General features: G+C 44.6%; 56 protein-coding genes (2 of these 56 cut by a window edge). 31 read left to right on the top strand and 25 right to left on the bottom strand.

Features of this window, described 5'->3' with window-relative positions; all coding sequences use genetic code 11:
* From ACXAD8_RS01215 to yfbV, 5 genes are all read right to left on the bottom strand, one after another.
* Window positions 1-68 carry the beginning of a nuclear transport factor 2 family protein gene (locus ACXAD8_RS01215; protein WP_475224133.1) on the bottom strand. It extends 379 nt beyond the left edge of the window, so only the first 68 of its 447 coding nucleotides appear in the window; its start codon is at window positions 66-68; its stop codon lies off the left edge, out of view.
* Between the two features lie 27 nt (window positions 69-95).
* A complete protein-coding gene (locus ACXAD8_RS01210) occupies window positions 96-557 on the bottom strand; it encodes a nuclear transport factor 2 family protein (protein WP_475224131.1) in 462 nt (153 codons plus the stop codon).
* 343 nt (window positions 558-900) lie between these two features.
* Entirely contained in the window at window positions 901-2,286 is a 1,386-nt protein-coding gene (locus ACXAD8_RS01205) for a GGDEF domain-containing protein (RefSeq protein WP_475224129.1), read from the bottom strand.
* Between the two features lie 178 nt (window positions 2,287-2,464).
* Entirely contained in the window at window positions 2,465-3,022 is a 558-nt protein-coding gene (locus ACXAD8_RS01200) for a phosphoribosyltransferase (protein WP_475224127.1), read from the bottom strand.
* A 150-nt stretch (window positions 3,023-3,172) separates the two neighbouring features.
* Entirely contained in the window at window positions 3,173-3,619 is a 447-nt protein-coding gene (yfbV, locus tag ACXAD8_RS01195; RefSeq protein WP_475224126.1) for a terminus macrodomain insulation protein YfbV, read from the bottom strand.
* A 522-nt stretch (window positions 3,620-4,141) separates the two neighbouring features.
* Between yfbV and trxB the strand changes: the two genes are divergently transcribed.
* The 4 genes from trxB to infA all read left to right on the top strand — a co-directional run bounded on the left by trxB (window position 4,142) and on the right by infA (window position 7,072).
* The gene (gene trxB / locus ACXAD8_RS01190) at window positions 4,142-5,098 is read left to right on the top strand and encodes a thioredoxin-disulfide reductase (protein ID WP_475224124.1); all 957 of its coding nucleotides are present in this window, start codon (window positions 4,142-4,144) and stop codon (window positions 5,096-5,098) included.
* A 240-nt stretch (window positions 5,099-5,338) separates the two neighbouring features.
* Window positions 5,339-6,067 (top strand): leucyl/phenylalanyl-tRNA--protein transferase, encoded by a 729-nt coding sequence (gene aat / locus ACXAD8_RS01185; RefSeq protein WP_475224122.1) that lies wholly within the window; start codon window positions 5,339-5,341, stop codon window positions 6,065-6,067.
* A complete protein-coding gene (locus ACXAD8_RS01180; protein ID WP_475224120.1) occupies window positions 6,067-6,759 on the top strand; it encodes an arginyltransferase in 693 nt (230 codons plus the stop codon). The genes aat and ACXAD8_RS01180 overlap by 1 nt, the downstream gene beginning before the upstream one ends.
* Window positions 6,760-6,853: 94 nt before the next feature.
* Window positions 6,854-7,072 carry a translation initiation factor IF-1 gene (gene infA / locus ACXAD8_RS01175; RefSeq protein ID WP_338292198.1) on the top strand — a complete coding sequence of 73 codons (219 nt, stop codon included), beginning with the start codon at window positions 6,854-6,856 and terminating at the stop codon, window positions 7,070-7,072.
* A 109-nt stretch (window positions 7,073-7,181) separates the two neighbouring features.
* On the opposite strand, the gene clpA is transcribed toward infA, so the two are convergent.
* Both clpA and clpS read right to left on the bottom strand, forming a co-directional pair.
* Entirely contained in the window at window positions 7,182-9,455 is a 2,274-nt protein-coding gene (clpA, locus tag ACXAD8_RS01170; RefSeq protein ID WP_475224119.1) for an ATP-dependent Clp protease ATP-binding subunit ClpA, read from the bottom strand.
* A 17-nt stretch (window positions 9,456-9,472) separates the two neighbouring features.
* Window positions 9,473-9,793 carry an ATP-dependent Clp protease adapter ClpS gene (clpS, locus tag ACXAD8_RS01165; RefSeq protein ID WP_475224117.1) on the bottom strand — a complete coding sequence of 107 codons (321 nt, stop codon included), beginning with the start codon at window positions 9,791-9,793 and terminating at the stop codon, window positions 9,473-9,475.
* A 194-nt stretch (window positions 9,794-9,987) separates the two neighbouring features.
* Between clpS and cspD the strand changes: the two genes are divergently transcribed.
* Window positions 9,988-10,206, top strand: a complete 219-nt coding sequence (gene cspD / locus ACXAD8_RS01160) for a cold shock domain-containing protein CspD (RefSeq protein ID WP_229527792.1) — start codon at window positions 9,988-9,990, stop codon at window positions 10,204-10,206.
* A 177-nt stretch (window positions 10,207-10,383) separates the two neighbouring features.
* Here the strand turns inward: cspD and ACXAD8_RS01155 are convergent, their stop codons facing one another.
* Window positions 10,384-12,612 (bottom strand): NADP-dependent isocitrate dehydrogenase, encoded by a 2,229-nt coding sequence (locus ACXAD8_RS01155; protein ID WP_475224116.1) that lies wholly within the window; start codon window positions 12,610-12,612, stop codon window positions 10,384-10,386.
* 278 nt (window positions 12,613-12,890) lie between these two features.
* Here ACXAD8_RS01155 and ACXAD8_RS01150 point away from each other — a divergent pair, with 278 nt between their 5' ends.
* From ACXAD8_RS01150 to ACXAD8_RS01120, 7 genes are all read left to right on the top strand, one after another.
* Entirely contained in the window at window positions 12,891-13,523 is a 633-nt protein-coding gene (locus ACXAD8_RS01150; RefSeq protein ID WP_475224114.1) for a pseudouridine synthase, read from the top strand.
* Window positions 13,524-13,706: 183 nt separating this feature from the next.
* On the top strand, window positions 13,707-14,858 hold the full coding sequence (gene mnmA, locus ACXAD8_RS01145; RefSeq protein WP_475224112.1) for a tRNA 2-thiouridine(34) synthase MnmA: 1,152 nt from the start codon (window positions 13,707-13,709) through the stop codon (window positions 14,856-14,858).
* Entirely contained in the window at window positions 14,858-15,487 is a 630-nt protein-coding gene (gene hflD, locus ACXAD8_RS01140; RefSeq protein ID WP_475224110.1) for a high frequency lysogenization protein HflD, read from the top strand. Before mnmA ends, hflD begins: the two co-directional genes overlap by 1 nt.
* A 15-nt stretch (window positions 15,488-15,502) precedes the next feature.
* Entirely contained in the window at window positions 15,503-16,870 is a 1,368-nt protein-coding gene (gene purB / locus ACXAD8_RS01135; RefSeq protein WP_475224108.1) for an adenylosuccinate lyase, read from the top strand.
* Between the two features lie 125 nt (window positions 16,871-16,995).
* Window positions 16,996-18,225: an adenylate/guanylate cyclase domain-containing protein gene (locus ACXAD8_RS01130; protein ID WP_475224106.1), complete on the top strand. Its 1,230-nt coding sequence runs from the start codon at window positions 16,996-16,998 to the stop codon at window positions 18,223-18,225.
* Window positions 18,225-19,367: a cupin domain-containing protein gene (locus tag ACXAD8_RS01125; RefSeq protein WP_475224105.1), complete on the top strand. Its 1,143-nt coding sequence runs from the start codon at window positions 18,225-18,227 to the stop codon at window positions 19,365-19,367. Before ACXAD8_RS01130 ends, ACXAD8_RS01125 begins: the two co-directional genes overlap by 1 nt.
* A 142-nt stretch (window positions 19,368-19,509) precedes the next feature.
* Window positions 19,510-19,971, top strand: a complete 462-nt coding sequence (locus tag ACXAD8_RS01120) for a GNAT family N-acetyltransferase (protein ID WP_475224103.1) — start codon at window positions 19,510-19,512, stop codon at window positions 19,969-19,971.
* A gap of 142 nt (window positions 19,972-20,113) precedes the next feature.
* Here the strand turns inward: ACXAD8_RS01120 and ACXAD8_RS01115 are convergent, their stop codons facing one another.
* Both ACXAD8_RS01115 and ydiJ read right to left on the bottom strand, forming a co-directional pair.
* On the bottom strand, window positions 20,114-20,395 hold the full coding sequence (locus tag ACXAD8_RS01115) for a hypothetical protein (RefSeq protein WP_475224102.1): 282 nt from the start codon (window positions 20,393-20,395) through the stop codon (window positions 20,114-20,116).
* 125 nt (window positions 20,396-20,520) lie between these two features.
* Window positions 20,521-23,532, bottom strand: coding sequence for a D-2-hydroxyglutarate dehydrogenase YdiJ (gene ydiJ / locus ACXAD8_RS01110; RefSeq protein ID WP_475224101.1), 3,012 nt, complete (start codon window positions 23,530-23,532; stop codon window positions 20,521-20,523).
* Window positions 23,533-23,696: 164 nt separating this feature from the next.
* On the opposite strand from ydiJ, the gene ACXAD8_RS01105 reads away from it, so the two are divergent.
* A complete protein-coding gene (locus ACXAD8_RS01105) occupies window positions 23,697-23,918 on the top strand; it encodes a PGPGW domain-containing protein (RefSeq protein ID WP_475224099.1) in 222 nt (73 codons plus the stop codon).
* Between the two features lie 8 nt (window positions 23,919-23,926).
* Here the strand turns inward: ACXAD8_RS01105 and ACXAD8_RS01100 are convergent, their stop codons facing one another.
* The 6 genes from ACXAD8_RS01100 to ppsA form a co-directional block, all read right to left on the bottom strand.
* Complete coding sequence (locus ACXAD8_RS01100) at window positions 23,927-24,823, bottom strand: diguanylate cyclase (RefSeq protein WP_475224097.1); 897 nt, start codon at window positions 24,821-24,823, stop codon at window positions 23,927-23,929.
* A 72-nt stretch (window positions 24,824-24,895) separates the two neighbouring features.
* Window positions 24,896-25,321, bottom strand: coding sequence for a BLUF domain-containing protein (locus tag ACXAD8_RS01095; protein ID WP_475224095.1), 426 nt, complete (start codon window positions 25,319-25,321; stop codon window positions 24,896-24,898).
* A gap of 15 nt (window positions 25,322-25,336) precedes the next feature.
* Window positions 25,337-28,177, bottom strand: coding sequence for a hybrid sensor histidine kinase/response regulator (locus tag ACXAD8_RS01090; protein WP_475224093.1), 2,841 nt, complete (start codon window positions 28,175-28,177; stop codon window positions 25,337-25,339).
* Between the two features lie 14 nt (window positions 28,178-28,191).
* Window positions 28,192-29,262: a hypothetical protein gene (locus tag ACXAD8_RS01085; RefSeq protein ID WP_475224091.1), complete on the bottom strand. Its 1,071-nt coding sequence runs from the start codon at window positions 29,260-29,262 to the stop codon at window positions 28,192-28,194.
* A gap of 212 nt (window positions 29,263-29,474) precedes the next feature.
* Window positions 29,475-30,296, bottom strand: a complete 822-nt coding sequence (locus ACXAD8_RS01080; protein ID WP_475224090.1) for a hypothetical protein — start codon at window positions 30,294-30,296, stop codon at window positions 29,475-29,477.
* Between the two features lie 98 nt (window positions 30,297-30,394).
* The gene (gene ppsA / locus ACXAD8_RS01075) at window positions 30,395-32,767 is read right to left on the bottom strand and encodes a phosphoenolpyruvate synthase (protein ID WP_475224089.1); all 2,373 of its coding nucleotides are present in this window, start codon (window positions 32,765-32,767) and stop codon (window positions 30,395-30,397) included.
* 241 nt (window positions 32,768-33,008) lie between these two features.
* Here ppsA and ppsR point away from each other — a divergent pair, with 241 nt between their 5' ends.
* Window positions 33,009-33,821 carry a posphoenolpyruvate synthetase regulatory kinase/phosphorylase PpsR gene (ppsR, locus tag ACXAD8_RS01070; protein ID WP_475224088.1) on the top strand — a complete coding sequence of 271 codons (813 nt, stop codon included), beginning with the start codon at window positions 33,009-33,011 and terminating at the stop codon, window positions 33,819-33,821.
* 664 nt (window positions 33,822-34,485) lie between these two features.
* On the opposite strand, the gene ACXAD8_RS01065 is transcribed toward ppsR, so the two are convergent.
* From ACXAD8_RS01065 to hppD, 3 genes are read right to left on the bottom strand one after another with little or no spacing between them, the layout of a single operon-like run.
* Complete coding sequence (locus tag ACXAD8_RS01065; RefSeq protein ID WP_475224086.1) at window positions 34,486-35,493, bottom strand: fumarylacetoacetate hydrolase family protein; 1,008 nt, start codon at window positions 35,491-35,493, stop codon at window positions 34,486-34,488.
* Window positions 35,493-36,047, bottom strand: a complete 555-nt coding sequence (locus ACXAD8_RS01060; RefSeq protein WP_229527808.1) for a VOC family protein — start codon at window positions 36,045-36,047, stop codon at window positions 35,493-35,495. The genes ACXAD8_RS01065 and ACXAD8_RS01060 overlap by 1 nt, the downstream gene beginning before the upstream one ends.
* The gene (gene hppD / locus ACXAD8_RS01055; RefSeq protein ID WP_229527809.1) at window positions 36,047-37,135 is read right to left on the bottom strand and encodes a 4-hydroxyphenylpyruvate dioxygenase; all 1,089 of its coding nucleotides are present in this window, start codon (window positions 37,133-37,135) and stop codon (window positions 36,047-36,049) included. Before hppD ends, ACXAD8_RS01060 begins: the two co-directional genes overlap by 1 nt.
* 155 nt (window positions 37,136-37,290) lie before the next feature.
* Between hppD and ACXAD8_RS01050 the strand changes: the two genes are divergently transcribed.
* On the top strand, window positions 37,291-37,746 hold the full coding sequence (locus ACXAD8_RS01050) for a MarR family transcriptional regulator (RefSeq protein WP_473020413.1): 456 nt from the start codon (window positions 37,291-37,293) through the stop codon (window positions 37,744-37,746).
* Between the two features lie 33 nt (window positions 37,747-37,779).
* Here ACXAD8_RS01050 and ACXAD8_RS01045 read toward each other — a convergent pair whose 3' ends face one another.
* On the bottom strand, window positions 37,780-39,843 hold the full coding sequence (locus ACXAD8_RS01045) for a TonB-dependent receptor (RefSeq protein ID WP_475224084.1): 2,064 nt from the start codon (window positions 39,841-39,843) through the stop codon (window positions 37,780-37,782).
* Window positions 39,844-40,075: 232 nt separating this feature from the next.
* Here ACXAD8_RS01045 and ACXAD8_RS01040 point away from each other — a divergent pair, with 232 nt between their 5' ends.
* Window positions 40,076-41,701: a response regulator gene (locus tag ACXAD8_RS01040; RefSeq protein ID WP_475224082.1), complete on the top strand. Its 1,626-nt coding sequence runs from the start codon at window positions 40,076-40,078 to the stop codon at window positions 41,699-41,701.
* Window positions 41,702-41,757: 56 nt separating this feature from the next.
* Here ACXAD8_RS01040 and ACXAD8_RS01035 read toward each other — a convergent pair whose 3' ends face one another.
* Complete coding sequence (locus ACXAD8_RS01035) at window positions 41,758-42,072, bottom strand: hypothetical protein (protein WP_475224080.1); 315 nt, start codon at window positions 42,070-42,072, stop codon at window positions 41,758-41,760.
* A gap of 504 nt (window positions 42,073-42,576) precedes the next feature.
* Here ACXAD8_RS01035 and ACXAD8_RS01030 point away from each other — a divergent pair.
* The 6 genes from ACXAD8_RS01030 (at window position 42,577) to ACXAD8_RS01005 (ending at window position 46,426) form a co-directional block, all read left to right on the top strand.
* The gene (locus tag ACXAD8_RS01030) at window positions 42,577-42,807 is read left to right on the top strand and encodes a ribbon-helix-helix domain-containing protein (RefSeq protein ID WP_475232843.1); all 231 of its coding nucleotides are present in this window, start codon (window positions 42,577-42,579) and stop codon (window positions 42,805-42,807) included.
* A complete protein-coding gene (locus ACXAD8_RS01025) occupies window positions 42,808-43,095 on the top strand; it encodes a type II toxin-antitoxin system RelE/ParE family toxin (protein WP_475224079.1) in 288 nt (95 codons plus the stop codon).
* Between the two features lie 226 nt (window positions 43,096-43,321).
* Window positions 43,322-45,136: an ABCB family ABC transporter ATP-binding protein/permease gene (locus tag ACXAD8_RS01020; protein ID WP_475224077.1), complete on the top strand. Its 1,815-nt coding sequence runs from the start codon at window positions 43,322-43,324 to the stop codon at window positions 45,134-45,136.
* Window positions 45,129-45,359, top strand: a complete 231-nt coding sequence (locus ACXAD8_RS01015) for a DUF3820 family protein (RefSeq protein WP_475224076.1) — start codon at window positions 45,129-45,131, stop codon at window positions 45,357-45,359. The genes ACXAD8_RS01020 and ACXAD8_RS01015 overlap by 8 nt, the downstream gene beginning before the upstream one ends.
* Window positions 45,360-45,437: 78 nt before the next feature.
* Window positions 45,438-45,932 carry a hypothetical protein gene (locus ACXAD8_RS01010; protein WP_475224075.1) on the top strand — a complete coding sequence of 165 codons (495 nt, stop codon included), beginning with the start codon at window positions 45,438-45,440 and terminating at the stop codon, window positions 45,930-45,932.
* Between the two features lie 92 nt (window positions 45,933-46,024).
* Window positions 46,025-46,426: a hypothetical protein gene (locus ACXAD8_RS01005; RefSeq protein ID WP_475224073.1), complete on the top strand. Its 402-nt coding sequence runs from the start codon at window positions 46,025-46,027 to the stop codon at window positions 46,424-46,426.
* 63 nt (window positions 46,427-46,489) lie between these two features.
* Here the strand turns inward: ACXAD8_RS01005 and ACXAD8_RS01000 are convergent, their stop codons facing one another.
* Entirely contained in the window at window positions 46,490-47,119 is a 630-nt protein-coding gene (locus tag ACXAD8_RS01000; protein ID WP_475224071.1) for a sulfotransferase family 2 domain-containing protein, read from the bottom strand.
* A gap of 35 nt (window positions 47,120-47,154) precedes the next feature.
* Window positions 47,155-47,787: a TetR/AcrR family transcriptional regulator gene (locus ACXAD8_RS00995; protein ID WP_475224070.1), complete on the bottom strand. Its 633-nt coding sequence runs from the start codon at window positions 47,785-47,787 to the stop codon at window positions 47,155-47,157.
* A 185-nt stretch (window positions 47,788-47,972) separates the two neighbouring features.
* Here ACXAD8_RS00995 and ACXAD8_RS00990 point away from each other — a divergent pair, with 185 nt between their 5' ends.
* The 6 genes from ACXAD8_RS00990 to ACXAD8_RS00965 all read left to right on the top strand — a co-directional run bounded on the left by ACXAD8_RS00990 (window position 47,973) and on the right by ACXAD8_RS00965 (window position 52,856).
* On the top strand, window positions 47,973-50,006 hold the full coding sequence (locus ACXAD8_RS00990) for an oxidoreductase (RefSeq protein ID WP_475224068.1): 2,034 nt from the start codon (window positions 47,973-47,975) through the stop codon (window positions 50,004-50,006).
* Between the two features lie 81 nt (window positions 50,007-50,087).
* Window positions 50,088-51,155 (top strand): EAL domain-containing protein, encoded by a 1,068-nt coding sequence (locus ACXAD8_RS00985; RefSeq protein ID WP_475224067.1) that lies wholly within the window; start codon window positions 50,088-50,090, stop codon window positions 51,153-51,155.
* A 99-nt stretch (window positions 51,156-51,254) separates the two neighbouring features.
* Window positions 51,255-51,650, top strand: a complete 396-nt coding sequence (locus ACXAD8_RS00980) for a hypothetical protein (RefSeq protein WP_475224066.1) — start codon at window positions 51,255-51,257, stop codon at window positions 51,648-51,650.
* A gap of 99 nt (window positions 51,651-51,749) precedes the next feature.
* Window positions 51,750-52,055, top strand: a complete 306-nt coding sequence (locus tag ACXAD8_RS00975) for a hypothetical protein (protein WP_475224065.1) — start codon at window positions 51,750-51,752, stop codon at window positions 52,053-52,055.
* 3 nt (window positions 52,056-52,058) lie between these two features.
* On the top strand, window positions 52,059-52,229 hold the full coding sequence (locus tag ACXAD8_RS00970) for a hypothetical protein (protein WP_475224063.1): 171 nt from the start codon (window positions 52,059-52,061) through the stop codon (window positions 52,227-52,229).
* A 105-nt stretch (window positions 52,230-52,334) separates the two neighbouring features.
* The gene (locus ACXAD8_RS00965) at window positions 52,335-52,856 is read left to right on the top strand and encodes a hypothetical protein (RefSeq protein ID WP_475224062.1); all 522 of its coding nucleotides are present in this window, start codon (window positions 52,335-52,337) and stop codon (window positions 52,854-52,856) included.
* 59 nt (window positions 52,857-52,915) lie between these two features.
* On the opposite strand, the gene ACXAD8_RS00960 is transcribed toward ACXAD8_RS00965, so the two are convergent.
* The gene (locus ACXAD8_RS00960) at window positions 52,916-53,098 is read right to left on the bottom strand and encodes a hypothetical protein (protein WP_475224060.1); all 183 of its coding nucleotides are present in this window, start codon (window positions 53,096-53,098) and stop codon (window positions 52,916-52,918) included.
* Between the two features lie 95 nt (window positions 53,099-53,193).
* Window positions 53,194-53,679 (bottom strand): thioredoxin domain-containing protein, encoded by a 486-nt coding sequence (locus ACXAD8_RS00955; protein ID WP_475224059.1) that lies wholly within the window; start codon window positions 53,677-53,679, stop codon window positions 53,194-53,196.
* 133 nt (window positions 53,680-53,812) lie between these two features.
* Between ACXAD8_RS00955 and ACXAD8_RS00950 the strand changes: the two genes are divergently transcribed.
* The 3 genes from ACXAD8_RS00950 to ACXAD8_RS00940 all read left to right on the top strand — a co-directional run.
* Window positions 53,813-54,334, top strand: a complete 522-nt coding sequence (locus tag ACXAD8_RS00950; RefSeq protein ID WP_475224057.1) for a cytochrome b — start codon at window positions 53,813-53,815, stop codon at window positions 54,332-54,334.
* A 3-nt stretch (window positions 54,335-54,337) separates the two neighbouring features.
* A complete protein-coding gene (nhaD, locus tag ACXAD8_RS00945) occupies window positions 54,338-55,756 on the top strand; it encodes a sodium:proton antiporter NhaD (RefSeq protein ID WP_475224056.1) in 1,419 nt (472 codons plus the stop codon).
* A 104-nt stretch (window positions 55,757-55,860) separates the two neighbouring features.
* Window positions 55,861-57,671: the 5' portion of a penicillin acylase family protein gene (locus ACXAD8_RS00940; RefSeq protein WP_475224055.1), read on the top strand. The gene runs 844 nt beyond the window's last position; the window shows 1,811 of its 2,655 coding nt (coding positions 1-1,811); it begins with the start codon at window positions 55,861-55,863; its stop codon lies off the right edge, out of view.

Raw genomic sequence — 57,671 nt, 5'->3', positions numbered from 1 at the left:
GACATCAGAGGTGCGCACAGCGCAACAATAATAGCAGCCGCAGTTTTACATTTAGAGAATAAGCCCATTATTTATACTCCCGCTTTATACTCTGTTTACTGATGGTATTTCCTGATGACCGCCACTTTGTCACCCTCCAGTTCCAGAACTTCCATCATAGTATCGCGATATTCAATGGCTTGTTTACTCTCGGGGTGAATCCCCTTCGCATAATTTTCATATCTGATAGCAATTGCAGACGAATTAAACGTAAAGACATCCAACAATTTTGCCTGGTAATCTGTGTGAGCGCCCAGGTAAAAAGTCATGCCTTCGCGCATCATGGCTTTGCCATCAGGCGATCTTGAGTCATCTGTAACCCAGGGCAAATGTGAATGACCGACATCATCCGTCAAAAACGCCAGGTAAGCTTCTAAGTCTTTACTGCTGGCCTCTGGCATCTGAGTGGCCACCATAGCCTGAAAATAATCCTGAGCCAATCGCTCCAGATCCAACGGCGCTTCTTCAGCAAAAGTACTAGAGCTGAAAAAAACAAATAAACATAAAATTAGACGCACAACTTATTCCTTAATGATTCCGTTCCGGGATGCACAATGTAACTGAACAAGATGAAGAATAAAAGAAACTACATATACCCAAATCACCTCAAGATACTGTTTCAGAGCTATCACAGCGCTTTCAGTACAAGGCGCATGTGAGAAGGAATGTCGGCTACCTTTCAAACACATGCAACACAGTAATGGAAGTGATGTGTTGCTCCCGAAGGGCGTGGCTAAAAAACGTTTATACTGCATTAAAATGACTGGACGTGAGAGCAACCATGCCTACGTCATTTTTACTTGTCTAAACGTTTTTTATCTCACGCTGAAAGCTAGCATCTTGAGGTGATTTGGGTATATATCAGCTTAGACAAACCTGATTTTTACCCTGCGATTTGGCCTGATATAGCGCCTTGTCAGCTCTTTCCAGCAATGATTCCAGATTATCTTCGGGCTGTAATTCTGTTACCCCAAAGCTGGCGGTAAAAACAGGGATTTCTTCTCGCTGTGACGACGCCAGATAACTGCGAATTTTCTCGGCAATCGCGGCACTTTTTTTCAAGTCGCAGGCCTGTAGCAGTAATACGAATTCTTCTCCTCCCAGACGAAAAACCATATCGCTTTGGCGTATTAAGGCATGAATCTCGGTAACCAGTTGTTGTAAAACCTTATCACCTATATTGTGGCCCTGCTGATCATTAATTTGCTTAAAATTATCGATATCCAGCAATATGATACTAGAGACTTGTTCTTGGCTTGGTTTATTGAGTAGCGCAGAGGCCGCCTGTTCCCACTTATGACGGTTATAAGCACCGGTTAATTTATCCGTAGTAGCCTGCCGAATTAACGCTTCTTCTATGCTTTCCCGATGCACCACGGCTTCAGAGTAACGACTCATTAAACGATTAATATCTTTGGCCAGTTTGGCCAATTCATCACGGCCTTTGGGGCTGAGTTCGGCGGATTCCAGAGTGCCATTTTGCCCGGAAATAGACTTATGCAGTCGGTCAATCTGGCTGTTGATTTGCCGCATACGCTGGCGAAAAGAAACAATAATCAACAGTGTCACATTGATGCCTATCAAGAATGCACTGATACCTAATCCACTATTAACATAGAAGAAGCGCGTTTCGTGTTCTTCTGCCTGGCTACTAATATCTAAAGCAATAGCTTCCACTTCCCGCAGAACCTTAATTGCACTGCTATCCAGTAATTCTGCTTGCTGTTCTAATAGCGCCCACTCTTCATCAGAAATGACTGAAACCCGATTAAACAAAACTTTGCTGGCATGGGTTTGAAATTCATCTCGCGCCGCTTCGAACTGGTCAAAGGCCGCTAATATCGCTAGGTGCGCAGATTTCTTTTTAACGATTTTGCCCTGCTCCAGACCGGTTCGGATCACACTGGTAAGGGCGTGAATTTGCTGCTTCAACTCTTGCGAAAAGGCTTTAAATTTTTTCTGCATTGTTTGTTGCAACTGAAATTCGCCCTGGTCAGCCAACCTCAAATCATAGTGCAAGCGCTCCATAAAGATGTGTTGCTCCAACTGCAACACTTCAATTTCAGCGGCAATCTCCGAGATAGGTACATCAATATGTGCAAGTTCACGGATTTCCTGACTGATCACCCGTAACTGCACAATGGAGTACAACACCAGCGCCAGAATAAATGTCAATAAAACAGCGGAAAGTCCACCAATCTTGCGGGTAATTGATTCGTCTAACCAATGAAAAATTCGAACAGCCATGTATATTCTCTGAAGCCTGATCCGGCCATAATAACCAGCTTTTACAGCGCTGCCAATTTGGTACATCAATTACGCAAAATAAGTAAGCAATCCCTGCAATTTACCGCAATTTGTTGCATCCCAAAAACAAAGAAGCCGCTGGTTAAGCGGCTTCTTTAAGTTTCAAGTGCATTTGATATTACAAGATAACGTCTAACACGTTAGCAATATCTGACTTGCCTTCCCGAATTTCATCTTTAGTCAAACCCGACAGCTCATGTGGAAACACCAGCCACTCATCGGTTTCATGTATGTAATAATCCGGTGTGATATTGGTTTTGTTGTTGTTGGGTTTGTACCAGGGCGTAGCTATCCTGATATCCTTGGGCGTATTGAGGCGCATCAATTTCTTGGTTTGCTCAATGAGTGCCGCAATACTGCGCCCGGAGTCAAACACGTCATCCACGATTAATAAGCCATCATCAGCATTGGCGTTTTCCACCAAATACTGCAAACCATGAACTTTTATCGTTTTTGATTGCTGATTAATGCCGTAGTAGGACGAGGTACGCACTGCGATGTGATCAGTGTGCACCTTTTTATAATCAAAGAATTCTTGTACCGCGATACCTACAGGTGTGCCACCTCGCCAGATACCGATAATAAATTGCGGCCTGAAACCGTCTTTGTATACTTCTGCCGCCAAACGGAAAGAATCTTCCAGCAGTGATTGGGCAGTAATAAAATGTTTGTTCATTATGCGATCCAAATCAATTTTATTGAATATTCAAACAACTAATAGGCTAAGAGTAATGCCAATCACACAGGCTGTCGAGCTAACGCAGGATAAGCGAGGAATTTTTGCACAAAAATGAGGCAATAACAGGTGTTTCCGGACCGAAACACCTTAAAACAACTGTCGGGTGAACACCTTATCCAGTTCATCAAACGCCGTTTTAAGCAATTGTGCTAACTCTTTGTAACGTGGTCGCGATTTGGCGGACTGCAACTCACAGCCTTGCTGGCGCATTTTGCTATGAATTTCTCGATACCAACTTCTGATGGCGGGCGGCAAGGACTGTTTAGAACGGTGCCCCAACCACAAAAGGCCTTGTACCGGTAAACTGAGAAAAAATGCAGCAATAGCGATTGCCTGAGGCGCATAATCCGCACCGTGAATGTTGATCAGCGAGGCCGCTGCAATAACCGCCGCTGGAGGCATAACTTTTATGGCAAACTCAGTGGCCACTACCACCTTACCATCAGGGAATAATGAAAATAGTTGTTTTTGTCTGGGCCAGACCTTCATGTAGTCCTGTCCATCTCGCAGAATGGTACCGAAACTTTGTGCCATGACACTACCTCTCGCCAATTGACTCTACAATGCGCCTTACATACCTGGTAACTCGCGCTTAATCTAAAATCTGAAACTATTATTGTTCAAACTCCGGCGCAGCTGGCTGCTAAACAATTTGAACAAAAAATCTCTACAGTTTCTTTTAATATTACCCTTATATCGTAAAAGCTGCCAAAAAAGATTAATCACAATAATTGATTGCTTGTAACGATTTTTATCAATTGCGGAATATCAGGGAAGATTTAAACTCCCGTTTATTAGATATAAATCATCTACTCTTGATTTACCGAGTTTCAACCCAACATCGTCAAAAATTGGTTGGGAATGAGAATGACATTAGTCAGGTCCTGACAGGTTATGAATTAACATTGTGTTGATCTAATCAGCACAATAACAAATACGCGCAGAGCGGATTATCAACCGGTGCTGCGGGTCTGCAGTTAAAGCATTACAAGTATATTTAGTGCTGTTATTGCTTTCAGGCCATGAGAAATAGTTTAAGTCACTTTGGAGATAACGATGTCAGAAGCCAGACATGTTAAATTACTGATATTGGGCTCAGGTCCAGCAGGTTATACCGCAGCCGTTTACGCGGCCCGAGCCAACTTAAATCCGGTTTTGATCACCGGTATTCAGCAAGGTGGTCAGCTGACCACAACCACGGAAGTTGAAAACTGGCCTGGCGATCCTGAAGGTCTTCAGGGACCCGATCTGATGGTCAGAATGCAACAACATGCTGAGAAATTTGATACCGAAATCATTTTTGACCACATCAATGAGGCTGACGTGACACAACGTCCGTTTCGACTGAAAGGCGATGTGGGTGAATACACTTGTGATGCCCTGATCATTGCTACCGGTGCATCAGCCAAATATCTGGGTATGGAAAGTGAGCAAGCCTTCATGGGTAAAGGTGTTTCCGCTTGTGCCACCTGTGACGGTTTCTTTTACAAAAACCAAAAAGTCGCCGTTATCGGTGGTGGTAATACCGCTGTTGAAGAAGCGTTGTACTTATCCAACATTTGTTCTGAAGTGCATGTCATTCACCGCAGAGACACTTTCCGTGCGGAAAAGATCCTGACTCAGCGTATGCTGGATAAAGCCGAAAATGGCAACATCACACTGCACCTGAATAAAACGTTGGATGAAGTATTGGGTAACGATATGGGTGTAACCGGTGTACGCATTAAAGATACCCAGTCAGATGCCACTGAAGAGCTGGATGTCATGGGTTTATTCGTGGCCATTGGTCACCAGCCCAACACCAGCCTGTTTGAAGGTCAGCTAAACATGGAAAATGGTTACCTGAAAATCAACAGCGGCCTGAATGGCAATGCCACTCAAACCAGCATTCCTGGTGTCTTCGCCGCCGGTGACGTATGTGACCATGTATATCGTCAGGCCATCACTTCAGCAGGTACCGGTTGTATGGCAGCATTGGATGCTGAAAAGTTTCTGGATGCACTAAACGACTAAAGCCAATTTGTTGTTCACTAAGCGCCTGAAAGTTCAGGCGCTTTTTTATTGCACCAACAAAAAAACTGTCATTTATTTTGGCGTGCAACTACAAATAAAAAATTTTTCCCGCCTCTACTCATAAAAATTCATCATATTGTTGCCCTACCCTGGCTTGAGACCACAACGTTTGTGGCATAAAATCATACTATTGATCATTGTTAAACGGCTTCGCTGTAGTAACCAGAGTACAAACTGAGAATGAGTATCCAGCTATTTCGATTGGATGATGCCGTCACTTTTCCTCCCCCAGAGTTAGCGCTGGAAGAGCCTAACGGCTTGTTAGCCTTTGGTGGCGATTTATCTGTCGAGCGACTTTTGCAAGCCTATGAAAATGGTATTTTTCCCTGGTTTAGTGAAGGTGAGCCACTGCTTTGGTGGTCTCCTGATCCAAGAGGCATTTTGTACCTGGACAACTACCAGGTTTCCAAAAGCTTTCGCAAGTTTTTAAAAAAGCACACTTACAAAGTCACTAAGGATGCGGCGTTCGCGCAAGTCATTAAAGCCTGTGCTTCCACACCAAGAGATGACAAAGGCACCTGGATCACAGAAGACATGCAACAAGCCTATGTTCGATTGCACAATGCAGGCTTTGCTCACTCTATCGAAGTTTGGGAAGGTGAAGAGTTAGTAGGTGGGTTATACGGTATCGGCATTGGCAATGTATTCTGCGGTGAGTCTATGTTTCATCTCAGGAGTAATGTCTCCAAATTAGCGTTTTATCACCTTGTGCAATATATGAAGCACTTCGGGTGTCGTTTTATTGATTGTCAGATGCAAACAGAACATCTGAGTTCCTTAGGGGCAACGTCGATTTCCCGCCAAGATTTTTTAAAGCAACTCAAACAAGAACTGGCCAGAGATTACCCCAAAGGGCTGTGGCGCTCAGCACTGGACGAAATTAACTCAAACACCACATCGGTGAACTGATGAAGTTTGGCATCACCGGCACATTCGATTGCAGCTATTTGCCCGACGAAAAAGAACGTTTATTGGTGTTTGCCAGTTATCAGGATCCCGATTTAAAATCGCAATACGAAGTCATGTTAGCACACGGCTTCAGACGCAGCGGTGAGCAAATCTACCGTCCTAATTGCCCGGCCTGTGATGCCTGCCAATCAATTCGCATTCCGGTGATTAAGTTCAAACCAAGCCGCAGTCAAAAACGGGTGTTAGCCAAAAACCGGCAGGTACAGTCTCAGGTAAGTCGCCAGCACAAAGATGAATACTTTCAATTGTACGAGCGTTATATCAACACCCGACACACAGATGGCTCCATGTATCCGGCAAATCGCGAACAATATTATCAGTTTTTATTTAGCAGTTGGTCGCAGCCCTTATTCTTTGAGTTTTGGGAGGACGGAAAACTCATTATGGTGGCGGTCACCGATGAGCTAGGTGACTCATTATCAGCGCTTTATACCTATTTTGATCCTGACTACGCTCACAGGTCGTTAGGTACTCTGGCTATCCTGACTCAAATCGACAAAGCTTTTCAATGGCAAAAGCCCTATGTTTATCTTGGATACCAGATTGATGCTTGTCAGAAAATGAACTATAAATCTAAATTCTTGCCTCATGAGCGTCATTTCAGGGACGGATGGCAACTAATAACGAAATAATTTGCACTCAGCCCTTTACAGTCGAACACTATTTGGGCAAAATCCCCGCCGCATTTGCATTATAGTATTGATATCTGAGGTTAGATTTTTATAGATGGCGAAAGAAGATTGTATTGAAATGGAAGGTACCATCCTGGAAACCCTTCCAAACACTATGTTCCGTGTAGAACTTGAAAATGGTCACGTTGTGACTGCGCATATTTCTGGAAAAATGCGCAAGAACTATATCCGTATTCTGACAGGTGACAAAGTCACTGTAGAGATGACACCTTACGACCTGACTAAAGGCCGCATCATTTACCGCGCCAGATAATATCCGTTCGCAAGAACATTTCCGCGCAAACAATACCAATTGGTATCGTCCCCGACGGACAATAAAAAAGGTGCTAAATGCACCTTTTTTAATGCCTAATCAGAAGCGATTAATGTTCTGCCTTACTGTTCTTCTTCACGTTTTCGTAGGTAAACGTCAACTTATCGGCTTTTACGCCAATCTTGGCGACACCACCGTCCACCAATTCCCCAAACAATAATTCGTTGGCCAATTGTTTCTTCACATCTTCCTGCATGACACGGGCCATCGGTCTGGCACCCATCGCTTTATCGTAGCCTTTTTCTGCTAACCATTTACGCGCAGCATCGGTTACTTCCATCGAGACACCTTTGCCATCCAGTTGCGCTTGTAGCTCCACAATAAACTTATCAACCACCTGCAGAATAACCTCTTCGCTAAGGTGATTAAACCAGACTGTGGCATCCAGACGGTTGCGGAACTCAGGTGAGAAGGTGCGATTGATCTCAGACATGGCATCATGACTGTGATCTTGCTGTTTAAAGCCAATCGACTTACGGGTAGTTTCCTGCACCCCGGCATTGGTAGTCATCACCAGTACCACGTTGCGGAAATCTACTTTGCGGCCATTGTTGTCAGTTAGGGTGCCGTGATCCATTACCTGCAACAGAATGTTGTAGATATCGCTGTGAGCCTTTTCTATCTCATCCAGTAACACCACTGAGTAAGGGTTTTTAATGACGGCATCGGTTAACAATCCGCCCTGGTCAAATCCTACATAGCCCGGAGGCGCACCAATCAAGCGACTCACGGCATGGCGCTCCATGTACTCTGACATATCAAAGCGCACGAGCTCCACGCCCATGACATTGCTCAGCTGCTGCGTAACCTCAGTTTTACCAACCCCGGTAGGACCGGCAAACAAGAAGCAACCGATGGGCTTTTTCTCATTACCCAGGCCGCTGCGGGACAAGCGAATGGCATCGGTTAAGGTATCAATGGCCTCGTCCTGACCAAATACCACCATTTTGAGATTGCGTCCCAGATTTTTAAGCACGTCTTTATCCGATGCGGATACCGACTTCTCTGGGATCCTCGCCATTTTAGCAATGATATGCTCGATATCCGGTACACCAATGGTTTTCTTGCGACGCGATGCGGGCAATAACCTTTGCCCCGCGCCCGCTTCATCAATCACGTCTATCGCTTTATCTGGCAAGTGACGTTCATTAATGTATTTGGCAGACAACTCAGCGGCGGCCTGTAACGCTTTGTTGGTATAGCGAATGCTGTGGTGTTTTTCATAGCGGGATTTCAGCCCCATCAGAATTTTAGTGGTATCAGAAACACTGGGCTCGGTAATATCGATTTTCTGGAATCGACGAGCCAGAGCACGGTCTTTTTCAAAAATTCCCTGATACTCCTGATAGGTGGTAGAACCAACACAACGCAATTCACCACTAGAAAGTTTGGGCTTTAACAGGTTTGAAGCGTCCATAACGCCACCTGAGGCGGCTCCAGCTCCAATAATGGTGTGTATCTCATCTATAAATAAAATCGCGTCAGGGTCCTGCTGAAGCTCTTTGAGAATACCTTTAAGGCGCTTTTCAAAATCACCACGGTATTTTGTACCGGCCAACAGGCCACCCAGGTCCAGCGAATAGATGGTGGCGGAAGCAATGACATCAGGCACATTCTCTTCGACTATACGAAATGCCAGACCTTCAGCAATGGCGGTTTTGCCCACCCCCGCTTCGCCAACTAAAAGCGGATTGTTTTTTCTGCGGCGACACAATACCTGAATTGTGCGCTCCACTTCATCATCACGACCAATCAAGGGATCGATTTTACCGTCTTTAGCCAGCGCGTTAAGGTTAGTAGAGTATTTGGAAAGCAGAGATTGGCTTTCTTCGCCTTCACTGCCCTCTTCAGCTTCTTCAGCATCGTTGCCTGAACCTTCATCTTCGTTGCGGCTGATACCATGAGAAATGTAATTAACGACATCCAGGCGGGTGACATCGGCCTTTTTCAGAATGTAAACCGCCTGAGACTCCTGTTCACTGAAGATGGCCACCAGGACATTGGCACCGGTGACTTCTTCTTTGCCTGAGGACTGCACGTGGAATACCGCACGTTGCAATACCCGCTGGAACCCAAGCGTCGGTTGAGTTTCGCGATCCGCGCCGTCTTCTTCGAGGATCAGGGGGGTTGTTTCTTTTACAAATTGGGTTAATTCTGCACGTATCGCTTCTATGTCAGCACCACAAGCTTTGAGTGCTTCTTTTGCGGAGGGATTGTCTAATAACGCCAGCAACAAATGTTCCACCGTCATAAACTCGTGTTTATGCTCTCTGGCGAAAATAAACGCTTCATTCAGGGTTCTTTCTAAATCTTTGTTTAACATGCTTTCCCCTTTAACGACTATGCCTGTTCCATAGAACACAGCAATGGATGCTGATGTTTGCGGGCATATTGGTTTACCTGCATAACTTTCGTCTCGGCAACATCAGCGGTGTAGATACCGCATACCGCTTTACCACGATAATGAACGGTCAACATAATTTGGTTTGCCTTTTCAGCGTCTAAGTTAAAAAACTGCATCAGAACTTCCACCACGAAGTCCATCGGCGTGTAATCATCATTGTTCAGCAGTACCTTGAACATAGGTGGCGGCTGCACTTTTTGTTTGACCGCTTCTAACTGCTTTTCCTGACCAGAATTAATAATGTCGGACTTACTCATAACTATAGAATAGACTCTAACAATCAAATAGGTTTAAACTTTGGTAAATTAAAATTAATAAATTGTGAATTTGGGCTTGACACACTCAGGTCAAAAAATCTACAGTTTGTTACAAATAATAAGAAATCCCACATCACATAAGAGATAGTGGGGGCATTAAAAGTTCAGTTCAAGGAAAACTTAGGATCAGAAGTATGGCTGTTGGTAAAGTTAAATGGTTCAATAATGCAAAAGGCTTCGGTTTCATCGTACCAGACGGTGGTGGTGAAGATATTTTTGCGCACTACTCCACTATTCAAATGGACGGCTATCGCACCCTGAAAGCCGGTCAGGAAGTAAACTTCGAAGTAGAGAATGGTCCAAAAGGCCTTCATGCTGAGAATATTACTTTCGAGCTAGAAGCCGAAAGATAACTCGCTTCAAAATTTAATGATAAGAAGCGAATCTAGGCATTCGCTTTTTTGCGTTGTGCTCGGTACAACGGCTCAATTCAAGAGATTATTCCCCTTATAAACTAATTGCTTCATTTAATTTATCCAATAAAAAAGCCCGGCACTTTAAACCGGGCTTTTGCATTTTGGGGCGTTCACTTATTGATAAGCAGCCAGTGCTTTGTTCAGCGTCTCGCTGGGGCACATCGCTTTTGCAGTTTTCGCATCGTCCATCATGTAATAACCACCGATGTCGGTATCTTTAGACTGAGTAGCATCGATTTCAGCAATGATCTGCGCTTCGTTTTCCGCCAGTACTTTTGCCAGCGGTGCAAACCTGCCTGCCAATTCAGCATCTTCAGATTGCGCAGCTACCTCTTCTGCCCAGTACAGGGCCAGATAAAAGTGGCTACCACGGTTATCCAACTCACCTGCACGACGCAGCGGTGATTTACCGTTGTTTAACAACTTCTCAGTGGCAGAATCCAAGGCATTTGCCAGAATTTGTGCTTTTTTGTTGTCGTTCTTAATTGCCAAATCTTCTAAAGAAACGGCTAACGCCAGGAACTCACCTAAGGAATCCCAACGCAAGTGACCTTCTTCAATGAACTGCTGAATGTGTTTCGGCGCAGAACCACCGGCCCCAGTTTCAAACAGACCACCGCCCGCCATTAGCGGAACGATAGACAACATCTTAGCGCTGGTACCCAGCTCCAGAATTGGGAACAGGTCAGTCAGATAGTCACGTAATACGTTACCGGTTACAGAAATTGTATCCAGACCACGGATAGCGCGCTCCATGCTGTAACGGATAGCACGGACAGGTGAACGAATAGTAATATCCAGGCCTTCTGTATCGTGCTCTTTTAAGTACTCAGTGACTTTGGCGATCAGTTGCGAATCGTGAGCACGCTCATCATCCAACCAGAAAATAGCTGGCGTATCAGACTGTCTGGCACGGTTTACCGCCAGTTTTACCCAGTCGCGGATAGGGGCATCTTTAGTTTGACACATGCGCCAGATGTCACCTTCTTCCACCTGGTGCTCAATCAGAACATTTTCATCCTGATCAATGATACGCATGGTACCGTCGGCAAACATTTCAAAGGTTTTATCATGAGAGCCGTATTCTTCGGCCTTCTTAGCCATCAAGCCCACGTTTGGCACACTGCCCATCGTTGTTGGGTCAAAAGCGCCGTGAGTTTTACAGAAGTTTATTACTTCCTGGTAAATCGTTGCATAAGTACTTTCAGGGATAACAGCTTTAGTATCCGCAGCCTGTCCATCCGGTCCCCACATTTGACCAGAATTACGGATCATGGCAGGCATAGAGGCATCAACGATAACGTCACTAGGTACGTGCAGGTTGGAAATACCCTTATCAGAATTCACCATCGCCATAGGCGGACGAGTGCGGTAACAGGCATTAATGTCAGCCTGAATTTCAGAGCGCTGAGACTCTGGCAAAGATGCAATTTTGTCATAAACACTGCCCAAACCGTTGTTAGGGTTAACACCCAATTCTTCGAACAGTTTGCCGTGTTTTTCAAACAAATCTTTGTAGAATACTTTTACGCAGTGACCAAATACGATGGGGTGAGACACCTTCATCATGGTGGCTTTAACGTGTAATGAGAACAGTACGCCGGTAGCGCGCGCATCTTCGATTTGCTCTTCGAAGAAAGCACACAGCGCCTTTTTGCTCATAAACATGCCGTCGATCACTTCACCGGCTTCTAAGTCAATGCGTGGTTTTAGTACTGTCACTGCACCACTTTTGTCAGTGAACTCAATACGCACATGACCTTCTTTTTCGATGGTGGTGGATTTTTCACTGGAATAGAAATCACCACCGCGCATGTGGGCTACGTGAGAACGAGAAGCCTGGCTCCATGCGCCCATGGAATGCGGGTGCTTGCGGGCGTAATTTTTAACGGCTTTAGGAGCGCGACGATCAGAGTTACCTTCACGCAATACCGGGTTTACTGCAGAACCCAGTACTTTTGAGTAACGGGCTTTGATATCAGCTTCTTTGTCGTCTTTTGGATCTTCCGGGAATTCAGGTACGGCATAACCTTTAGCATTCAATTCTTTGATGGCTGCGCGCAGCTGAGGAATTGATGCACTGATGTTAGGCAACTTAATGATGTTGGTGTCTGGCTCCTGAGTCAGATCTCCCAATTCAGCCAATGCATCCGGAACTCTTTGCTCTTCAGTCAGGTAATCGGGAAAATTAGCCAGAATACGACCCGCTAATGAAATGTCACTCAACTCCACATCAATATCAGCTGCACTTGCAAATGATTTGATAATCGGAAGCAAAGAATATGTCGCGAGTGCCGGAGCCTCGTCTGTTTTGGTATAAATAATCTTTGACTTAGATGCCATGTTAAACCTCGATACTGTTGGTAATCCAACCGATAATTAGTCGAACGCAATTCAGCTATGCAAAATAAACTGAACTGACAATGGTACGAAAAGGGAAATCCAGAACATAAACAATAGATGAAATTTTTTACAAGACCAACTTCACCTAAAGGATTATGCTCCTCAATTAAATATGCTGATCTTCGCTCATTGCAACTTTCAAGATCAACACACTCAATGTTCGCGAGTGATGATATACGGCTGAATTGTGTAATTACAACCGCGTAAGCCGTATAATTATGCAGAAAACCACAAAAAAACTGAATTTTATGCCTCTCAATAAAAAAGCCCACAACCGACGTAAGCCAAAAGTCCAAGAGGACCAACCAGCTCAGACCCGGGTTATTCTGTTTAACAAACCGTTTGATGTATTGTCCCAGTTTACCGATGCTGACAACCGTCAAACACTGAAAGATTTCATCCCCATTCCCGATGTGTATGCAGCAGGCCGATTGGACAGAGACAGCGAAGGGCTACTGGTGCTGACCAACAACGGAAAACTTCAGAATAAGTTGGCTTCACCAAAACACAAAACCTCAAAAACCTATTGGGCGCAGGTTGAAGGCATCCCCGAAGAATCCTCTATTCAAGCATTGTGTGACGGAGTAGAACTAAAAGATGGTTTAACCGCGCCGGCAAAAGTAAAAAGAATCGAAGAGCCGAATATTTGGCCCCGCAATCCTCCAATTCGAGAGCGCAAGTCAATTCCCACCAGTTGGCTTAGCATCACCATCACTGAAGGCCGTAACCGACAGGTAAGACGTATGACTGCGCATATTGGTCACCCTACTTTGCGCCTGATCCGCTATCGCGTTGGCAACTGGACCATTGATGGCATTGCCAATGGTGAGTATCGGGAAGTTTCCCGGTAGTCTCAGAGGGAAACGCAAAGATCAACATACTCTAACCTGCCCAAATAATTCATGAAATGTGACAAAAAGGCCCAACTTTTCTTCTGATTTAGATGGATTTGGCATGAATATCCCACTTTAATTTGTTAAAATCGCGCCCCATTTTAAACAGCTCGAAATAAACAAGGTGTAGCAGCAATTACCATGTCAGTTTTTGATCCCAAGGCAATTACTCAGTATGGCGAAGAAATCATACCGGAACAGACTAAAGTCATCGTTGGTATGTCTGGCGGTGTAGATTCTTCAGTTTCAGCCTATCTGTTGAAAGAGCAAGGCTTCCAGGTGGAAGGCTTGTTTATGAAAAACTGGGAAGAAGACGACAACGATGAATACTGCGCAGCCGCTGAAGATCTGAAAGATGCGCAGCAGGTGGCCGACAAACTTGGCATTGAATTGCACACCATCAACTTCGCCGCTGAATACTGGGACAATGTATTCGAGTACTTCCTGGCGGAATACAAAGCAGGTCGTACACCGAATCCCGACATCATGTGCAACAAAGAAATCAAATTCAAAGCATTTCTGGAATTTGCCGCAGAAGAATTAGGTGCCGATTACATTGCTACAGGTCATTACGTGCAAAGGCGTAAAAACGGTGAAAATTGGCAAATGTTGCGGGGCCTGGACGACAACAAAGATCAAAGCTACTTTTTGTATACCCTGGGTAGTGAACACGTTGCGCAAACTCTGTTTCCTATCGGCCACATGGAAAAATCACTGGTGCGGGATATTGCTAAAGAACAAGGTTTAATTACCCACGATAAAAAAGACAGCACCGGTATCTGTTTTATTGGCGAGCGCAAGTTTAAAGATTTCTTAGGCAAGTTTTTACCGGCACAACCTGGCATTATAAAAACCGCTGAAGGTGAAGAAATTGGCCAGCACGATGGCTTGATGTACCACACTCTGGGTCAGCGCAAAGGTCTGTTCATCGGCGGAACAAAGAATCACGGTGATGAGCCCTGGTATGTGGTGGACAAAGACGTTGCAAACAATGTCCTTATTGTGGGTCAGGGAGCCAATCACCCTCGCCTGTTTTCCAATGGCCTGGTGGCGAAACAGCTGCACTGGGTAGCCAGAGAAAATCCGGTTGCTACCGGCGAGACGTTGCGCTGCACTGTTAAAACCCGATACCGACAGCAAGATATTGACTGCCAACTAAGTGTAGATGAGCAAGGTCAATGTCAGGTTACCTTTGACGAGCCGCAAAAAGCGGTAACGCCAGGCCAATCAGCTGTGTTTTATGCCAATGAAGTTTGCCTTGGTGGCGGTATTATTGAGAGTTACATACGTTAATGAACCGATTTGATGAAATGCAACTACCTTTGGCTGGTGTTTGCCAGGCCGCGATTCTGGTACAGTCCATTGCCCGCAGCAAACCTTATTCCGAAGAGGCTTACCAGACCACCATCAGCTCCATTGTAGCCACTGATCCAGAATCAACGGTGGACGTTTATGGCGCCCTTAAAAACCTGAAACTGGGTTTTGAAGTATTGATCGCACAACTGGGTGATAAAGCCACTAAAGATCAGGAAATCACACGCTATGTAGCCAGTCTGCTTACTTTAGAGCGAAAAATAACCCAAAGTGACGGCAAGCTGGCGGCCATCGGTGAGAGGATAGATAACATCAAACGCCAGACCAGCATGATGTCCATATTCGAAAACCAGATGATTGCTAATCTGGCCAGCATCTACAAAGATAATGTTAGCCCGTTGCCACATAAGATTCAGGTAGCAGGCGATCCCGCCTCACTGAAGCAACAATCCATCCAGGATAAAGTGCGCGCCCTGTTATTGGGTGGCATACGCTCGGCGGTTCTGTGGCGACAACTTGGTGGAAAACGTCGCAACATTATTTTTCAACGCGGTAAAATCTTGCAATCCGCAGAGAACACTTTAAAGACTATTAATCAAACTTTCTAAAACGGGGACTCCTGAATGGAACTGTCTGCTTTAACTGCCATCTCACCAGTTGATGGTCGATATGGTAATAAAACCACTGAATTACGCTCAATTTTCAGCGAATACGGCCTATTAAAGTACCGTGTTGAAGTAGAGGTTCGCTGGCTGCAAGCCTTATCGAATCACCATGAAATCACAGAAGTACCCCAGTTTGACGATGCCGCAAATGCCTTGTTAGATAGCATTGTCGCAGAATTTAACGAAGCAGATGCTCAGCGCATCAAAGATATTGAGCGCACTACCAATCACGATGTAAAAGCAGTTGAATACTTCTTAAAAGAAAAGGTTCAGGACAATGCCGCATTAAATGCGGTTAATGAATTCATCCACTTTGCCTGTACCTCTGAAGACATTAACAACCTTTCCCACGCATTGATGCTGCGCGCTGCCCGTGATGAAGTCATTTTGCCATGGTGCAACAAGCTGGTTGATGCCATTGATGCGCTGGCTGGTGAATACCTGAATGTTCCTATGATGGCCCGAACTCACGGCCAACCCGCCTCGCCCACCACTATGGGTAAAGAGATGGCGAACGTGAAAGCGCGCTTAGCTCGTCAGGTGAAGCAAATCGAAGCAGTTGAGCTGTTGGGTAAAATCAATGGTGCTGTTGGTAACTACAATGCCCATTTATCAGCCTATCCCGATATTGACTGGCATGGGTTTTCTGAGGAATTCGTCACCAGTCTTGGCATCACCTGGAACCCCTACACCACTCAGATTGAACCACACGATTATATTGCAGAGTTATTTGATGCCATTGCCCGATTTAACACCATCATTCTCGATTTCGATCGCGACGTTTGGGGTTACATCGCACTGGGTCACTTTAAACAAAAAACCATTGCTGGCGAAATTGGTTCTTCCACAATGCCACACAAGGTTAACCCGATCGACTTTGAAAACTCTGAGGGCAACCTGGGGCTGGCCAATGCAGTTTTTGCTCACCTTGCAACTAAGCTTCCTGTCAGCCGTTGGCAGCGAGATTTAACGGATTCAACCGCACTGCGTAATCTGGGCGTTGGTGTAGGTTATGCGCTTATTGCCTATCAGGCCACCCTGAAAGGGATCAGCAAATTGCAAGTTAATGAACAGAGCCTGTTAGACGAACTCAACGACAACTGGGAATTACTGGCTGAGCCTATCCAGACTGTCATGCGTCGCTACGGCATTGAAAAGCCTTACGAAAAGCTCAAAGAGTTGACTCGCGGCAAAAAAGTAAATCAACAAATTATTGCTGAATTCATCGATAACCTGGCCTTACCTGAAGAAGCTAAGGTCGCTTTAAAAGCCATGACACCTGCTAATTACATTGGCTTGGCGAAACAACTCACCGAACAGCGTTAATTCAATTTACGTTAATTTAATCAGTGTCAGTCTCAGGACTGGCACTGAATGTCCCAAATTTTACATTCCTTCCTGCCCACATCACATAAGCTAACCGCACTGACTTTACTCTGTAGTTGAACAATGTGATTACTGCGAAATTAGACACGATTCTGTTAGCCGGTGCTAACCCTCAACAACCTGAACAATATCAATCCATCCGTTTCTCAAATGTGCTGAGCCTGGTAGCCTGTTGCGTGATCTTACTGCAGTTACCTGTGCAACTGCTGATATGGTCTGCGCAAAGCCCGATGCAAATTCTGTTAATTTTGAGTCACGCGATATTAATGACCAGCGTTCCGTTACTTAACAGAGCCAACCGATACTGTACTGCCCGCCTGGTTTTAATTTTGCTGTATTCCAGTTACATCGGCCTTTCTTCGTTTAATTTTGGGTTTTTGACTCCCATTCATTATTTCTTCCTGATCGCCATATTCGCAATTCCTTTCCTGCATTTTGATTTAACAACCAAAGAAGTGGTTTATATGATGCTGTGGTTTCTGCTTGCCTACTTGTTTTGGGAAACCGCCTTGGTCAACAACCACCTGGATGAAGACGCCGGGCTGGCCGCCGCAATTTTAAGTAAAAGTGACAAACTCAGCTTTGGCATCAGTTGTTTTTTAACCGGGTACTTTATCTATGTATCCTTAAAATCCAGCTGGAAAACGATTCGTAAAGAGCAGTTTAAAACCAATATGCTGTTGCTAAATATCTTGCCCAAAGAAGTAGCGCTACGCCTGAATCAGGAAGAAAAACCGATTGCCGACCACTTTGACAATGTCACTATTTTATTTGCTGATATACAGGGCTTCTCAACCTTGGCGAAACGCTATTCGCCGGGTGAACTGGTGTCATTGCTCAATCAATTGTTTTGCAGATTTGACCGCTTAGTGGCTAAGTACGGCTTAGAAAAAATTAAAACCATTGGCGATCAATACATGGCTGTAGCGGGTTTACCAGTCTACCAGGAGAAACATGCTATCAATACCTGCAAATGTGCGATTCGAATGCAGGAAGAGTTTATTATTTGGACCAGGGAAAATAATCTGAGCAATACCTTGCGTATCGGCATTAACAGCGGACCAGTTGTGGCCGGAGTTATTGGTATGCATAAGTTCAGCTACGACCTGTGGGGAGAAGCCGTGAACCTGGCTTCGCGTATGGAAAGTCAGGGCTATGCCGGAAAAATACAGGTTAGCGAAGCAACCTACGACCTGGTTAAAGGCCAGTTTATGTTTGATTATCAGGATACTATTGAAGTTAAAGGAATGGGCCCGCAAAATGTCTACTGGATTAACGAACCCTACTCGGTTTAATGACAACACTTAAAATTAACAGCACTGAATTCTTAACAAAGTATTGGCAAAAAAAGCCGGTAGTCATTAGGCAGGCATTACCCGAATTTATTGATTTCACTGATGAGCACGAGTTGGCCGGACTGGCCATGGAAGAAGAAGTGGATAGCCGGATCATTGCTTTCGATAACAACAACTGGCAGGTGAAATCCGGCCCTTTTGAGGATTTCACAGAACATTGTCGAGGCCAATGGACACTATTGGTGCAGGGACTGGAAAACTATCTGCCTGAAGCGCAGGCAATGATGGACGAGTTTGACTTTATTCCTGGCTGGCGCAAAGATGATTTGATGATGAGTTTTTCAGTGGCCGGAGCTGGTGTTGGACCTCACCTTGACCAATACGATGTATTTATTGTTCAGGGCAAAGGCTCAAGGCGCTGGCAGGTGGGTCTACCCGACGACTTTGAGGAAGTCACTCCTCACCCTAAACTACGACAGATTTCACAGTTTACCCCCATCATAGACGAAATATTGTATCCAGGAGACATGGTTTATATCCCACCTGGCCACCCTCACAACGGCGTCGCGCAGGAAGAGTGCCTCAATTATTCCATTGGGTTTAGAGCTGCCAACCAGGCAGAACTGTTAAACAGTTTTTGCGATCACCTGCTAGATAACAACTGGCAAGGTCAGCGCTATACCGATCCGCAATTAACTGCACGCCTGTTACCCGGCGAGCTACAAGATATCGAAAAAGCCAACTTTAAGCGCCTGTTGAAGCAAGCCATTGATTCACCTGAATTTGACGCCTGGTTAGGTGCTCATTTAACGGATGCGCCAAAGTTTATTCCGGAATACCCCGATGAAGATTACAGCGTTGAACAGGTGCAACAGTTTTTGGAAAAGCAATATGCGTTTATAAAAAGTCCGGGAGCGCGTCAATTGCACTATGAGATAAAAGAGCAACAAGACAGTTTATACACATTTGTAAATGGTGATTTTTATGCCTGGCCAGGCAGCGATCAAAAACAGGCACTTTTATTACTCAATTCAACGGTTTGGCGGCCTGAAAAGAAAATTAATTTCAGATTTAGTTCACAATTTATTCACAACATGTCTACAATGTTAAATAAGGGGTTATGGATAATACAATCTGATTAAATAGTACAATTTTGAATACTCATACTTATGCATTCATATTGATTTTTTATTCAGAAATGTTACAACTATGGCTCTGAGAGCATAGCTGGTAACAACAATAATAAAGAACCAGTTGAAGTAAACTGACGCAGACACAACGAGTATGAACGAATTCACTATTGAAAAAGTGAACTGGCGTCATTCCAAACGAAGACTGAAGCGACTTCGCGACAGAGTATTTGTTTGTGAGTGGCGGATCCCACGCCAGTCAGAATTTGACCAACAAGATCCCAATTCAGAACATGTATTGGTTGTTGATTCCGATGGCACTGATATCGCAACAGGGCGGATAACCCCTGAAGGCGAGATAGGCAGAATAGCCGTAATTTCCCACCACCGAAGCAATGAGATCTACGACGTGTTATATAACGCACTGTTGCAGATCGCAAAAGAGAAAGAGCTGAACGATGTTTATGTGCAATGCGAATTAGAAGGTGTTGACCATTTCGAATCGCAAGGCTTTCACCCGATAGGTTCGGTATTTATGGATTCGGGAATTCCGCGGCAACGCATGTGCTGTCCGGTGAACGATTTTTCCTGGTCAAAAGTTGAATTGACGCACTAATACCAATCAGCGATGATTTTTTACAAATTCGCAATCAGCGATGTCGTGTACTAACCAAGATTAGTTGAATCTGGCGATTTAAAGGCAAATCACCAAATTACCTCGGTGATTAACAGGGAAACCATTTCCGCTACTTCACGCATTAAACGCAAGTGCGGTCGATGATTTCCTGTTGTTTCTCTACTTCTCCTGCATTCCCTTCTTTTTTGGCAACAGCCTGACTCACTTTAGCCCGCTCACACTTGTCAGATAACTCTTTTTTAGCCAGGTAACTTTGATCTTTTTGGTGTTGCATCAGACCTTTTGCGCCAGAGTAATTTTTCCGGTCTTCAGGTGCCCTGTCGGCTTCATAAGGAGGCGGCTGAGTCGCTTTGCAAGCTGACAAAATCAAACACACTGATAGCAAAATTACTTTTTTAATCACTTGATTTCCTTTTAGTTAGAGCGTATTGAACATTGCTTCACAATTTTAAACCGCAAAGTTCAGCACGCTCTGATATTTTTCTTCTGCCTACCTTTGAGAGGCAAACAGCTAATAAGTTCCCGACGCTAGCGAGATAGTTGTTCTAATAACACCTGCAGCGGATGTCGCGGCTTAAACTGTTTTATACGTGCCACCTGACTGCGACAAGAATAACCCGTTGCCAGGATTTGCGAAGGCTGATATTGACTGACGGGTGTTTCCCAACTCATGTCAAACAGTTTAAGTGACTCCTGAAGGTGTTTAGCTTCATGCCCAAATGTACCGGCCATGCCACAACAGCCCACCGATTCCACTTTCAGCTTTAAGCCAAACTCAGCGAACAGGTTTTGCCACTGTTTTTCACTCTGGGCCAGCATGGTCTTCTCCGTACAATGCCCAAACAATACATATTCCTTATCCTGTTGTATTTGCGGCTTTTGTTTTAGGCTCATTAACCATTCGTGCACCAACAAGACATTAAAATCCCCACGTTGCTCCCCCAAAACCGTTTTGTATTCGTCCCGATAGCAAAGCACTAATGACGGATCGATCCCCACCATTGGAATGCCAAGTTCGTGTAATTGATTTAAAAAGGCAGCGGTATCAGTTGCAGTTTTAGCAAACTGCTGCAAAAAACCCTTCACATGCTGTGGTTTACCATTGGGTTTAAAAGGCACCAAAATTGGGCTAAATCCCAGTCGACGAGCTAACAGCATTAACTCATGCACAACGGAAGCTTCGTAATAACTGGTAAAAGGATCCTGAACGATCAGTAATTTATTTTGCTTGTCCGCTTCTGACAACGACTGTAACTGCGCAAGATCAAAAGATTCAATACCGGATTGAGTTGCCCTTTGTTGCAAAGTAGGTTGCGACAGTATGGGCGAATCCACATAGCCCACGGTTTTCTTCAACAACTTATTGAACCAGCGCTGTTTCAGGAAAAAGTTTGGCAAACCCGGCAATCTAGCCATCATTGGTGCCATGGTTTCAATGTTTGCCACCAACATATCTTTCAACGGTCGGGTATAGCGTTGGTAATAGATGGCCAGAAAGCGAGCCCGAAAAGTGGGGACGTCCACATTGACCGGACATTGATTGGTACATGCCTTACAGGCAAGGCAATGGTCCATCACATCAAACACCTCCTCAGAGAAATCCGTTTGACGTTGTGCTGATAGCGAGTTTTTAACCCTGGTAAAAAATGGTTGTCGTGGCGCAGACTCCAGGGCGACGGCATCGTTACCCTTCTCGCTTAACAGCCTCAACCACTCTCTCAGCATCCCTGCCCGGCCTTTAGGCGAATGTCTTCTGTCCTTGGTGACTTTTGAGGACGGACACATGGGACTTTTAGTATCATAATTAAAGCACAAGCCATTGCCATTACAACTCATTGCGGGCGCAAATGAATCTCTTACTTCAATGGCAATCTGTCGGTCAAAGTCGCCTCGTTTTACGTCAGACACTTTAACCAGTTGTTCATCAGAATCCAGCGGTGTACAGATTTTGCCGGGGTTCATCTGATTATGGGGATCAAACACAGTTTTTATCTTGCGCAGCTCGGTAAACAGCTCTTCCCCAAAAAATGCCGGACCGTACTCACTGCGGTAACCCTTTCCGTGCTCCCCCCACATGAGTCCACCATATCTGGCCACCAGGGCCACAACTTCGTCGGAAACCTGCTGCATCAGTTCTGCTTGTTTTGGATCGCACATGTCCAGCGCTGGCCTGACGTGCAATACACCAGCATCCACATGACCAAACATGCCATACTGTAAACCTTTGGAATCCAGTAATGCTCTAAACTCCATTATAAAATCTGCCAGATTCTCCGGCGGAACCGCCGTGTCTTCGGCAAACGCAATGGGTTTTTCCCACCCTTTGGCTTTGCCCAGCAAACCGACCGCCTTTTTACGCATGCCGTAAATTTTACCTATCGCGGCGAGGTCTTTAGTCATTTGATAACCAATTACGCCGGCTTCACCATTCGCTATCTGGCTGTCCAGCATGGTCTGCAATCTGGCTATCTTGGCGTCTATCTCTTCTCTTGAGTCGTCGTTGTATTCAACAATATTAAGGCCATCGATGGTTTTACCAGGCACATCGCTAATCAAATCACTGACCGAATGCCAAACGATATCAGCTTTAGCTAAATTTAATACTTTGCTGTCGACTGTTTCTACCGAGGTTGCCTGTGCGGCCACCATAGAAGGGGCATGGCGCAGTGCCGACTCAAATGAATCGTACTTGATATTGATCAAAACTTTATTCTTTGCAATGGGTGTCACGTTTAATTTGGCTTCGGTGATAAAGGCCAGGGAGCCTTCAGAGCCAGCCAGAATACGGCTAACATCCATTTGTTGCAGATCGTCTGATACCGCATGTTCCAGGTCATAGCCGGTCAAAAAGCGATTTAATCGGGGAAATTTAGCCAATATCTGTTCACGTTTTTCGATACAACTAGCTTTCAGCTGCTCCAGGATTGCCTGATAGCGCGGCTCCTGCTGGCTGTCTGCGGCAACGGGCGTAGTTTCCAGAACCGTGCCATCAATCAATACCGAAGTCAGCCCCAATATATGATCACTGGTTTTGCCGTATACCAATGAACCTTGTCCTGAGGCATCGGTATTAACCATGCCACCTATAGTGGCCCTGTTACTGGTGGACAAATCGGGAGCAAAGAAAAAACCATGGGGTCGCAAAGCGTCGTTGAGTTGGTCTTTAACCACGCCAGTTTGTACTCTCACCCAACCTTCTTCAGCGTTTATCTCAAGTACTTTATTCATGTGACGGGATAGATCCACCACGATGCCCTGAGTCAGACTTTGCCCGTTAGTACCTGTACCGCCACCTCTGGCAGAAAACTTTACACTGGTATGCTTTGCTGCCAGGTTACCGATTATTTTTAGGTCATTCGTGCTACGGGGCAACAATACCGCCTGTGGCAATCGTTGATAGATAGAATTGTCCGTAGCTACAGCTAATCTTGAGGAATATTGGGTTTCGATATCCCCCTTGAATCCTGCTGGTTTTAGTTGCGCTAAAAAGTCCTGATATTCTTTGGCGATAGACTGCTGACTGTCTAGAAGAGGTAACATAGGCTCCGGCGTGTCATTAAGGCAATATTAAGTGGCTATGATTATAATGATTTAACGCAAAATGTCCTTTAAAGATCACGCGACAAACTTTGTAACAGATGAAATTTTGGTCAGTGTGCCAAACTTATTTATAGTTAGAATTGAATAAACAAGTGTGGGTATCCATGTTAAACAAACCTATCAGAATCACACTCGGCAGTATCGGTGTTTTTATCGGTATTGTGTTCGCCATCTTACCGGGTTCCATTTTATTCTTGGTAGCCGGATTGTTTTTACTCAGCTTTGACTTCCCATTGGCACGTAAGTGGTTGAGAAAGAGTCAAAAAATGATGAGTTGGGGAGCTAGAAAACTGGACAATGCGCTTTATAGTCGGCGCCCCAGATAAATGCTAAGCTAAGACCCAGCAACCACCACCTTGTTTCGCCCGCTGGTTTTCGCCTGGTACATAGCCTTATCCCCTTTGCCCAGGATGGCCTTGATATTTTTAGTACTGGAATCTGATTGCGCTACGCCGATACTAACAGTCATCGTAATTTTATGATGGTGATCAATGATTAATGGAGATTCTTCCAGGGTCGATCGCAGTCTTTCAGCCACTTGCCCTGCCTGTAGCTTATCTGTTTCAGGTAGAATTGTCAGAAACTCTTCACCGCCATAACGGCCAATAATATCGTAGGGTCTAAGCACTTTACGCGTGATGTCAGAAAAGTGCTTCAGCGCTGCGTCACCCACAAGATGACCATAATTGTCATTGATAGACTTAAAGTGATCAATATCCATCATCATAATAGACATGGGAAGTTCATCTCTTAATGTGCGTTGCCACTCCATTTCCAGATGATGCATTACCATGCGGCGATTCCAGAGTTCTGTCAGCTCATCATGACTGGCCATGAACTGTAATCTCTTAGCTTGTTCTACAATGCGCATTCCCGCTCTGACGCGTACGCGAAACTCCTCTGGCGCAAAAGGTTTGACCATATAGTCATCCAGACCTTGCTCCATGGCTTCCACCAAATCTTCCGATTCGGCTTTTCGGGTCAACATGATGACGTAAAAAAAGTGCTCTTTAAAAGAGCTTTTCAGGTGTTTGCAAACTTCCAGGCCACTCATATGGGGTAAAGACCAGTCAGTTATCAACAAGTTAGGCGCTTGCTCCAGATTTGCCTCTACGATTTCAATGGCTTGTTCACCAGACTCGGCTTCAATCACCTCATGTCCCCACTGTGACATTGTGCGAACAATCAACAAGCGGGTAACAGGGTCATCTTCTATTATCAGTATTTTCATTATCTGGCGCCAATTACCTGGTTAACAAAACAGTATATTATTCTCTGAAATTCCTTCACATAAAATATAACTTCAGTTGTCCTTCATCACTTTGACGAAGCGATAAAGTAGTTTCCAAAGCAAATTTGGATCCTCATTGCGAAAGGTTTCCACATCTTCAAGCTCAAAGTAGCGCATTTCTGAATACTTTAAACTCTTTTTATTTGGGGTATAGAGACCCATACTCCAGCGCTCAGCTAATCGCTCCCGACTCATTCGTTCAGTAATAATCTCTACGCTTTCGTGTCTTACATCTGCTTTGATAATATCGTATACCCTGGTGACAAAGCTCTTATCTCCCTCCAGCAACTGCATAAAATGACCGTTACAGTAAACTAACAAGCCGGTAATATTAAACTCCAGGTTATTGCGGCGACACACATACATCAACTGTTCCAGAGTTCGGGTGTTGAATTTGGACACGGCCCGGCTAACATATACAAGCTGATATACCATCATATCCTCCAGTACAAATTATTGTTCAGATTCTGTTGGATTGGAAACAACGACTGTTTGCTCTGACATATAAAACAACTTCAACTCCTCCAGAAGAGATTCAAGTTTTAAGGCGAGCGTACCCCAAGAGTCTAACTGTTGCTCTGTTACAGGATCAGACAATGATTTTTCAAATTCATAAATTAAATCAGGTAATTCAGGAAGGGTAAAATTAGATATCATGCCACGGATCAAATGCAGAAACTTGGCATTATGTTCAGACGAATTTGCCTGCAAATCTATTTTATCCATCTCAGCAGGTAAAATATCCAGGGTTAGTTTTACCATATCAAACAGGATCGCCTTATTTCCTCCGGTGCCGTTAAGCCCTCTTTGTTCATCAAACCAGTCATAATTGCAAGTGCTTGGGTTGGTTACCGGCACAGAATAATCACCAGATTCATTATATGATCTGACGGTTTCAAGCGTATCAAGTAACGCCTGAAACGAAACCGGTTTGGTAAGATATTCATTCATACCAGCCTCCAGACACATCTCCTTATCTCCACTGAGAGCATGTGCTGTTAAGCCAATTATAAAGCAATGTGGAAGTTCTTTAACCCGCTCATATTTTCGAATCAATTTAGTGGCTTCGAGCCCATCCATGACCGGCATTTGAACATCCATTAAAATTGCATCAAAGCGTTTTTGTTTTACCAGCTCCAGGGCCTCTGAGCCATTACTAGCCAAAACGTACTGATGTCCCCGCATTTTCAGGATATCCTGCACTAAACGCGCATTGACCGGGTTATCCTCTGCCACCAAAATATTGAGAGGTTTGGCCATTTCTGCAGCTTGGAGAGCTGTCAGAGCCTGATCCGGTAAATCATTCAATTTATCACGGTGGTTGAGAATATCGTGAATTGTATTAAATACCTCAGACTGCTTGACGGGTTTCATCAGAAAGTGATCCACCCCAAGGCTTTTGATGTGTTCGGCTAATTCATAAAAGCCAGCGGAACTTAGCATAATCACAATTTCAGGCTTTTCGATATCACTGTTGTTAATTTCCTCAATTAGCTGAACTCCGTCTTTGCCAGGCATATTGTGATCTAACAACATGACTTTAAAGTTCTCTTTATTGAGCAATTCCATTGCCTCATCAGCACTAGCAGCAAGCACAGCCTCTCCTCCCCAGGAAGCCACCATATCTTTCAACCACCGGCGATTGATGGCATTGTCATCAACCGCTAAACAACGCAAACCGGTGAAATCCACGCGCCCCATAAGGTGCTTCGTTTCAGGCGAAATTGGCAGTTCTGAAACATCTCCTTCTTCAACCAGAACGGTTGCGATAAATGTGCTGCCAATACCTACGTCAGAGCTGACAGAGATATCTCCTCCCATTAACTCTGCTAAACGTTTTGCAATGGGTAGTCCTAAGCCTGTGCCACCATACTGGCGTGAAGTAGAGCCATCCTCTTGCGTAAATGACTCAAATACATGGCTAAGCTTATCCTCAGAGATCCCACAGCCAGTATCAGTGACTTTTATCTCCAGATTAAACTGCGAAGCCAGATTGCTTTGTTTATTTTGATTATTGCTAATTTCCACCACCACCTGTCCGGCATTGGTAAACTTAACGGCGTTACCTACCAGGTTGTAGACAATTTGCCTGAGGCGTACAGGGTCAGTAACAATACAATCTGCGGTATCACTATCAATATGATGGTATAGCTCAAGCCCTTTCTGATGGGCAGTAATTGCGAAACTCTTTAATAGGTCCCCCACAAAACTATCCAGAGAAATGGTTTCAGACTGCAATTCCATCATGCCCGCTTCGATTTTGGAATGATCTAAAATATCATTCAAAATAGTCAATAGTGACTTAGCTGAGCGGGTGATTAAGCCTACATATTCTGCCTGCACATTGGTCAAATCGGTGTTTTGCAGCAAATCAGCGATGCCCAGTACGCCGTTCATTGGGGTGCGAATTTCATGGCTCATATTGGCCAGAAACTGGCTCTTGGCAATACTGTCTTGCTCCGACTTTTGGCGCAATTCTTCAAGATGATTTTCTATTTGCTTGTGTTCAGATATATCCTTATTGCCACCTATGACTTTTTCGATATTGCCATTTTCATCAAATTCATAGGTTGCTGCGGCCAGGATGTGTCTCTCTTCACCTGACTTCAATACAATTCGAAACTCCTCATGCCAGGGCGCTTTATTCTCCACCGCGGTTTGTAAACTGTTAATCGCTCTGTCTCGATCTTCAGGATGCAAGCTACTCCTCCAGTGTTCAAATACCACCGGTTCTTTACCTTTAATATCCTCCAGCCCATAGATTTGGTACATCTGGTCATCCCATTCAACTACTCCGCTATCAATATGCCAGATCCACAACCCCAAACCTGATACTTGTGAGGCCAGCTTAAGTCGGTTTTGAGTTTCCTCCAGTTGCTCCAGAGGCGTTTTGCTTCGTTGAAATTCTCGCTGCAACATGCTGTTGGTTCTACGATAGACCAATAGTGAGTGAGCAAGTGCGCTAATCAATAGGGTCAATAGTACTGCCACCAACAACACAATGCTCGGCAGTGCATAATTTTGGTCGTAATCGGTTATAGAGCTTGGATGTACGCTCACTTCCCATTGTTGATTAAGCAAATCTAACCTGAAAGTTTGGCGATGCGGGTGGGGGGTTTCACTGAGTTCGCCATAAATTGCCACATTTGAATTACTATCAATGATGTTTAACTCTAAGCCCCGTTCTTCAAGTATCGATGCTATTGGTGTCACTAAAGTGGTTAGGTCGATTAATGCTACATTAATCAGCTGATTTTTATTCTGTGGCTCCTGACCTTCAGGCAAACGATACAATGCCGCCACCTTGCCTATCCCGGGGCAAACTGCACATGACCAAGTGAAGCCATACTCGTCGTGATATTCCCTTGCACTGGGCCTGGATCAAATGAACTGCTTATCAACTCGGAACTAACTGAAGCGGGAAAACGCCACATAATTTCGCCGTTGCTGCTCCCCAAAGCCACAGCGTGCAAAGCGTGATAGCCAGACAAAGATTCCGTCAATGTTTCCATCAAGGCATCGTATAAATCTTCCGGTACTAGTTGCAGAACTTTATTGAACCTAGCGGTAGCGTCCTGATAAGCCGTAAGTTGTTCTTGCAGCTCGGTGGTAAAATACTCAAAATCGCTGGCTATTTGCTGTTTAACGAACTCATTTTCCCGGGAAACGGTGGCCTGCCACAAAACCACCGACATTAAAAATAGTAAAAACCCCAATTGCAAAGACAACACCGCAGTAGGTACTCTTTGCTCGTAATGTATGAGCTTCTGGATCAGCAAGCCACTACACAACAGCACAAAACCAATACTGGTATGCATCGCCATTTGGGTATACAAGCCCCAACCGTAGGTCTGCTCTATGTCTGATAAATAACCAATGGCAGCCACCAAAGCCAGAGCCAAAGTACATACGATTAAAGTAGTGGAAATAACCAGTTGTCTCTGTCTGGTTTGCTTTGTATATGCAATTAAAATAGAGACAGCAACAAGCAAAAAACACAAAGCGGTGTTAGGCGCCATTCTGCCTGGGTGTGAAGTTTTTACATCTAAATAGTGGTCGAAGAAAAGCTCATCAATTCCGAAAGAAATATCAAGGCCGTACTGAATCAAAGTTAAGCCACCGATTAGCCCGATTATCGAGGCCAAAACCAGTTTTATACTTTGTAATGGTGAGGGCCAGTTGATGGTTGCGATAGCTGCAATAAAAAAAACCAACGCAGTATTAAACTGCATGGGTACATACTCGGGATGTACCTGAATAAGTGCACTGAGATTCAGAAACCAACCCACTATCACCGTTAATCCAAGCAACCCGGTTAACAAAACGCAGATGTTGCTAATAGCACTGATGTTGCGTACTTGTTGTAGCTGGTTCACCATTTGCCCTATTTAAGAGATTTATTCCAGAAACGATTAATATTAATAGAATGCCTTAAATATTGTTCAAAACACAAAAATAAGCAATTAAGAATTACACAATTTAGGGATTGCTATATTTGTGAATTACATACAAAAAAACAAATTTGAAGTACGTATTAGTGTGCTGCTGAATGGCCGGAACAAGCTCTATTACAGCTTAGCCATCAAGCCTGTTAATTTGTCTGATAATAAAAACTTTGCGCTGATATTTTTACTACTGATTCATACCTTAACCCAGCATCATTCAACTCACCGACCTGAGGGGCTTTTATTTGCTTCCCCAACACCACTCCCCAATGATTGTCGCCGATTCCAGCAAATACTATGTTAATAGCTTCGGCATCCGTTTTTACTACTGCAGCAACGCTATATTCCAGCATTTTTGCTCTGAGTACTTGAGTTATAGCTGACAACTCCATTTCTAACATTGCCTCAGCCGGGCTGGAAATGTTGAATTCGGCAGAGGGGACAAAGCCCGCATGCTCAGAAGGAAAATAAGTAATAACTTTAGTTGGTGTATAAAATGTATTGTTTACTCTATATACCTGCTCTGTTGTTTGTTGCAGGATGCGCAATCGGGTATCTTTTCCGAATGTGCTAATTTCTCGTTCTGTTTCAGCCAAAAAAGCAGATACTTTTTTTGTTCTTTGCTTTTCACAATCCATATTTTGACATAATACGGTAGCTGGCAACTTAGCCAGTTGTGCTCGCGGCACATTGAGAAAGCCAGCACCCAAAACGCCAAAGTTAAAATTAGCAAATTCTTGCATATCCTCTTTGCTGTTTATTCTGGTAGCCCGGATATCGAATAGGTTATAAGGGTAAAAAGAGGGTAAATAAGCCAATGGTAACTTTGACTCAGGAAGGATGTCTTTCAAATGTCTCAATAAATCGCGATATTCAGCGTCGGCCTCTTGTGTAAAAAAGGAAGGTACACTAGCTTCCACCAACGAACACAGTATTAACGAGCAAGAAATAAGAACTTTTTTAATCATCCTAATTATCCCAATTCCATTGTAAATTCTGTCTGTCACAAAAAAGGCCACTTCACGAGAAGCAGCCTTAGTATAAAGTTACCGTTAAAAAACGGAAGTTAACTTAAATTTTCTGCAACATACAACCAGGTTTCTACCACGGTATCCGGATTCAGAGAAACACTATCGATTCCCTGCTCCACCAACCAGGCAGCTAAATCTTCGTGATCTGAAGGTCCCTGACCACAAATACCGACGTATTTGCCTTTCTCTTTGGCCGCTTTAATTGCCATACCCAACATCATTTTAACTGCCGGGTCACGCTCATCAAATAAATGCGCAATCAGACCAGAATCTCTATCCAGTCCTAGTGTTAACTGCGTCATGTCGTTAGAGCCGATGGAGAAACCGTCGAAGATATCCAAGAACTGATCAGCTAACAAAGCGTTGGATGGCAATTCACACATCATAATTACTCGCAAGCCATTGTCGCCTTTTTTCAGGCCCTGCTCAGCCAACAAATCAATAACCTTTTGGCCTTCTTCCAGGGTGCGTACAAATGGGATCATGATTTCCACATTGGTCAGCCCCATTTTATTTCTAACTCGCTTGATTGCCTCGCACTCCAGAGCAAAACAATCGCGAAAGTCTTCAGAAACATAACGGCTGGCACCGCGGAAGCCCAACATTGGGTTTTCTTCGTCCGGCTCGTATTGGTGACCGCCAACCAGGTTAAAGTACTCGTTAGATTTAAAGTCAGACATGCGTACAATGACTTTTTGAGGATAGAACGCACCAGCAATAGTGGCGATACCTTCCACCAAACGCTCAATGTAGAACTCGGTAGGAGAAGCATAACCGGCGATCATTTCGCTGATCTCTTCTTTTAAATCCTCAGGTTGAGAATCAAAGTTAAGCAACGCTTTAGGGTGAATACCAATCATGCGGTTAATAATGAATTCCAAACGGGCCAGACCAACACCATGGTTGGGTAAACGCGCAAAATCAAAGGCACGATCCGGGTTACCCACATTCATCATGACCTTCATAGGCGCTTCTGGCATTTGGTCTATACGGGAAGTCTGTACATCAAACTCCAGCTCGTCGCCGTAAATAAAACCGGTATCACCTTCAGCACAAGATACCGTTACCTTGTCGCCGGTGCTAATCACATCAGTGGCATTGCCGCAACCTACTACCGCAGGAATGCCCAGTTCACGAGCTATGATGGCCGCGTGGCAGGTACGTCCACCGCGATTGGTTACAATAGCAGAAGCCTTCTTCATGATGGGCTCCCAATCAGGGTCCGTCATGTCGGTTACCAGCACATCACCTTGCTGGATCTTGTTCATTTCGTCGATTGAACCCAGTACCTTAGCCGCACCAGCACCAATCTTATGGCCAATTGCGCGCCCTTCACACAAGGTGTTGGCGTTGCCTTTTAACTGGTAACGTTCGATGGTTTGTGAATCTTCGCGGCTCTTAACCGTCTCAGGGCGAGCCTGTACAATATATAGCTTGCCATCTAAACCGTCTTTGGCCCATTCAATATCCATGGGGCGCTGGTAATGGGATTCAATGATAAGCGCCTGCTTGGCCAACTCCATCACTTCGTCATCAGACAAAGAGAATTGGCGGCTGTCTTGTTCCGCTACGTCAACAATATCCACCTGTTTGCCGTGAGAAGTATCAGCAGAGTAAATCATTTTAGTCAGTTTGCTGCCCAGGTTACGGCGCAATACCGAAGGATAACCTTTGCCCAGTAATTCTTTGTGAACGTAGAATTCATCGGGGTTAACAGCGCCCTGAACCACCATTTCACCTAAGCCATAGGAAGAAGTGATGAATACCACGTTTTCAAATCCTGATTCAGTATCGATACTGAACATAACGCCGGAAGATGCCTGGTCGCTGCGCACCATGCGCTGAATACCAGCAGATAAGGCAACACCTTTGTGGTCATAACCCTGGTGAACACGATAGGAAATGGCGCGGTCATTAAACAGAGAAGCAAAAACGTGTTTGATAGCTACCAGAACATTGTCGTAGCCTTTTACATTAAGAAAGGTTTCTTGTTGTCCGGCAAAAGATGCGTCAGGCATATCTTCAGCAGTCGCCGAAGAACGCACAGCAAACGAGGCATCTGATTCAAACGCAGACTGAATCTGGTCAAATGCAGTTTTAATCGCCTCTTCAAGCACAGGCTGAAACGGCGTATCGATGATCCACTGACGAATTTCTGCGCCAGTTTTCGCCAAGGCATCAACATCGTCCACATCCAGTGTATCGAGAACATCGTGAATACGGTCATTCAGGCCGCTTTGCTCAAGGAACTCATTAAAAGCATGTGCAGTGGTGGCAAATCCGCCAGGCACCTGAACGCCAGCATTGGCAAGATTGGAGATCATCTCTCCCAGCGAGGCGTTTTTACCACCTACACGCCCCACATCATTCATACCTAATTCTTCATACCAAAGAATGTATTCTTGCACTACCGACTCTCCCGATTAACAATTAACTAAAATAATAAAAAAAACCAGACCAATATTTGAATTAATTCGAGCTTGAGGTTAGCTTGCCATTGGAAAAAAGCTTAGCGCCTTAAGTGCTGAAAATTGACTCGCTTCATGTGACCGCTGCCCTTATGGGACGGGCATTGTAGAGGTTTAGTTATAAAAAATAAAATCTTATTTTGTTTCGTAATAATATTACTACATTTTGGAAAACTGCCCTATGCGTACCGCATTCTATATATCCGACGGAACGGCCATCACTTCAGAGGTTTTTGGCCATGCTTTACTGTCTTTATTCCCCATCCAGTTCGATCACGTGACTGTACCTTTCGTTGAAACCGAAGAAGAGGCCCGCAAAACCATTCGTAAAATTTCTGAAAGTTTCCAACGAACTGGTGAGCGTCCGCTGGTTTTTTACACGATAGTAAATAAGGAAGTGCGGGAAATCATCTCCACATCCGAGGGTATCCATTATAACTTTTTAGACCAATATATAGCGCCGTTGGAGAAAACTCTGGGGGTGCCATCCAAACCAGAAAAACACCGCACCCACAGTATCCACGAAAAAACCTATGATATTCGAATCGACGCGGTTAATTTTGCGCTGGCCAATGATGACGGTACCAACCTCAAAGAATACGGCAAAGCCGATATTATTTTAGTGGGTGTATCCCGGTCCGGTAAAACGCCCACCAGTTTGTATCTGGCACTTCAATACGGTATCAAAGCCGCCAACTACCCCTTTACCGAAGACGATATGGGCGATATTTTGAAACTGCCCCCAGCCCTTCGCCCATACAAAAATAAACTATTTGGGCTCACTATTTCCGCCGAGCGATTACATCAAATTCGCTCAGAGCGCAAAGCCAATAGCCGCTACGCCTCAAAACAACAATGTCGCATGGAAATAAGAGAAGTAGAAAACATGTACCGTAAGGAAAAAATTCCTTTTTTGAACAGCACGCATTTTTCTATCGAGGAAATATCCGCGAAAATACTCGCCATCACCGGCCTGTCTCGTCACAAATATTAAGTGCTTATCGTTTTTCACCGCAGGGCGAGATCGCGATCGTTTTTTGAGCAATACTCGAACATAGTCAACTCTAATCGGAGCCAAAAGCCAATTAATTTGCCCTAGGGTTCTGAAGCGAGACTATTAACCAGCCTTCAGACTCTTTAGTTGAGTTTGCTGGTAGGTAGACTTTTTTCGACGATGTAGTCTAATTCAACCACTGTTGTTTGATTGAAATCATTGTCGGGGCGCCGACTGCGCCTCAAGGGGACCGGGCTGCGCCCCCCTTAAGAATCCCCCGCAGCCCCTGACGCGCAAAAGCATAAACTTCGCCATCAGAACAACGACGACCATCAATGACAGCACATCCCTGTGCCGGGCATTGATTGAGATATCTTCCCTGATACCTCTCATCGTTGTTTGACCTGATGGCGCAGTTTATAGCGCGTAAAGGGAAACAGGCTTTAGCACTTCGAACAAACTTTGACCTAACTGAATCCATTTTCGAGTCAGTTTGGCTTTTTCTTAAAATGTAAATATTTAGCTTCTGGCCATTGTGGTTGAAATATAAGCACTCATGCTCTCGCCCTATTTTTCACCGCCTTTGAAATCAAAAAAGCCCAATCAAATTTGATTAGGCTTTTTGCTTTTATTATGTCAACGGCATTGAGGCCGTTGCAAAAACTTATTGCTGTTCTACTTTTTGGTTTATCTGGCCAAAAATAGACTTGCCGTCTTTGTCGAACATTTCGATTTGAATAGTGTCACCAAACTGCATAAATGGCGTAGTTGGCTTACCGTCTTCAATCGTTTCAATCATGCGAATTTCAGCAATACAGCTGTACCCTACACCACCGTCTTTAACTGGCTTTCCTGGGCCACCGTCCAGCTTATTGGAAACAGTACCTGAGCCGATAACCGAACCTGCGCATAGTGGACGCGTTTTGGCTGCGTGAGCCACCAACTGACCAAAGTGGAAGGTCATATCGATGCCCGCTTCAGGCTTACCAAACATTTCGCCATTGTAGTGAGATACCAACGGTAAATGCACTTTACCATCTTGCCAGACGTCACCTAACTGATCCGGAGTGACACATACAGGTGCAAATGCACTGGAAGGCTTAGACTGGAAAAAACCAAAACCTTTGGCCAACTCATTGGGGATTAGGCCGCGCAATGACACGTCATTTACAATCATAATCAATTTAATGTGCTTCAGGGCATCTTCAGCTGTAACGCCCATTGGCACATCATCAGTAATAACGGCAACTTCCGCTTCAAAGTCAATGCCAAACCCATCAGCCTGAGGCATAATGATGTTGTCGTAAGGCGCTAAAAACGAATCAGAACCGCCCTGATACATCAGCGGATCAGTCCAGAAACTTTCCGGCATTACCGCATTACGCGCTTTGCGCACCAACTCAACGTGGTTTACATAGGCACTGCCATCAGCCCACTGATAGGCACGAGGTAACGGCGAATGACATTGCTTTTGGTTGAACTCTTCACCGGCAATTTCACCATTTTCCAGTTGTAAATACAGTGACTGTAATTTTGGCTCGACATTTGCCCAGTCGTCCAGTGCCGCCTGCATGGTTGGCGCGATTTCTGCGGCACTCACCATTTTGGTTAAAGAGGCGTTAACGACAACTAACTGGCCATCACGGCCGTGCTTTAAACTTGCTAATTTCATCAGGCATTATCTCCCTGTTTTGCTTTGAAGCCCTCACCATTATGCAGCCAGTCGGCATGCTTAGGGGCTTTCTTAGTTTGAGACCATTCTTCAATCATGTCCGGGGCGACGCGTTTTAACTCCGCTAACATAGCCGGCTCAGAAGTATTACAGGCCAGTTCAATTCGATGACCATTTGGATCGAAGAAATAAATAGACTGGAATAAAGTGTGATCCGTCGGACCTAACACATCCAAACCGGCCTTTTCCAGGCGAGCTTTAGCTGCCAACAAGGTGTCCATGTCCTCCACTTCAAAGGCAATATGCTGAACCCAGGCTGGAGTGTTTTGATCACGTCCCATTTCTGGCGAATTAGGAATTTCAAAAAACGCCAAAACGTTACCCATACCGGCATCCAGAAACACGTGCATATAGGGATCCGGCGCGCCTGTAGAAGGCACATTGTCTTCGGCAATGGCTAACTGAAAATCCATATCCAGATGTTTTTGATAAAACTCTACTGTCTCTTTCGCATCTTTACAGCGATAAGCGACATGGTGGATACGCTTAAGCATTATTCTGCTGCCTCAGTTTTGGTTTTTATCACACCGCGATTGACCTGATCACGTTCGATAGATTCGAACAGGGCTTTAAAGTTACCTTCACCAAATCCTTCGTCTTGTTTGCGTTGAATAAATTCAAAGAATACAGGACCAAGAACCGTTTCAGAGAAAATCTGCAACAACAAGCGAGGCTGTCCGCCTTCAGTGGTGCCGTCCATCAAAATACCACGTTGCTGCAACTCTGGAACATTTTCGCCATGTCCAGGTAAACGCTCTTCCAGCATTTCATAATAAGTTGCCGGTGGCGCTGTCATGAACTTGGTACCCTGCTTTTTCAAACGGTCCCAACAAGCGTAGAGATCATCACAAGCAAACGCAATGTGCTGAATACCTTCACCATTGTATTTCATCAGATATTCTTCGATCTGACCGCCACCGCCAGCTTCTTCGTTCAGTGGAATACGGATTTTACCGTCAGGAGCTGTCATGGCTTTGGAAGTCAGGCCCGTGTACTCACCTTTGATGTCGAAGTAACGAATTTCACGGAAGTTGAATAACTTCTCATAGAAGTCTGCCCAATATTGCATACGACCGCGGTATACATTGTGAGTCAGGTGATCCAGAGTATGGAAACCACAACCTTCAGGTTTGCGATCAACGCCTTCCAACCATTCAAAATCGATGTCATAAATGGTTGAACCTTCTTCGTAACGGTCGATCAGGTATAAAGTAGCACCACCGATACCTTTAATTGCAGGTAAGCGCAGCTCCATTGGACCTGTGTACACTTCCACCGGCTGAGCGCCTTTTTCCAAAGCTAATTTATAGGCTTTTTGTGCATTCTTAACGCGGAAAGCCATGCCGCAAGCTGACGGACCGTGCTCTTCGGCATAGTAAAAAGCATGGCTCTTGGGTTCATAGTTAGTGATAAAGTTGATATCACCCTGACGCCACAATTCCACTTGCTTCGACTTGTGAACGGCCACTTTGGTGAAACCCATTGATTCGAATACGGGCTCCAGAATACCGCGCTTAGGCGCCGTAAATTCAACAAACTCAAAACCATCCAACCCCATTGGGTTCTCAAACAAATCCGCCACTTCACTTCTCCACGTTAATATTTTTCGAAGTTAAGGTTTCTGTAGTGTAGTCCAACAGCAACCAACTTAGTTGTAATTGCAACCAATTTAGTTGTAAGTACAACTATTGTCAAGGTAGACTCAGTTATCCTTGCAATTTTGACGAGCAAAACTGTATGGCCACATTGCCAGATTCTTCAATTCTCAAGCTGGAACGTTATCTGCCCTATCGACTTTCTATCTTGTCCAACAAGATCAGTAGTCTGGTGGCGCAAACCTACAAAGATAAGTTTGCGCTCTCTATTACCGAGTGGCGCATCATGGCGGTTTTGGGGGAATATCCGGGTATATCAGCGGATGAAATTTCGGCGAAGACGCAAATCGAAAAATCGATTTTAAGTCGGGCTATCGCAAAATTGCTGAAACGACATCTGATTGAACGCAGCATCGCTGCTGATGATAAACGCCGCTCCGAAATTGTACTTTCTGATACCGGAGCAGCTGTTTACAAAGAAATCGTGCCCTTGTCTTACCAGCACGAAAACGACATTTTGCAATGTCTTTCAGAAGAAGAACAAAGACAATTCAGCGATTTACTGGACAGGCTATATCAGCACGCCGAACGTCTGTAGCTGGCTGAAGATTAGTTTCTGCCAGCGAGACTATTAGTAATACCAGGTTAATGAGGCCCGTACTGATCTCGGCTCAAAAACATGGAAATGCCTGTCTTCAACCGGAGCGGATTCATTCAACAGTTGTGATTCGTAGAAATACTCAATATCTCTGTCGTTGGAATCAAACAAGTTAAACACATCCAGGTTCAGGGATAGCTTTTCACTTAGACTGTAGCCCATGCGTAGATTAACTACTGTGCTGCCGTCTGCCTTTTCACCGCCATCCAGCGCGTATTCACCAAAATGTCTGACCCGCAACTGGCTGTATAAATCTTCATTGATATTGACCATGACACCGGCACTTATCACTTGTTCAAGTGCCCCCGGGATATCCCTGAAACCATCTACAGCTTCGTCCAATTGCGCATCGGTCACAGCAATCTCAAGATCAAAGGTCCAGTCCATATGCGGTGTGTAATAGGTGGTAATCTCCATACCGCGACGGGTACTGGAAACACCGGTATCTTCAGTAGTACCCTCATCCCCCACAAACAACAGTTCAGAATCAATTTTCAGACTCCAGAATGCCACAGAGGCATTTAACTTGTCGCTGATAAAAGCTCTGGCGCCGAACTCATACCCCAATGTTGATACCAGTGGATCAACCGCCTCCAATGGCTCGCCATCCAATGGTGAAACCTGAATAGTCGTCCCTCTGGCATCGTTTGAGTGAAAGCCTTCTCCGATGCTGGCATACAATTCCAGACTCTCAGTGGGATTGTAAATAACGCTAAACGAGGGGGTAACTATATCATCTGAGGCACTGCCAGCATTTAGGGACAACGAGCCCTGCTCAGCCGCAGCCAAAGGGTCCACGTCAAAATCAAAATAATCATAACGCAGTCCCATAATAGTGCGCAGATTGTCCTGCCACTGCATCTCCATTTGCCACCAAAGACTGTTACTGCTTTGCTCAACCGCATCCAGACGCAATGGCTGATTTAGCTCTCTCGCTGTGGTAGAAAGCAGGCCCACCTCCTGGATATCATCTACTCTCAATTGCGAGCCAAAGCTGTTCACAACTGGTATTCCGGATAACTCACCTGCCGAAGCATAGCGAATATCCCAACCGTAAATTTTACGGTCATCAACTTGCTGGAACTGATCTCCTTGCGGCCCCTGTGTGAAATAAGAAAAGTTTGACCACAAATCCATCTCATAGTCGATAACGTAAAACCTTGTATCCAGCTCTCCATTGGCAAGAGCGGTATGCCAGTCAAACGACAAACTGTAACGACTGGATTCGCCACCAACGGTTGGGTCGATGGAGCCATATTGACTAATTAGCCCTTGCTCAACGGCCCGGGCTGGAATTTGGTCAGCACTGTTCCAACTATTGTCATAGCCCATAAAAGTCACAGAATAATGACCAGCCTGGGTATTACCAAGATATTTAAGCCACACATTGGTTTTAGACACATCTTCGGAAATGTCTCGCCAGGGACCGTCATAACGCTGATGCTCTGCAGCAAACAACACATCATCCTGTGCAACTCCAGCACTACCTGTTAACACAGCCCGTTGATAACCGTATTCTCCCAGCGACAATTTAAATGACGGAAACTCAATCTCATTGGCAGTGCTCAAAGTAGCCCCACCCGTACCGGAAAAATCGCCTAAATCAGCGTAATAGCTGCCTTTTTGGTAACTGACACTATGTAGGGTCTCAGGGATGATGAAGTTCACATCTGCGTAGCCTTGCCCGTGACCGTGACTTCGCATATTCACTGGCATACCATCCACCTGGGTGGCAAAATCCGTTCCGTGATCCAGATTAAAGCCGCGAATAAAGTACTGATTGGCTTTGCCATTGCCGCTGTGCTGAGTAGCAACCAGGCCCGGAACCACTTCCAGTACATCACCGGAGCGCGAAATCGGCCTTAGAGATATTTCATCACCAGAGACCTGTCCTTGAGAAGCGGAGGTAGCCTCACCGATCAGATTGGCGCGACGGCCGGTAACTTCAATTTGTTCCAGCAAAGGTTCATGGGCATAACCGGCAGACAAAGGGAGAAAACTGCAAAACACAATTGAGTAAGGAGATTTGATGCTCAAAATCTGTTCCTGTTTAATGGCGACATATTTTGGGCGGGGATAATACCTGCAATAACTTCGATTTTACAGCTACAAATAACAATCTAAATAATAATGCAAATTAATTGCACACATTACTGTAAAACAGTCCCAAAATCCCCTGCCGCCCTCTTGTTTTTCCTGAAATTCATGATAAAAACCATATAGTCGATATATAGATGCATATCCTAAATGACTCGGGTTCAATAACATCATGGTAGATAAGGCCCTGGCGGCAAAATCAAAGGTACTCGTCATCGATGACCAGGAACTGGCCATCGGGTACATCAAGTATCCGCTGGAAAAGTTAGGGTTTCATGACATCACTATCGCCGACCGGGTGCAAACCGCCATGGACCTGATCAATACCCGGATTTACGACCTGATCATGTGTGCCTACGAGTTCCGCAAAGAAAAAGACGGTTATTTTCTGTACGACGAACTCAAACGGCGAAATATGTTGTCGATGTTAACCACCTTCGTGTTCGTCAGTGCCGACACCAGCAAAGAGCTTATTCATAGTATTCTGGAGTTACAACCAGATGATTTTCTGGCCAAGCCTTTCACCATAAAAGATCTGGATCGACGCCTCACCCGAGCCCTTTCCCGCAAGCGAGCAATGCGCAAAATCTATCGCTATATGCAGGATAAAAAGTACAACAGTGCGTTGGAGTCAGTTAATGAATTTCTGGCCGATTCAGTACATGCCGATTATTTTCCCACTGCCCTGAAAACCAAAGGGGAAATATTACTGTGCATGAGCAATGCACAAGCAGCGATAGATTTTTATCAGGCCATTGTGGACATCCAGCCCCATTCCTGGGCACAGATGGGGCTGGTAAAAGCCTTATTAAATGCAGACAAAGTCGATGAAGCCGAAAAGCTGATATTGCGTTTAGCTGTTAAACCCGACACGCAATTATTGGCTTATGATTTACTCACCGAATTGCAAGTTCACCAAAAGGACTTTAATACCGCATTAGAAAGCTCAGTCGTGGCTTCGGAAGTGTCTCCCAGAAACCTGAACAGACATCAGAAAACCGTGGAGTTATCACGACTCACCAACGATCACAAAACCCTGTTTGAAACCACCAAAAAAATCGTGCGCTACGCCAAGAACTCAGTGCATGACAAACCCGACATTTATCTTGATGTGGCGCGAGCCGGGATTGATTACGCCATGACCACTGAAGATGAGCAAACTATCAATCTCACCAAAGAAGCCAATGACTATCTGACTCACTTTTCCGAAATCGCAAATGGTGGAGAAGTGCAAACTCAGATGGATGTCTGCAACGCCCGTATTTTACAGTTGCAAAACGACACCAAAGGCGCCACAGAATTACTGAAACAGATTCATTCAGATAACTGGCGATCTCACAGTGAAGCCGACCTGTTGGACAGAGCCAAAGCCCTTCACTCAGTGGGAATGCACAAAGAAAGTGCCGAAATTATTGCGTTTCTGGCCGATAAAGCGGTTGAAAAAGACGGTGAAAACTCGGTGCACGCTCAGTACCTGCAACAAGAAAAGCGCCTGAAGCACGATATTCTGCTTACGCCGAAAGAATTAAATAACAAAGCTGTTGAGTATTATAAACGGGGCGACACCGACAATGCCATGGATGTCTTTGGCAAAGCCTTTATCTTGATGCCCAAAAACACCTCGATTGCGCTCAACCTGTTGCAAACACTCGGCATGAAAGCACAATCCAGCAACCTGGCCAAAAGCGATAAAGAAATACTAAAACAATGTATTTACACCATTGAAAATGGTGAACTCACAGGCGAACAAAAAGAGCGCTACCTCAAGGTAAAATCATACTTAACGGACATGAGCTAGTTCTTTTACCAGCTTTATTAAACTAACACTGGCCTGCAAAGTCTTTTCCGCATCAATTAAGGGTATTGGTCAGGGTCCGTTCCCTGCTGAAACTCCTCACTGAGCTGAGATACCAAGGCCATATCAGCCAGGCCTCGTTGTCGTATCATTAAAAGCTGTATAAAAGCCCGCTTACGTGAAAGTCCGTTGAATATTTTTCCCAGTTCTTTGTCCGAGGTAATCACTTTTTTATACATTTTTAAGTAGCGTTCATGCTCAGTGCTCTCTTCATCATTAATGATGTCGCAGACACTGCTCATTATCTCTGCGCAAAGCTGCTCAAGCGCCTTAGCCTTGATTTCTTTAAAAATTTTCCAATCTGATTCTTTCATGGGCTGTTAATTCCGTGTTTTGGGAGAAGTATAATGCACGACTATGATTAATTCTGATAAAAATTTAATATTCCAGCACCTTAGTTCGACTAGCCGACTGTTGCTCCAGAAAAATAGGCATTCACTTAATCCCTTTAGCTCAAATAGAACCATGTAGGTCTGAATTTATTCAGACAACGCTGCCAGGTTCTACCTCCACTGTCCAACTGAAGACTATTCTACTATGCAAATTTTAACCGTGACCTTGTCATTGGTAATAGCCTGGGGAGCATCGCGTTTATCAACCTTGTTATTTGGCTAAATCAGAGATGAGAATTAGCGGGAAGAATTAGCGGGACATCCATAATAAAAATCATCAATTATCATGGTTTTTATAGAAAGCTTTTTCGGCATCTACAGCTGTTATATCAGGACTTCGAACACAGTGAAGACCATAATAATCGCTGACACTTGTCCACCTCTGGTGTAATATCGCACCAACGACGATGAACGGGAGTGGATAACATGCCTCGCCAAAGTATTACATTGACTGAAAAGAATGATGCCTGGCTGAAAGCCCACATAGAAAAAACTCGAGAGTATTCAAACAAGAGTGAACTGGTAAATGACTTGATTCGTCGAGCAAGGCGCGCTGAGGCTATAAATCAAAAGCTTGTAAGTGCTGAAGAAAGCGGACTCACTACACAGACTTCTGAGGATATGCTGAAAGAATTCAAGGCAGAATTAAAGCGATAAATGAAAAATTACAAATTGTCGCTAAATTCTAAAGAAGATTTACGACGTATTTATACATATGGATATTTTGAGTTTGGAGAATTTCAGGCCGACAAATACTTCAATGGAATTTTTAAAACCTTTGACAAAATATTGATGAATCCAGATGCATACCAATCAATAGACAATATTCGACCTGGTTACAGGCGTTGTATCTATGGCTCTGACAGTATTTATTATCGCCTCAACGGCGCCGAAGTTGAGATAATGGCTATATTGGGAGGGCAAGATGTCGATGAATGGCTCTAAAGCAGTCCCGCCAATAAGCAGAAAATTCAAACATAACACCCATTCTAATTTGCGGTTATCTTCGAAGGCCGGTGGTTTAGCAAGACCGCCACATCAAAAGCATTAAAGAACATGGCGCTCTCATCAATAATCCCGTTAATAAAAAGCCACCATTAACTTGAACAACCGATCCTTGCCCACATAAACTAATACCTACTCTTTCCTGCCTATAACCCGGAATATTCGAATGCGCAGTAATCGCTTCCCTGTTGATGAAAACACCGATATAAACTGGCGCGTCCTGTTGGATCTATGGCCCTACCTTACTGAATTTAAAAGTCGGGTATTATTGGCTGTGCTGTGCCTGATTGCCGCTAAAGTGGCCAATATCGGCCTGCCATTTGTGCTGAAGCACACTGTAGATGGCCTAAATACAGACGATACTACTACGCAAATTTTAGCCGTGACCATGTCACTGGTAATCGCCTACGGAGCCTTGCGTTTATCAACTGTATTATTCGGCGAAATCAGAGACACCCTGTTCGGACGAGTGACAGAGCGAGCAATGCGCCGGGTTGGACTTAAAGTATTTCGGCATTTGCACGCCCTGGATTTAGATTTTCACATTAATCGGCAAACCGGAGGATTGTCCCGCGATATAGAGCGTGGTACTTCTGGTATCGGCTTTTTAATGCGCTTTATGGTATTCAATATTGTGCCAACCCTGTTTGAAATTGCTGCCGTGGTGGGCGTGTTATTTGTGCAATATGGGTTTGAGTTTGCCGCCATTATTCTCGGCTCAGTCATCGCTTACGTTACCTTTTCCATGAAAGCCACTGACTGGCGCACCCGTTACGTTAAAGAGATGAATCAGGCGGATTCCTCTACTAACAGCCGCGCAATAGACAGTCTGCTGAATTACGAAACAGTGAAGTATTTTAACAATGAAGAATACGAAGCCAGGCGTTACGATAAAGACCTGGCTGACTGGGAAGCCGCCAGGCGCAAAAACCGGTTATCTTTGTTCGCTTTAAATGGCGGGCAGGCATTTATCATCTCTGCGGCCATGACCGCCATGATGGCCATGGCCGCCTACAATGTTGCTCATGGCACCATGACCATTGGTGACTTTGTGCTGATCAATGCCATCACTATGCAGATTTTTATGCCACTGAATTTTCTGGGGTTCGTTTACCGGGAAATCAGAGGATCATTGGCTAACATCGAAAACATGTTCAACCTGTTGAAAAAGCAACCTCAGGTGGAAGACAAGCCGAATGCACCGGCAATCAGTATTCAAAGCGGTAAAATCAGCTTTGAACAGGTTAACTTTCACTATCATCCCGACAGACCCATATTAAAAGACATTAGTTTTACGATAGAGCCAGGCCAAAAAGTGGCCATTGTGGGTCCTAGCGGCTCCGGCAAATCAACTCTGATAAAACTACTATTCCGCTTTTATGACGTAACATCTGGGCAGATAAATATCGACGGGATTGATATAGCAACAGTAACGCAGGACTCTTTGCGTCAGATAATCGGCATTGTGCCGCAGGACACGGTGCTGTTTAACGACAGTATTCTGGAGAACGTACGTTATGGTCGCACCCAAGCTACAGACGAAGAAGTGCGCCATGCTCTACAATTGGCTCACCTCAACCAATTTATCGATAACCTGCCAAAGGGCTGGGAAACCAAAGTAGGTGAACGAGGCCTCAAGCTATCCGGAGGTGAAAAACAACGAGTTGCCATTGCCCGTACCATTCTCAAAAAGCCACCAATATTGCTGTTTGACGAGGCCACATCATCGCTGGACAGCCAGTCGGAGCGCGCAATTTTATCGGCGTTTAATCAAATTGCTGAAGGGCATACCAGCATTGTGATTGCTCACCGCTTATCCACCATTGTGGATGCCGATAAAATTCTGGTACTGAAAAACGGCGAACTAAAAGAATCCGGCAAACACGCAGAACTCATTGCCCGGCAAGGCGAATACTACGAACTTTGGCAAGCCCAACAAAAAAGTCACACCGAAGAACAAACAAGGATTGAAGATGTTTAACAATTTAGACCAACAGGAGCTACTGGAAACCATTAACACTGTTATGCCCTTTGGCAAATACGCAGGACGACCTCTGCTAAAGCTACCCGAACCTTATCTGGTGTGGTTTAACGATAAAGGTTTCCCGGAAGGCAAATTGGGCAAACAGCTGGCACTGATGTACGAAATTAAACTCAACGGGCTGGAAGGTATGTTAATGCCATTACTGCGAGAACAAAATTAGCCAAAACATTTGTTAGTTTTTATATCTGTGCTTAAATAATAAGGCGTGTTGTTCAAATTAAGCGGCGGGAAATGAAGCATGTTAAGGATCCGACTGTTTTTATTATTGGCCCTGAGTGTCTGTCATCAGGCATATGCTGACTTCAGTTATGACGGTCAAGGGTTACTGCGTTTTCCAACTGGCACCGAAGTTAACTTTAATTTTGGTTTCGCCTTTAAACAATCCGGGTTTAACAATGTATTTACCGCCGGTGAGCAACAAATGGAAGTCGCACAACGTCCGGAAAAATACTCTATCTGGCTCAGCATGAACCAAAACCACCAGGTGTACGTACAAGAGTTCAATACATCTTACTTTCGTGAGTTTGAGTGGAAGCTGGGTGAGCACAAAATTGCGCTAAAAAAGAAAGTCCTCTCTCCAAAACGATCAGTTGGTGATTATGTACTAACTATAGATAACATCAGTTACTTTTTTAAGGGTAAGCAAGGTTCAGTGGACATTTTGTTCGATGATGACGGTATTTCCGGTATCGAAGCCAATGGTTTTGTAAAAGACCTGGGGTTGAGCGAATAGTCAGTCTCTTTACTTATCTGCAAAAAGTAAGCTGGACAATCCATTAAACAACTGTATATTTAGACAGTATTTATTAATTTCTGTTATTGACCATGTTTGCAGCATCAAGAAGTCATAAAAAAACCGACAAGCCCTACTCTGTCCGTAAATCAGGCCTGAAAGAAAAGTTTGTGGACCGACAAATTCTGGCTATTCACAAAGTCATGGTGGAAAAGCTCATCAAACATCCAGAATTACGCAAACAGGTTGTTCAAACCATCGAGGAACGGTATCAGCAGGGGCGATTGCGCCATGGTGCTTATCTCACCTGGATATGCTTAATGGATAATATTGAGGATCACGACCGGTTTCGGGCAGGTGTGCTGGAAGATACTCCGAGAATGAATAAACTGCGTCGGCAAACCCCTTTTGTTGGCGTACTTACCGAAGCTGAACGGCAACAAGCGATAGAAAACGACGCCTGTGGCAATACCAGTATCGAAACGGTATTTTAATAAATTACGAATGAATATCGGTCAGGAGTTAAAAAATGGCATGGTCTCACTGACAAAAATACGCTAATTATTGAACTCAAACCTATACCCAAAATTAACAATATCGTCCCCGAACACTTCTGCGACTAATTCCCTGCCAAAATCGGAATAGTACTCACTATAATGTAAATGGTTAGAGTCGTTTACGATGGTGGAAAATGGTTGATTAACCCCTGCTTTAAGCAAGAAACTTTTACTGTCTTGCGCATAATTTTCATAACGGCCAATATCGTCAACCAATAAATTCCCTTCTTCATCTGTAAGCTGAAGCCATTGACTGAAACTCAACCAATCACCACGAAAACTCTCTACCTTTTGAAGAGAAGCCTTTTCAAGAAACTCATCAAAACCTCTCCAGTGAGACGAATCGGGATATAATTCCAGATGCTCACTATTTTTGTTGTAATTAACTTTATGCAGTGCCGTTAACGCATGCCAGGAGACCAGCCTCTCCCAGGGATTACGTACGATTGCAAATTTGTACAAATGAACGAATTCTGCACCAATGATCTTTTGCACTTCTTTCATAGACGAATGCTGCAAAAACACGCGCTCCGCATCCGGAACATGCTCGCTGATGTGCTTAAACAATGACGTTCCACCAGTTCTTGGAACGTGACAAAAAAGAAAATTACGTTGTTGTGATAAGTACATGCCGACCTTTTTTCTCTGCAAGCAATGGTGCATGTTTAATAGTTCGTATGATAATCATGTTTTATAAAACTGTTTACCAGGCAGTCACACATTTCATCGAGATGAGACACGTCGGCATACACGCCATCGATCATTAACCTGGCCAGCCCGTGCATGGTAGCCCAGCTAACCTGAGCCAGCCTTAAACTATCCTCATTGGCATTGAGTACGCCTTTTTGCTGCCATTGACGCACCAGCTCAACATGTGACTGGAAACAAGGATAAGCTACCGATTTCAGATCTGGCGTCGCGCTGTCGGATTTCCAAATCGTGCGTCCAAACATCAACTCATAAATTTCCGGATTCTCAGACGCGTAATAAAGGTAAGCCTTTACCATAGCGCGATATTTCTCAGAATCGCTTAATTCAACATTATCCAGAATATCGGTAAGACGTGCGTGCCAGCGCTTGAAGCCTTCCTCTGCAATACCACACAACAAGGCATTTTTGTCTTTAAAATGATGATACGGCGCTGTGCGGGATACTCCGACGCGATCAGCCAACTTACGCAAGCTCAATCCCTCAATACCCGCGTCCACCAGCATATCAGTAGCCGCTGCTAATAGCGTATTTCTCAGATCACCATGATGATAGTGCTTTTTTTCTTGCGTTGACGCTGCGCTCGTCATGCCTCTTTTTTCTCTTGCAGTTTTAGTTGGTTAGCAATTAAACCACAGTATGTTTAAAAAGCACATCTTGACAGTGTCAACATCACAGTTTAAGTTAAGCCATCTTGACACCGTCAAGTTAACGGTAATTTGAAGAATATTTAGATTAAAACCCTGTAACCATACAAACATACGGAGCAGATCCTATGCAGTCACAACCCAATGCCCACTATCCAAATCTCTTTCAACCGCTGGATTTAGGTTTTACGCAGCTAAAAAACCGCGTGCTGATGGGTTCAATGCACACTGGTCTGGAAGAGGTGCCCGGCGGATACAAGCGTATGGCCAAGTATTTTGCGGCAAGAGCCAAAGGCGGTGTTGGCTTGATTGTGACCGGCGGAATCGGGCCTAACGCCGAAGGCTCTACTCATCCAATCTGTAAATTACTGGATAACGATGAAGCCATTGCAGAGCATAAATATATTACGGATGCAGTGCATGCCGAGGACGGAAAAATCTGTATGCAAATTCTGCACACAGGCCGTTATGCATTTAACGATAACCTGGTGGCACCCTCCCCTATTCGCGCTCCCATTAATAAATTCACACCAAAAGAGCTAGACGCAGACGGTATCGAGAAACAAATACAAGACTTTATTTTTGCAGCCACCCAAGCCCAGAAAGCCGGTTACGATGGCGTTGAAATCATGGGTTCAGAGGGCTATTTCCTGAATCAGTTTATCGCTGCCCGAACTAACCGACGGGATGACGATTGGGGCGGTGATTATCAAAATCGCATCAAGTTGCCACTGGAAGTAGTGCGCAGAGTCCGGGAAGCTGTTGGTGAACAGTTTATTATTATCTATCGCCTTTCCATGCTGGATCTGGTGGAAGGCGGCTCTACGTTTGATGAAGTGGTACAGTTGGGGTTAGCCATTGAAGAGGCCGGTGCCACCATCATCAATACCGGCATAGGCTGGCATGAAGCCAGAATTCCCACTATTGTCACAAAAGTGCCCAGAGCCGCGTTTACCTGGGTAACTGCCAAATACAAAGAAAAACTGAATATTCCGGTGATCACTTCCAACCGTATTAACACACCGGAAGTAGCGGAACAGGTATTGGCAAGAGGTGATGCAGATATGGTATCCATGGCCCGTCCCTTCCTGGCTGACCCTGATTTTGTGATTAAAGCAGAGCAAGGTAAACCGGAGGAAATTAATACCTGTATCGGTTGTAACCAGGCCTGCCTAGATCATGTATTTGAAGGTAAGATCGCCAGTTGTCTGGTCAACCCCCTCGCCTGCCACGAAACCGAAATATCACTGAATAAAATCCAAAATCCAAAAAACATTGCGGTTGTAGGTGCGGGTCCGGCGGGATTAGCGGCCGCCACGACAGCGGCGCAACGAGGACATAATGTCACCTTGTTCGATGCAGCCAGCGAAATTGGCGGGCAATTCAATATGGCCAAAAAAATCCCTGGTAAAGAAGAGTTCTATGAGACCTTGCGTTATTTTTCCGTGCAATTACATAAGCATGGTGTGAATGTACAACTCAATACCCGCATCTCTTCCGAAGCACTAAACGACAGTGATTTTGACGAAGTGATTATCGCAACAGGTATCTCCCCAAGAACTCCCAATATCGAGGGTATTGAGCACCAAAAAGTAGTAAGTTACATCGATGTGCTGACAGGAAAAGTAACACCAGGTAGAAAAGTGGCAGTCATTGGTGCGGGTGGCATCGGTTTTGATGTCAGTGAATATCTGACTCACTCAGGAGAACCCACCAGTCAAAACATTGCCGGCTTTATGCAGGAATGGGGAGTGGATATGGCAATGCAAGCCAGAGGCGGGATAGAAGGCGTCAGACCACGATTATCGGAATCTCCCAGAGAAGTGTATTTACTGCAACGCAAGAGCAGCAAAGTGGGCGCAAACCTGGGTAAAACCAGCGGCTGGGTACACAAAGCGGGTTTAATGAAAAAAGGTGTGCAAATGTTTGCTGATTGCCAATATCACAAGATTGATGACCAGGGCTTACACCTAAGTATTGCAGGCGAAACCAAAGTTTTGGAGGTTGACCACATCGTTATCTGTGCTGGACAAGAACCTTTGCGAGCACTGGTAAATGGTCTGAATAAGCCCCATCACCTTATTGGTGGTGCCGATGTTGCTTCAGAGCTGGATGCAAAACGCGCCATCAATCAGGGGACACGACTGGCAAGCTCGTTGTAATCAGAGCGTCATTAAACTTTTGCCTCATTTTCTGCGTACTAAGCTCTCAAAGTTCAAATTCCAAAGAATGTGGAGAGCAACATGTGGTGTGCAGATTGTGAGGCAATTAACCGTTATTTTTTTGAAGAAACTCGATTTTTCCTGTTCTCACCAACGCTCGAAACTCAGTCAAAGCTGGAACAACTCTTCTCCTCACTGGACTTTGAATTCGACCTTTTAGAATCCCACTGTATTACAGTCGTCAGCCACGAAAGCAGAATCGAAATGTTACTGATGGGGATTTATGGCGAACTGCAGGGGCCAGAAAAAGCAAACACCAAAATCACTTCGACTTCGGGGACGCGACAACTCGATCTGGATGCCATAGGCAGATTGATAAGCGCTGACACCTTCATCAATCGCTACAAGAGCTTGTGGATAGTAGATTCCGTAGAGCAGCACAGATATGAAAGCTGGTTTCAGCCCATCATCTACTGCCAGGATGCCAACAAAGAATCCCCGCGTATTTTTGCCCATGAGGCATTATTCCGCATCAGAGATCAGGATGACACCATTATTCCTCCCAGCTATGTTTTTTCGGTAGCCGACAAGTCAGATTTGTTATTCTCTCTTGATCTGACAGCCCGACGCTCGGCAATTGAACACGCTGCCGCGGCAAAACTAAACAGCAAAGTCTTTGTTAATTTTAATCCTTCTAGTATTTATGACCCTTCCTATTGCCTGCGCTCCACTGCCGCTGCAATTGCCCAAGCGGGATTGCAAGCCAGTGATGTGGTATTTGAAGTGACAGAAACCCACAAAGTGAATAACCTGGCCCACTTAAAAGGCGTTCTTAACTTTTATCGCAACGCCGGATTCAAGGTGGCTTTGGATGATGTAGGTGCTGGCTGGTCGGGTTTGAATTTATTGCATGATTTGATGCCGGATTTTGCCAAAATTGATATGGCACTGGTAAGAGATATCGACTCTCAACCTTCGAAGCAAAAAATCGTCAAACACCTGATAGCCAGCGCCAGGGAAAATGGCATACAGATTATCGCCGAAGGCATTGAAACCGCAGCAGAAGCTGAATGTCTGGCTGAAATTCAAGCTGATTATTTACAAGGCTTTTTGTTTGGCAGACCTGAGTTAAAAGCATCTGTGAAATGACAAGACGGCATTATAACGATTACAAAATTTTACAAAGCAATATTGGATTTTTTTAAGCTACCGACAACACTTTAATACACACCAAACTGCAATATGTTTTTGACTAAAATGATTAGATTGTGTGTATTTTTGACTGGTTTATTGCTGCCTGGATTGAGTCAGGCAGCTCAAAGTACGCTTGATTTTATTCAGGTGCTTAATGGCAACAAAGCGGAAGCCAGATATTATTATCAGCAAAATTGGGCCATGCTAAGAAAAAAAGCCGTCGAACAGGACTTAATCCAGTCTTGGCAATTACTGGAAACCGAACCCAGTGATATGGCACCGTTTGATTTTATATTGATAACCACCTACGAAACCAAAGAGCAATATCTGCACCGAGAGCAAAACTTTCAAAAGCTCATTGCAGCGCAAGGGCCGGTAAAGCTGCTAAACAGCAAAAAGCCGCCAGAATTCAGAACAACCTTATTTAGCAAAGATGCAATTTCAGAATAGGCCTGGATTTAGGTTTATTGTCACACAATCGTCACCCGGTATTCGCCTTTTTGTAAGAAACGCAGTACAAGATAGCGGCCTTTGCAAGGTGCCCGAGTTTTGTCGATATCGACTGACAAAACTTTATCCCGTTTACCCGGCACCTCATCGCTATCCGTTTATGTTGTAGGATTGGAAATGATAGAAATAAACGCAAGTGAAAAAGAACTAGTTCACCAACGAAACAATGCATTATGGCGCTCAATCAGACATATAGGTGATCCGAATTTTGAAGCTGAGTTTAAAGCCGCATCTCAGGCATTGAGCAAAGCAGCATTTCGAAGAAGACAAGCCATCGAAAGCAATATTCACAACTATCAGTTCAACTCTGGATCCGGTGATACCTGTAGTTTTGAAATGAGGTAACAAATGAATTTAGCAAACAACCAAGCAAGCCTGGATGAGTTGGTTTGCAAAACCCGACTTGCTCTGGAACAGTGGCTAAAACATCCAAATAGCAAGCAATTGCAACAAAAATTCAGGCAAGCCAATCAGCACTTATTAGACTTTACTCGTCAATACAGCAAAAACAAACATTAGCCATATCGCCTTTCATTGATACCGACTTGTTTTACTATGGTTATGATCGAATCAATCTCGGAACCGTACAAGCCAATCAGAATCCATGACTAAAACAAGCTCAACATGACAAACAACTTCTTTATTACAATATTAGTAGTGATTGGCCTTAGTGCTTGCTCGGCAAAATACCCGAACCAAACTCCTATAAACCAACCTTTTCCCGCGGTTACCGGTACGGCTTTAAATGGCCAAGAAATGCGCATACCGCAAGACTTACCTAAACAACCTGTGGTGCTATTATTGGGCTATGTTCAGGACGCTCAGTTTGATATTGACCGCTGGCTGATTGGTCTTGATATGACCAAAACAGAAGTTAGTGTTTATGAGCTTCCCACCATTCAGGGGATGTTTCCCAGAATGTTTAAAACCCAGATAGACGAAGGAATGCGCCGTGGCATCCCCAAAGAAATGTGGAATGGCGTGATCACCGTCTATGCCGACGGCGACAAAATCCAGCAATTTACGGGCAACGAAAACCCCAACAACGCCCGTGTCATTTTGCTCAATAATGAGCGGCAAATTATCTATTTTTACGACAGGGGCTTTGCCGTAGCAGCATTAAACGACTTACGCACCCACCTGTAACATCCCGATCAAGGGGTCAGAGTTCTTGAAAAGGTTTCAAGAACTCTGACCCCATGAAATTAATGTAGGAATCGGCATTCGTTGGGTTGTTCGAAATCCGCGATCAGGTCGTGACTGATTTTCTTTGCTTCATCCACCATGACGGTCATGGCATCCATGATATCCAGGAATTGCACCAGTTGTTTCTCGGACAAGGTTTCTGACAGTGCTTCGATATTGATAATTAGTTGTCTGGTTGACATGACTGACTCCTGATTTCGTCAACAATTTGGCAAATGGCTTATATGCCGCATAAGTGACTGAATATAATCAAGCTTCGTGCCAACCTCCCCAATTACTAATGTTCCAGCATAGCTGCAAGGTCGTAAGCCAGTGTTACTATGGGTCTTTCAACAATGCGACCCAACTCATTTTCCCCTTCACTCAGTACTATCGTTGGTGTGTACTTTAGCCTTTTGGCATCGGCTTTACCTGAGGGCTCCTGCTTGTTTCTGTCCACTGCCAACATGGTAAAGCTATTTAATTCAACGCCACTGGTATCCAGAAGTTTAAGCAATCTGGGGATTTCTCGTTGACTGTCATGACACCAGGTGCCAAACATCACCAATAAGTCTTTGCCCGTCAATTTTTTGATGTGTTCTAAATCCAATGGTGAAGGCTGATATTTATCGTAACCGGATTTAAATTCTGGATAAGTTGACAGTATGTTTGCGGTCTCTACATAACCTACCGAATCGGCAATTTCAGAATCACTTTTTGCAAGTGCGTAAAGCGTCATCAAACTCAACAATGCAACAAATGTGTAGTTGGCTATTCCCTTCATCGTTTCTATCCTCTTTGTTGTTTGATTCAAATCAATCAAGCAGCATAAATGTGACAACAGGCACTTGCAACAATCAGCTGTTCAGGGCTAAATTTACGGTTAAATATGTGCTCTGGAAAATCATGGAATAAAAATGGCTGAGGCTACAGAAAAAAACAGAATACACATTACAGAACGAGTACTACATTGGATTTCTGCCTTCCTTATTCTGTATATGCTATTAAACATGGGAAGCATGATGCATATTTCCGACTATACGCAACTGGGCACCCACGAACATCGCAACCAGGCAATTTCTCATCACGCCACGGTAGGAGTGCTACTAGTGGGATTATTGATTGTGCGGATAGTATGGTCTCACGTATTTCAACGCCAGATAACCCGATTGCAAGTGACCAAGAAACTGCACACATGGTTTATTAAAGGAGCGCACTGGCTACTCTATGCAGCCCTATTCAGCCTGGCTGTAAGCGGCTTGTTAATGGTCGTAAACAGTGACAATACTGTAAACCTCTTTGGATTTGAGTACATTGGCACGTCTGATTATCACGGGCAAGAATACGGACAATTCCGTGACTTACACCTGACACTTATCAGTACCGTCTGGTGGCTTATCTTTCTTCACTTTTTTGGTGTCATGGCCGCAAGGAAATAACACATGATAAAACTATTGAGTCTGATTGTTCCATTTTTTGCCTGTCTTCTTGCACTACCGGCTTTAGCAAGTTCATCGACTCCTATTTCGACTATTGCTTTAACTCAGCACTGGGTAGGATATGTTTCACTGGCCCTGTTTGTATTAGCCTATATATTGGTTGCTCTTGAAGACAAAATCCACCTGAAGAAATCCAAACCAGTATTATTGGTAGCGGGAACAATCTGGGCTGTCATAGCAATCTATTATCATAATAATGGTCAAAGTGAACAAATTGCCCCCGCTATTAATGAGTATTTTCTGGAATATGCTCAGCTATTTTTCTTCTTGTTAGTAGCCATGACCTATATTAATTCAATGATGGAGCGCGACGTATTTAACGCACTACGGCATTGGTTAACAAATAAAGGGTTCACTTTTCGAAGCTTGTTCTGGATAACCGGAATTTTAGCATTTTTCATTTCGCCCATAGCAGATAACTTGACCACCGCATTGATTCTATGCGCTGTAATCATGGCTGTGGCTTCAGATAAACCTCACTTTATCGTACCAAGTTCCATCAATATTGTAGTGGCGGCAAATGCTGGAGGAGCATTCAGTCCATTTGGAGACATTACAACTCTGATGGTTTGGCAAAAAGGCGTTGTTCCATTTACTGAATTTGGCATTCTGTTTCTGCCCTCAGTTGTTAACTACTTAATTCCTGCATTTATTTTGCAGTTTGCTCTTCCAAGAGGAAGACCTCAACCAGCCAGATCCGGCCATATTAGTGTCCAACAAGGTGGTCTGCAAATTGTGGCATTATTTCTGTTGACCATTATTACTGCTGTAAGCTTCCATCACTGGCTGGGAATACCTCCCGTTTACGGTATGCTTTTGGGTTTGGCATACCTTAAGCTTTTTGGTTTCTGGTTGAAAAAGAGAAACCCTAAATGGTCTCATGGATCCGAAAACCCGCCAGGCTCCAATGACGACCCTTATGATTTTGATGTATTTGCACAGATAGCTCATGCCGAATGGGATACCCTGTTTTTCTTTTATGGGGTAATTATGTCCGTCGGAGGCTTGGGTTTTGTTGGCTATCTGGAGCTGGTATCAGTTTTTATGTACGAAGACATGGGAACAACCCAGGCAAACATATTAGTTGGTGTATTATCTGCATTTATAGACAACATCCCGGTAATGTTTTCTGTACTCACTATGGAGCCGGTTATGTCACAAAGCCAGTGGTTACTGGTTACACTTACTGCAGGTGTAGGGGGAAGTATGTTATCTATAGGGTCTGCCGCAGGTGTAGCATTAATGGGGCAAACTCGCGGCATTTACACCTTCACTGCGCACCTGAAATGGACACCAGTGATTGCCTTGGGGTATGTTGCCAGCGTGTTATTACATATGTGGATGCATGATATAACCTTTTAGGTCAGCCTTTAATTCCCACATCATTTGTAAATAACTTGTTAAGTTGACGAAAGTCGGACCTCTGACTAGTATGTTTCAGGACCTATTTGCAAAGGATAAAGGACATGACTAAATTAACTTTGGTTTCGGCAGGACTGCTCTCGGCAAGTCTGCTGATAACGGGCTGCTCTTCAGACAGCAATAATCCGCCCGACAGCGTAGCCAACCCGCCATCACCATCAATAGAGACACCAACAACTCCCACCCAACCCACTGTACCTACGCCACCAGATCCGGTTACCCCAGTTCAAGCGCCGGTTTTCGCTGAAGGAACCCTGACGGCAGATATTCGACGTACCAATTTTGGCGTACCTCATATTACCGCAAACAGTTTGGAAGAACTGGCGTTTGGCAGTGGTTACACTCAGGCCGAAGATCACCTGTGCATCCTTGCTGATGTGTTTGTTAAAGCCAATAGTCGACGCTCGGAATTCTTTGGGCCTCACGCCAGCATAAATATCGCTACAGGCGAGATTTCGTCCGCTGATAATGGCAATTTAATTTCAGACTTCGGGTATCTTGCTACCGGGATCAGAACCGCAGCAGAAGCTAATATTGACTCACTACCCGATCGCTCTCGCGCCATGCTCAATGGCTTCGCACAAGGGTATAACAAATATTTGGCAGAGCTGGCTGATAACCCAACGCCAAATTTACCTTGTGCCGGACAGGCATGGGTGATGCCGATTGAAGGCGTTGACCTGTTAACTTACATGTATTCCATTGCTTTGCTACCTGGTGCGGCGAACTTTTTTGACTTGATGTTTTTTGCCAACCCAGGTGACGGAGATGAATACCTTCCTCGTCTGGCGAGTGCCGATAAGTCCTCGCAACAAACCACAGCGCTGTTGCAGGAAATCAGCAAAACCGCTGCACTGCAAAAGGCAGAGTTAAAAGCACCGGACAGAAACGCGGCCGGCCTCGGCTCCAACGGCTGGGGTTTAGGTTCAGAAATGACCGAAAATGGTAAGGGTATAGTATTGGCCAACCCTCACTTTCCTCATACCGGACAGATCCGCTTTTTCCAATCTCACCTCACTATTCCTGGGGTTATGGATGTCACCGGCGGCGCCTTGATTGGCATGCCAGGCGCCGTGAATATCGGCTTTAACCAAAACCTTGCCTGGACCCACACTTTCTCTACTGCGGAGCATTTTGTGGTGTACCAACTGCAACTCAACGACAACAGAGAAACCTATGTCTTTGACGGCCAGGCATTGCCGATAGAAAAGCGTACAGAGCAAATTATGGTGAATGTCGGAACTGCCGTAGTACCTTTTGAAAAAGATATCTATGTCACTGCCCGTGGTCCTATGATTGAAACACCACCAACTGCGGCACCTTTTGTGTGGGACGACAATCAAGCGTTTTATATACAAGATGCCAACATGTACAACAATGATGTTATTGAACACTGGGTGTCTATGAATCTGGCTCGTAACCTGGCGGAGTTTCAGCAGGCCTTTAAAGATTATGACGGGGTGATTTTTAACAACACCATGTACGCTGATGATCAGGGTAATGCCTGGTTCATTGATGATTCAACCGTACCTAACTTATCGGTAAATGCCGAAACCGGTGTTGCTAACGACCCAACACTGGCAGGATTGAGGGCACAAGCAGGATTTACCGTGTTGCCCGGTAGTTCCAGTATTTTTGGTTTTAGCAACGCAGAACCCTATGAAAATGCGCCTAAACTGCTGACCAATACCTATGTGCAAAACTCCAATGATTCCTTCTGGCTAACCAACGCAGAAATGCCTATCAATAGCTATGTATCGCCGCTTTATGGCGACACCCATACTCCGCAAACGCTGCGCTCCAGAATGGGACAGAAGTTGATAAAGGACAGCAGTGGTGAGGACGGTAAATTCAG

The organism is Planctobacterium sp. AWH2_060 (assembly GCF_056158425.1).
Note: the sequence above shows the minus strand (reverse complement) of the source record. Positions and strands in the feature narration are given on the sequence as shown.

What these genes read in the sequence shown, in the direction of transcription:
- ACXAD8_RS01150 (WP_475224114.1), top strand. Translation starts at nt 12,891, where the DNA reads ATGCAGAAAACCACAAAAAAACTGAATTTTATGCCTCTCAATAAAAAA.
- ACXAD8_RS01040 (WP_475224082.1), top strand. Translation starts at nt 40,076, where the DNA reads ATGGTAGATAAGGCCCTGGCGGCAAAATCAAAGGTACTCGTCATCGAT.
- clpS (WP_475224117.1), bottom strand. Translation starts at nt 9,793, where the DNA reads ATGAGTAAGTCCGACATTATTAATTCTGGTCAGGAAAAGCAGTTAGAA.
- ACXAD8_RS00965 (WP_475224062.1), top strand. Translation starts at nt 52,335, where the DNA reads ATGACAAACAACTTCTTTATTACAATATTAGTAGTGATTGGCCTTAGT.
- ACXAD8_RS01205 (WP_475224129.1), bottom strand. Translation starts at nt 2,286, where the DNA reads ATGGCTGTTCGAATTTTTCATTGGTTAGACGAATCAATTACCCGCAAG.
- ydiJ (WP_475224101.1), bottom strand. Translation starts at nt 23,532, where the DNA reads ATGTTACCTCTTCTAGACAGTCAGCAGTCTATCGCCAAAGAATATCAG.
- ACXAD8_RS01000 (WP_475224071.1), bottom strand. Translation starts at nt 47,119, where the DNA reads ATGTACTTATCACAACAACGTAATTTTCTTTTTTGTCACGTTCCAAGA.
- ACXAD8_RS01060 (WP_229527808.1), bottom strand. Translation starts at nt 36,047, where the DNA reads ATGCTTAAGCGTATCCACCATGTCGCTTATCGCTGTAAAGATGCGAAA.
- mnmA (WP_475224112.1), top strand. Translation starts at nt 13,707, where the DNA reads ATGTCAGTTTTTGATCCCAAGGCAATTACTCAGTATGGCGAAGAAATC.
- ACXAD8_RS01120 (WP_475224103.1), top strand. Translation starts at nt 19,510, where the DNA reads ATGAACGAATTCACTATTGAAAAAGTGAACTGGCGTCATTCCAAACGA.
- ACXAD8_RS01080 (WP_475224090.1), bottom strand. Translation starts at nt 30,296, where the DNA reads ATGATTAAAAAAGTTCTTATTTCTTGCTCGTTAATACTGTGTTCGTTG.
- ACXAD8_RS01015 (WP_475224076.1), top strand. Translation starts at nt 45,129, where the DNA reads ATGTTTAACAATTTAGACCAACAGGAGCTACTGGAAACCATTAACACT.
- ACXAD8_RS01025 (WP_475224079.1), top strand. Translation starts at nt 42,808, where the DNA reads ATGAAAAATTACAAATTGTCGCTAAATTCTAAAGAAGATTTACGACGT.
- aat (WP_475224122.1), top strand. Translation starts at nt 5,339, where the DNA reads ATGAGTATCCAGCTATTTCGATTGGATGATGCCGTCACTTTTCCTCCC.
- ACXAD8_RS00990 (WP_475224068.1), top strand. Translation starts at nt 47,973, where the DNA reads ATGCAGTCACAACCCAATGCCCACTATCCAAATCTCTTTCAACCGCTG.
- clpA (WP_475224119.1), bottom strand. Translation starts at nt 9,455, where the DNA reads ATGTTAAACAAAGATTTAGAAAGAACCCTGAATGAAGCGTTTATTTTC.
- ACXAD8_RS01125 (WP_475224105.1), top strand. Translation starts at nt 18,225, where the DNA reads ATGACAACACTTAAAATTAACAGCACTGAATTCTTAACAAAGTATTGG.
- ACXAD8_RS01030 (WP_475232843.1), top strand. Translation starts at nt 42,577, where the DNA reads ATGCCTCGCCAAAGTATTACATTGACTGAAAAGAATGATGCCTGGCTG.
- purB (WP_475224108.1), top strand. Translation starts at nt 15,503, where the DNA reads ATGGAACTGTCTGCTTTAACTGCCATCTCACCAGTTGATGGTCGATAT.
- trxB (WP_475224124.1), top strand. Translation starts at nt 4,142, where the DNA reads ATGTCAGAAGCCAGACATGTTAAATTACTGATATTGGGCTCAGGTCCA.
- ACXAD8_RS01050 (WP_473020413.1), top strand. Translation starts at nt 37,291, where the DNA reads ATGGCCACATTGCCAGATTCTTCAATTCTCAAGCTGGAACGTTATCTG.
- cspD (WP_229527792.1), top strand. Translation starts at nt 9,988, where the DNA reads ATGGCTGTTGGTAAAGTTAAATGGTTCAATAATGCAAAAGGCTTCGGT.
- infA (WP_338292198.1), top strand. Translation starts at nt 6,854, where the DNA reads ATGGCGAAAGAAGATTGTATTGAAATGGAAGGTACCATCCTGGAAACC.
- hflD (WP_475224110.1), top strand. Translation starts at nt 14,858, where the DNA reads ATGAACCGATTTGATGAAATGCAACTACCTTTGGCTGGTGTTTGCCAG.
- ACXAD8_RS01200 (WP_475224127.1), bottom strand. Translation starts at nt 3,022, where the DNA reads ATGAACAAACATTTTATTACTGCCCAATCACTGCTGGAAGATTCTTTC.
- ACXAD8_RS01085 (WP_475224091.1), bottom strand. Translation starts at nt 29,262, where the DNA reads ATGGTGAACCAGCTACAACAAGTACGCAACATCAGTGCTATTAGCAAC.
- ACXAD8_RS00995 (WP_475224070.1), bottom strand. Translation starts at nt 47,787, where the DNA reads ATGACGAGCGCAGCGTCAACGCAAGAAAAAAAGCACTATCATCATGGT.
- ACXAD8_RS00950 (WP_475224057.1), top strand. Translation starts at nt 53,813, where the DNA reads ATGGCTGAGGCTACAGAAAAAAACAGAATACACATTACAGAACGAGTA.
- ACXAD8_RS01155 (WP_475224116.1), bottom strand. Translation starts at nt 12,612, where the DNA reads ATGGCATCTAAGTCAAAGATTATTTATACCAAAACAGACGAGGCTCCG.
- yfbV (WP_475224126.1), bottom strand. Translation starts at nt 3,619, where the DNA reads ATGGCACAAAGTTTCGGTACCATTCTGCGAGATGGACAGGACTACATG.
- ACXAD8_RS00955 (WP_475224059.1), bottom strand. Translation starts at nt 53,679, where the DNA reads ATGAAGGGAATAGCCAACTACACATTTGTTGCATTGTTGAGTTTGATG.
- ACXAD8_RS00960 (WP_475224060.1), bottom strand. Translation starts at nt 53,098, where the DNA reads ATGTCAACCAGACAACTAATTATCAATATCGAAGCACTGTCAGAAACC.
- ACXAD8_RS01105 (WP_475224099.1), top strand. Translation starts at nt 23,697, where the DNA reads ATGTTAAACAAACCTATCAGAATCACACTCGGCAGTATCGGTGTTTTT.
- ACXAD8_RS01065 (WP_475224086.1), bottom strand. Translation starts at nt 35,493, where the DNA reads ATGAAATTAGCAAGTTTAAAGCACGGCCGTGATGGCCAGTTAGTTGTC.
- ACXAD8_RS01095 (WP_475224095.1), bottom strand. Translation starts at nt 25,321, where the DNA reads ATGATGGTATATCAGCTTGTATATGTTAGCCGGGCCGTGTCCAAATTC.
- ppsR (WP_475224088.1), top strand. Translation starts at nt 33,009, where the DNA reads ATGCGTACCGCATTCTATATATCCGACGGAACGGCCATCACTTCAGAG.
- ACXAD8_RS01010 (WP_475224075.1), top strand. Translation starts at nt 45,438, where the DNA reads ATGTTAAGGATCCGACTGTTTTTATTATTGGCCCTGAGTGTCTGTCAT.
- ACXAD8_RS01035 (WP_475224080.1), bottom strand. Translation starts at nt 42,072, where the DNA reads ATGAAAGAATCAGATTGGAAAATTTTTAAAGAAATCAAGGCTAAGGCG.
- ACXAD8_RS00970 (WP_475224063.1), top strand. Translation starts at nt 52,059, where the DNA reads ATGAATTTAGCAAACAACCAAGCAAGCCTGGATGAGTTGGTTTGCAAA.
- ACXAD8_RS01180 (WP_475224120.1), top strand. Translation starts at nt 6,067, where the DNA reads ATGAAGTTTGGCATCACCGGCACATTCGATTGCAGCTATTTGCCCGAC.
- ACXAD8_RS01005 (WP_475224073.1), top strand. Translation starts at nt 46,025, where the DNA reads ATGTTTGCAGCATCAAGAAGTCATAAAAAAACCGACAAGCCCTACTCT.
- ACXAD8_RS01100 (WP_475224097.1), bottom strand. Translation starts at nt 24,823, where the DNA reads ATGAAAATACTGATAATAGAAGATGACCCTGTTACCCGCTTGTTGATT.
- ACXAD8_RS01020 (WP_475224077.1), top strand. Translation starts at nt 43,322, where the DNA reads ATGCGCAGTAATCGCTTCCCTGTTGATGAAAACACCGATATAAACTGG.
- ACXAD8_RS00985 (WP_475224067.1), top strand. Translation starts at nt 50,088, where the DNA reads ATGTGGTGTGCAGATTGTGAGGCAATTAACCGTTATTTTTTTGAAGAA.
- nhaD (WP_475224056.1), top strand. Translation starts at nt 54,338, where the DNA reads ATGATAAAACTATTGAGTCTGATTGTTCCATTTTTTGCCTGTCTTCTT.